We start from the raw sequence: 57,671 nt of genomic DNA, 5'->3' as shown, positions 1-57,671 counted from the left end.
TCACACGTAATGCGGTGCCGGGTCAGGCGCTGATGCCGTATTCCTTCAGCTTCTTGCGCAGGGTGGCCCGGTGGATGCCGAGCATCGCCGCGGCGCGGCTCTGGTTGCCCTCGCAATGGTTCAGCACTTCCACGAACAGCGGAATTTCCATCTCGCGCAGCACGATCTCGTAGACGTCATCGGCATCGCAGCCATCCAGGTCGCGCAGGTAGCGGCGCACGGACTGGGCGACATGTTCGCGGAGCGGAGGACGCGCAGCGCCACGACTGGTGTCAGGACGAGAGAGTACAGCGTTCAATGGGAATCCCGATCTGGTGGCCGCGCCGGAGCAGATGCTGGCGCTGGCGAAGAAGGTGGTGGCGGCCAGTCTAGCGCGAGCCGCCGTCCCCTGCACGGGCCGCTGGCCTGCCTGGGTCACAGAAATTCGAAGTTGAACGCGACCGTGGACGCCGCAGGTTCCCTGACCTGGAAGGCGATCTGCGCGCTCTGGCCGGGTTCGAGCAGCCCCGCCGTTTCTGCCCCGGTGCCAAGATAGTCGGATGCGTCAAACACGCCGCTGCCGATCACCCGGCCATCGGCATCGGACAGCGACAGCCGCAGCACCGGCCAGTCCTGCGCCCACTGCGCGTCATTGCGGATGCTTGCCTGTACCTGCAGTGCACCGGCCTGTTGCGGCACCGGCCGCACGTCGCGGCTGATCATGCTGAACGCCGCCGGTTCGCGCCATGCGGGCAGGTCGCAGCGCAGGACGCTGCACAGGCCGGCGATCCAGGGACGGGTGCTGGCCTCTGCCGCCAGGCGGGCGCGGTCGGCCAGCGCGATCTGCAGCAGCAACAGCAGCGACAGCGCGGCCACGATGGCCCATTGCCAGCGTGGCGTGTGCAATCGATGCCCACCCCCGCGCAGGAACACCGGCTCTGCCTGGACAAGCGGGCTCCCGCTGGCCGCCGCACGGACCGGCTCGGACATGGTCGCCTCTACCTGCGACGGTGCCTCGTCGGTGATCGCGACGGGCTCCGCGACCGGCTCCGGGGCTGCATCGGCCGGGCTGTCTTCGATGTCCGGCGATGCGCTGGCCGGCGGCGCCGACGGCTCCGCCAACGGGGTCGCATCCGTGTCGGCCTGCGATCCGGCGTGCGGTCGCAGGAAGGTGGCCAGCGGTCGACGGGGCGGGTTCGGTTCGGACATGCAGGTACCGTCTCGGGTCCAGCCTCTATTCAATCACGTCTTGCCGTGATCAGGCGCGGCGCACGCCGGTGATGCGCATCCAGTCGCCGTCCTGGGTCGCCTGCAGGTCATCGAACCAGGCCGCGTAACGCTGCAGCAGTTCGTCTTCCTGGCCGTGCAGGATGCCCGACAGCGCGATGCGGCCGCCGGCGGCCACGCGTGCCGCCAGCAGGTCGGCCAGCGCATCCAGCGCGGAGGCCAGGATGTTGGCGACCACTACCGGGTAGGTGGCCACCGGTTCGTCCTGCGGCAGGTAGACATGCATGCGCGGCAGTTCGCCATTGCGCTCGGCGTTGTCGGCGGTGGCGATCAGCGCCTGCGGATCGTTGTCCACGCCGATCGACTCGGCCGCGCCCAGCTTCAACGCGGCCAGTGCCAGGATGCCCGAGCCGCAACCGAAATCGAGCACGCGCTGTCCCTGCAGCAGGCCCGCCCCGGCCAGGCCATCCAGCCAGCGCAGGCACAGCGCGGTGGTCGGGTGGGTGCCGGAGCCGAACGCCAGGCCCGGGTCCAGCCGCACCACGGCGGCATCGGCTGTCTGTGCGGCCTCAGGCAGGTCATGGTTCCACGGCACGATCCAGGTCCGTTCGCCGAAGGAAAGCGGCTCGAACTGGTCCAGCCAGACGCGTTCCCAGTCCTGGTCTTCCACCGCACGGAAGCTCACCGTCGACCAGTCCAGGCCATCGTCGAAGGCTTCCAGCGCGGCCAGCAGCAACAGTCCATCGGCGTCATGCGGGAACAATGCGCTCAGAACCAGCGTGTCCCACATCGGCGTCTCGCCGACGCCGGGCTCCAGGATGGCGTGCTCGTTGGTGGTGTCAGCCTCGGCATCGAGCAGGGTCACCGCCAGCGCGCCGACATCCTCCAGCGCATTTTCGTAGCGGGGCTGGGTGGCTTCGGTGCAGCGCAGGGTCAGTTCCAGGAACGGCATGATGGCAGGCGAGGTCCGGCAAAGAAGGGAATGCTAGTCGATCCGGGGCGGCGGCAGCCATCTCACCGGAAACGGAGACTGAATAGGCCGCTCCAGACACGCGGCATTCCCCTTGGTAGACTCGCGCTCCTGCCTTGCCTGTCAACGGCTTGTCCCCTGATGGCGTTTGCTCCGGCCCTGAAAACCTGGTTGCTCGTGGTGCCGGCCGTGGCATTGCTCGGCGCAGCGGGCATGCGCATGGGCGGGCACCTGCTGCATGCGCAGGAATCCGGCCCTGCCGCGATGGATGCTGGTGTGTCGCAAGCAGACACGCAGACTGCGCAGACGACGCTGCCCGCGGCGCTGGCACGCCGACTGGGCAGCAACGAAATTCCGCTCAACGCCGTGCCTTCGGGTCTGCCGCTGGACATCCGTGCGGACATGGAAGGCGATACGGATCTGTTTGCGTTCGCCCAGCGCCTGCGCGGCCAGGCCGACAGCGGCAACGTCGAGGCGCGCTGGATGCTGAGCCGGGTCTACGATTACTGCAGCCAGTACGCCAACGATCCCGGTGGTTACCAGTTGGACAACAGCGTACTGACCGGGATGGGTGAGCGTGCATCGACCGCGATGGCTGGCGCGCGACAGCGTGTTGCCGCGCGATGCGGCGGCTTCGTGGCCAGTGACGGCCTGGGCTACCCGCTGGTGTTCGCGCAGCGCCGGCAGGCGGCGCAGGGCGGTAACCTCGCCGCCGAAGCCTCGTTGCTGGCGGACGGCCAGCCGCTGCAGACCGACGAAGACTACCGGCGCGGCCTGGTCGAGCGCGTGCGCGATTCGCATGATCCGGAAGCCTACATGGCGCTGGCCCCGGCGATGGGCCTGCGTGCGTCCGGCGACCGTGCGATGACCGGCATGGTGGCCGGCGAGGCACTGAGCGAACTGGCCTGGCGTGTGGCGGCCTGCGAACTGGGCATGCCCTGCGGCAGCGACAGCGTGCTGATGAACAGCTTCTGCGCCAACGGTGGCATCTGCAGCCAGGAAGACGGGCAGGACTTCACTGATTTTGTATACGACGCTGCGGTTTCGCGGCAGGGTGCCGAAAAAATGACCGAATGGGTCGAAGAACTGATTGGAAAGAGGAAAGGGCGATGAAGTACCGTCGAATCCTGCACGGGGCGAAGTTCTGGTTCTGGGTGGCATTGTTCGTCGCCTATTCGGCGGGTGCGGTCGGCCTGCTGATGATCGATACCCAGGAAGACCGTTACCGACGACTGTCCACCGTGGAGCTGACCAAGGTGCAGTCCACGCCGGAGGTGCGCCGTGCCGGCGCCAGCCAGGTCGCCGCGGTATACCGTGCGCAGAGCGGCATGCCGTTCACCTCGTTGCCGGCGGGCAGTACCTTCCAGGTGGTATGGCCGGATGGCTCCACCGAAACCATGGTGATCGTCGACCCGTCCTCGCCCAATGGCGTGCGTCCCTTGGCGGGCAGCCAGGTCCCGGCCGAAGCAGCGGAGCGGCGCTGATCCAGCATCGTGAGGGGCCGGCCCCGGGGTCGGCCAGTTCATCGGTCGCGTCATATTCCACGGGAGGCCCGGCAGGGTTCTAATGGCCCCATCCTGACAGTGTCGGCCCGCGCGGTCCCCACGACACTGTCCCGTCGGAGAACGCCATGCTTGCCGTCGTCATGCGATCGCTATCGGCCGTTGCCCTTGCAGCCGTCCTGCTGTGCCCGTTCGCCGCCAGCGCCGGCGTGGTGATCGCCGGCACCCGCGTGGTCTATCCAGCGCAGGAAAAAGAGGTCACGCTGGCGTTGGAGAACGCCGCACAGCGTCCGTCGCTGGTGCAGCTGTGGATCGATGACGGTGACCAGGACACCCCGCCCGAAGCGGCCAAGGCCCCGTTCGTGATGACGCCGCCCCTGCTGCGCATGGACGCGGGTACGAAGCAGGCGGTGCGCATCCACTTCACCGGCCCGGCGCAGCCTGGCGACCGCGAATCGCTGTACTGGGTAAACGTGCTGGACATCCCGCCCTCCAGCGTCGAGGAGGACAAGCTGGAGCTGGCCTTCCGCAGCCGCATCAAGCTGTTCTATCGTCCCGCCGGACTGTCCGGCGAGGCCGACAGTGCCCACCGCCAGCTGCGCTGGTCGCTGCAGCAGCGCGCGGACGGGCTGGCCGTGCAGGTCGATAACCCGACGCCGTGGCACGTCAGCTTCGCCGCGATCTCGTTGACCGTCGATGGAAAGGTATCCGCCGACACCGGAAGCGGCATGGTCGCCCCGCGTGCTACCCAGGTGTTTCCGCTTGACGGACCTGCCACGCGGCCGCCCGGCGTGATCGGCATCGCGTACAGCACCATCACCGATGTCGGTGCGGTGCAGCCGGCCACCGCAGCACTGGCCAATTGAGGCGGCGTGCCCGCATTTCGGACGCATCTGATGGGATGGCGCCCGGTAACAGCTGACCCTGTACAAGCGCGGGGCTGACCTCGACGTACGCTGCATTCGCTGTCGGTGGTGCCGATGAAATCCGCTGTTGCGTTGGTGATCCTGTGCTACGAGCAGTGCGGAATCAGACCCATCCGATGTCGTGTATGGCGAGGGTTGGGGAAACTCCCGATGAGCGAGCACGCTCGACGCTCGGCCAACTTTCCAAACGGTGATGACATGACGTCCCCTCGAGTCCTCAGATTCATGGCAGCCCTGGCCCTGTGCAACGCCGGATCGGCGCTGGCGCAGACCTGTACGCATCCTCCTGAATGGCCGACGCCGTTTCAGATCATCCTGCCCTTGCAGGGCACGATCACGGTCGGGGCGGACGTCCCCGTGGGCGCCGAAATCTATACGGCAACCCATAACAGCGGCTCAGACGCCAACATCCGCTGCACGGGTGGTCCCGGTCGGATACAGCGGGAGGAAGCCTACATGGGGAGCCCGGGGGAGCCATCGGGGCTGCCCGGCATCTATAAAACCTCCATTCCTGGCGTCGGCGTCGCGATGTGGTACGCGGGCGCCAAGTTTCCGCGCAATCCCGGCGACTACACCGTCGGTGCTGATCCGACCCGGATCATCTTCTCCAAACTTGTGGACTTCAGCCTTTACAAGATCGGCCCGATCAGTGCGGGCGTGCTGCAGGGCAGTTCACTTCCACGCGCGCGCCAGTCCACCCTGGGCGCGGGCAACATCAACATCTGGGAATCCCAGATCGTCGGGCAGTTGAACATCGTGACCGGCACGTGCCGGGTGGGCGACGTCAACGTGCGGATGGGAGCGATCCCGCAAAGCACCTTCAACGGCATCGGCAGCTTCGCCGCATGGCAGCGTTATGAAGTTCCACTGACCGACTGCCCGGCGTTCTTCGGCCGCATGGCGGCATACGCGCGTGATGACAGCGGCACGGTCGAGCGGGCAGGCCGGCGGGTGGCCAACCGGATTGGCGTACGTCTGGACCCGTCCACGGAGATTCTCGATCAGGCGAGGTCGATCATGGCCCTGCAGCCGGGCACCCCCGGCAACCCGGCAGCACGCGGCATCGGCATCCAGGTGGCGTGGGATGACGAATCGCCGGTGGGTTTCCGTGCGTTCCGCGACAGCGGGTTGCCGCTGACCACGACCGCCAACGGCAGTTACCGCATCCCGCTGCGCGCCCGCTACTACCAGGTGGAGGACCGCGTGCGCGGAGGGCCGGCCAACGGCGCGATGGTGATGACGCTGCGTTACGAATGAGGTCCGGCGTGGGCGCCCCGCCGTGACGAGTTCAGCCCGGTCCCATGCCATGCGAATGGCCTGCGGCGGAGAACTCGATGTAGTAGAGCTTGTTGCGACGCCTTGTTTCCTGTCAGGTGATGACCATGAAATGCTGTTCCTCACTTCGCTTCCTGTTGCCATTGGCCCTTTGCTGGGTGGCGCCGGCGTTGGCGCAGACATGTACCTACGACGGTGGAATGACCGGTCCGCAGAGGGTGACGATGCCCTTGCAGGGCACCATCACAGTGGGCGCCGACGTGCCCGTCGGCAGCGTCATCTACTACAGCGGCCATAGCGCCAGTATTCCCGGGCTCGTGACCTGTGGCGGTGGCGTGGGTCGCAGTGAGTGGCGCCTGGAATACTCCGGTGATCCGGGGGTACCGGTACCGGGCCGGCCGGGGTTCTACGCGACGCGCATCCCCGGCGTTGCGATCCGCTGGTGGCGATCGGGCGCCACCGTGCCGACAGTGCTCGTGAGCGATGCGTTGGGCCCGGGCTACCTCCGGCGCGGCATCCCGCCGGCGTTGACCTTCGAGCTGATCAAGACCGGACCCATTTCACCCGGTACGCTTGCGGCCAGCAGTCTACCCACGCCGCGACTGGTAGTGCGCTGGGGCCCGGGAACGGAACTTGATGCGTATCGGGCAGAGGTCCAAGGGCAGCTCAACCTTGTGATCGGCACCTGCAACGTCCGCGACGCCACCGTGCCATTGGGCAGCCATCCGGCACGCCTCCTTACCGGGCCCGGCAGCGCGACGCCATGGGTTGATTTCTCGGTGGCACTGGAGCAATGCCCGGTATTTCCCGGCTGGCGTCGTTCCTTCCATACCAGTGATGCTGGCACGGCAGAGCGGTTGGACGAGCGTCGCGCCAATGCGATTGGTTTCCGTGTTGATCCCCAGGCCGCGATCCTGGACGCCGCGCAGTCGGTCATGGCACTGCAGCGTCCACCTGGCACCGTGCCGGCACAGGGTGTCGGGATACAGGTCGCCCTGCCGAACAACACGCCGGTGGGCTATGGTGTGTTCCGCGCGAGCGGGTTGGCGCTGACCGATACGCCCAATGGCAGATACACCATCCCCTTGCGCGCCCGCTACTACCAGGTGGAGGAACGCGTGCGCGGAGGGCCGGCCAATGGCGCGATGGTAGTGACGCTGCGTTACGAGTAAGCATCAGCGCCGGCCTGCTGGCCGGCGCTGGCGGGTGCGATCAGGTCAGCGCGATCGACTTGGTCTTGCGCTCTGCCAGGCGCTTTTCCAGGTAGTGGATGTTCTGCCCACCGGCCTGGAAGCCCTTGTCGCGCATGATCCGCTGCTGCAGGGCGACGTTGGTCTTGATGCCGTCCACCACCATCTCGCTCAGCGCCACCCGCATGCGTGCAATGGCGGTCTCGCGGTCCGGTCCGTGCACGATCAGCTTGCCGATCATCGAATCGTAGTTCGACGGCACGCGGTAGCCGGCGTAGATATGCGTGTCCACGCGCACGCCGGGACCGCCGGGTGCATGGAAGGCGGTGATCTGGCCCGGGCTCGGCACGAAGGTTTCCGAATCTTCCGCGTTGATGCGGCATTCGATGGCATGGCCGGTCAGCACGATGTCGCTCTGCTTGATCGACAGCTTCTGGCCGGCAGCAATCTTCAGCTGCTCCACCACCAGGTCGATGCCGGTGACCATTTCGGTGACCGGATGCTCCACCTGGATGCGGGTGTTCATTTCGATGAAGTAGAAGCGGCCGTCTTCGTAGAGGAACTCGAAAGTGCCGGCGCCGCGGTAACCGATGCGGATGCAGGCTTCCACGCAGACCTTGCCGATCTGCTCGCGCGCTTCATCGCTGATGCCCGGTGCCGGTGCTTCTTCGACCACTTTCTGGTGGCGACGCTGCATCGAGCAGTCGCGCTCACCGAGGTGGATCGCGTTGCCCTGGCCATCGGCCAGCACCTGGATTTCCACGTGGCGCGGATTTTCCAGGTACTTCTCCATGTAGACCTCACCGTTTCCGAACGCTGCCTTGGCTTCGCTCTTGGTGGTTTCGATGGAGGTCTTCAGCGACGCTTCGGCATGCACCACGCGCATGCCGCGGCCGCCGCCGCCGCCGGAGGCCTTGATGATGACCGGGTAACCGATCTCACGCGCGATCTTGGTGTTGGCGACGATGTCATCGCCCAGCGGACCACCCGAGCCCGGCACGCACGGCACGCCGGCGGCCTTCATGGCACGGATCGCTTCCACCTTGTCGCCCATCAGGCGGATGGTGTCGGCCTTCGGGCCGATGAAGATGAAGCCGGATTCTTCCACGCGTTCGGCGAAGTTCGCGTTTTCCGACAGGAAGCCGTAACCGGGATGGATCGCCTGGGCGTCAGTCACTTCAGCTGCGGCGATCAACGCCGGGATGTTGAGGTAGCTGTCGGTCGACGCGGCCGGGCCGATGCAGACGGATTCGTCGGCCATGGCCACGTGCTTGAGGTTGCGGTCGACGGTGGAATGCACGGCCACCGTGCGGATGCCCAGGGTATGGCACGCGCGCAGAATGCGCAGCGCAATTTCCCCTCGGTTGGCAATGACGATTTTATCGAGCATGGCCGGCCCCTCAGCCGATCACGAACAGCGGCTGGTCGAACTCAACCGGCTGGCCGTTCTCGCCGAGGATGGCGACGATGGTGCCCGACGCATCGGCTTCGATCGGGTTGAACATCTTCATCGCTTCGATGATCGCCAGGGTCTCGCCTTCCTTGACCTGCTGGCCGATGCTGACGAAGGCCGGCTTGTCCGGCGACGCCGATGCGTAGAAGGTGCCGACCATCGGCGAACGCAGCACGTGGCCTTCCGGCAGCGCGTTGCCCGGCTTGGCGGTGCCACCGGTGGAGGCTTCGGTCGGCGACTGCATCGGCATGGCCGGAGCGGCAGCGGCGGCCGGCGCGGCGATCATCTGCGGCTGCACGGCCATCTGCGCGAAGGTGCCGACCGGAGCGCGCGACAGGCGCACCGACTCTTCGCCTTCCTTGATCTCGATCTCGGCCAGGTTGGATTCTTCCAGCAGGTCGATCAGTTTCTTGATTTTGCGCAGATCCATGGGGGCCTCTTTTTTTTGGGTTTTATCTGGAGTGGGAAGGGCGCAGGCGCCCGTTCGACGATCAGGCGTTGGACAGCCGCTGCAGGGCGGCATCCATTGCGTAACGGTAACTGTCGGCACCGAAACCGCAGATGACACCGACCGCCTTGTCGCTGAAATAGCTGTGCTGGCGGAAGGGTTCGCGCGAATGCGGGTTGGACAGGTGGATTTCGATGAACGGCACGTCCACCGCGGCCAGCGCATCGCGCAGGGCCACCGAGGTATGGGTGAATGCCGCCGGGTTGATCAGGATGAAGGCAGTGCCGTCAAGGCGCGCGGCCTGGATGCGGTCCACCAGCACGTGTTCGGCATTGGACTGCAGGCTTTCCACCGCGTGTCCGGCCGCGGCGCCCTGCGCGTGCAGCGCCTGGTCGATCTGGGGCAGGGTGGTGTGGCCATAGACCCCCGGCTCGCGCGTGCCGAGCAGGTTGAGGTTGGGGCCATGCAGTACCAGCAGTTTCGCCATGGGAGCCGAACGACAGGAAAGGGCGGCAGTCTGGCGGAAGCTGGAGTTGATGTCCAGTTCGGCGAAGTTATGCGCGTTTCAAGCGTTTGTTTGAAATAGTGCCACTCATGCCCCACGGTCGATGCGGCGGACGTGGATCATCTGGTCCAGGCAATACCGGCTTCGCGCGCGGCGGACTCGAACTGCGGCCGGGCAAACCAATAGCCCTGCATCAGGCGGATACCGATATCTTCCAGACAGTGCGCCTCATCACTGGTCTCGATGCCTTCGGCAATGACATCGATCGCCAACTGCTCGCACATGGACACCACGCCGGCCACGATCGCACGTCGTGCGGGACTCCGGTCGATGCCGCGGATCAGTGCCATATCCAGCTTGACGATGTCCGGCTGGAAGTCGGCCAGCAGATTCAGGCCGGCAAACCCGGCACCAAAGTCATCGATTGCCGTCTTGAAGCCGATCCGTTTGTACTCGCTCAGGATTTCGGCCAGCCATCTGCCGTCGCTGACCTGCTCCCCCTCTACGGTTTCAAAGATGATCCGCTCAACCGGAAAGCCATGCCGATCGGCTGCCTGCAGCGTGGAGCGGATGCAGACCTCCGGCCGGTAGATCGCATTTGGCAGGAAATTGATTGAGAGATGCGACGGCAGATTCAACGTCGCCGCGATCCGGATGGCCTTCTCGCGACAGGCCTGATCGAACGAATAGCGGTTGTCGGCGGTGATGCGTGACAGTACCGAACTGGCGGGTTCGCCTGCCGGCCCGCGCACCAGGGCTTCATGCGCGAACACCTCGCGTTCCTGCACATCCACGATGGGCTGGAATGCGTAACTGAAGTCGAACGGCAGTGGATCCGCATCGCGGCATAGTGCACATCCAGCGCCCCTGTCGATGGAAGGCATTCGGTGTATTCCGGCGTCGGGTCAAGGCCTTCAGGATAGCCGAGGCCGATCATGGGCATGTGGACGTGGCCGTGCGGGGCGCCAGGCCAAGGCTGCAGCAGGGCAGCGCGGTGCATCCTTCGCCTCCCTCTATCGGGTGAGGCGCGTGTCTGGAGTAGCCCTCAGACTGGCCGCTTTCAACAGGGAGCCGCTTCATGAGCAACGCTTTTCGCAAGACCGCCAGCTTCGGGGTGCCGTGGGAATCGGCCTACGGCTATGTCCAGGCTGTGCGCGTCAACAACACGATCTTCGTCTCCGGCCAGCTCTCGCACACGCCAGACGGTCAGCTGGTCGCTCCCGCCGCGCTGGGCGCCGACGGAAAGCCCGCCAACTACGACACCATGGAGGCGCAGATGAAACGCACGTATGAGAATGCGCAGCTGCTCCTCGGCGAGCTGGGCGGGTCGCTGGCAGACGTGGTGGAGGAGACCCTGTTCGTGATCGACGTGCCCGCCGCGTTCGCCGCCAGCGGCAAGGTACGCCCGGCTGCCTATGGCCAGCCGGTCCCGCAGGTAGCCAGCAACCTGATCGGCGTTTCGGCACTTGCCTTCCCAGAGCAGCTGATCGAGATCGCGTTTCGCGCCGAGCTGCAGGCCTAGGCCCTCGGCGCCGGCCGGATGCGGTCGAGCAGCCAGGCCAGGGCGCCCGGGGATCGCGTAGGCGTCCACGCAAGCGATCCCGGTATCTGCAGCTCGATCTGTGTGCCGCGGTGGGGCGGCCCCGAGCGCACGGCCAAGGCGCCCCCGGCACGCGCGGCGCGCTCACGCATGCCCTCCAGCCCCCAGTGTCCTTCCCGGACGATGGCATCGGGCATGAAGCCGATGCCATCGTCACGGATGCGGAGCCTGAACACCTGCCTCGAGTAGATCAGGGATACCTCTACGGATGTCGCGCCTGCGTGCCGGAATGCGTTGAGCAATGCCTCCCGGCCGATCATGTAAGCCTCTTCCCATGCGCACTGCTGCAGCGGCCGCTGCGCACCTTCCACCAGCAGGCGTACTGCCGGCAGCTCCCGCATGGCGATGTCCTCGCGCACATCCAGCAGCGCAGTGCCCAGGTCCCGTGATTGGCGCGAATGGCCGCGCAGCCCACGTACGCGTTCACGTCCCTCGGCTGCTACGCGCTCGGCAATGCCCATGGCCGACTCCAGTTCCCGCCTGACCGGATGATCGCCTGCAAGCTTCCGGCTGGTGGCATCCAGGCGCAGGATCAGGCCCTGGGTGCTCTGCAGCAGCGTGTCATGCAGTTCCCGCGCGATCCTCTCGCGTTCGCGGTGGCGCTCGTCAAGCCGCGCGCGGATCCGTGCTGCCACCTGCTTCAGACGGAGCAGGTAGGCCACCCACAGCACGCCCACGACGAGAACGACGCACAACATCCTGAACCATGCGGTCTCCCAGTAGTTGGGCGCGATCAAGACGACCAGCTGGTCCCCCGCTTCGTTCCATACCCCGTCGTTGTTGCTTGCCATCACGCGGAAAACGTAGTGACCAGAACCTGGGGCGTTGTAGATCGCCGAGCGCTCCGACGTTTCGATCCAGTCGCCATCGAAGCCCTGAAGCCGATACCGGAACCGGACACGTTCGGGCATCGAAAGACTCAATGCCGTGAAGCCGATGCGCAGGTTGCGTGTGTCGGCGGGAAGCGCGATCCCGCCGCTGCTGAATGGCAAAGAGGCACCGTCGGCCTCGACCGAGAGAATCTCGACCGGCGGCGCGATCGTATTGCGGCGGATCTGCCGCGGGTGCACGGACACCACTCCGCTGGTGGTGGCAAACCACAGCCTGCCGTCCTGCGATCGTGCCGCCGTTGGTAGCGGCCGGAACTGCGCGGCAACACCCGGCAGGCCATCGAGTGCATCGTACTTTTCATACCGCGGCGCACCAGGACCATCGAACAGCGCCGGAACATCGGCCTGGCGGACATGCAGCACGCCGCGGGCGCCGTTGAACCACAGGTCGCCCGTGGCATCGGCGACGATCCCACTGATGCCGCGGAAGTCTTCGCGGACGGCCGGCATGACGTTGCGCAGTTGCCCACCGTGTACCCGGGCCAAGCCGCGCTCGCCGCCAATCCACATTCCACCGCCATCTTCGTGCAGCGCGGTCACGTTGCCTACCCGCAATGGCTCGCCCGTCCACGGGGTGGAAAACTGTCCGTTGGCCAGCACGGCCACGACGCCGCGTGCGAAGCCCAGCCAGAGGCGGTCGCTTGCGTCCACGTGCATCACCAGCGGCGAGTCGCCGGCAGGCAGGCCGTCGCGTCCGCTGACCTGCGTCCAGCGCCCTTGGTGGAAGCGATGCAGTCCAGGCGTGTTCAATGACAGCCACACGGCACCGTCGCTTGTGATCGCCATTGCCTGCACGCCCGACCGCGCCGCTACGGGCAGCGCGGTGACCTTGTGGAACTGCTCGCCGACCTTTCGCCACAGCCCTTCGTGGCCTGCAAGCCACAGCGTGCCCCTGGAGTCGCGCTGCATGGCGGTAATCGTAGACGCCAGCCCAAGCGGCTGGCGTGCGGCGGTCGCCACCCGCTGCAGGGGCTGGTTGCGGGTTCCCACCAGCAGGTGCGCGCCATCGGCTGCGATGGAGAAATCCTGCGCGCCCTCCGGCATCGGAACCACTGCCAGATTGGCGTGGCGGAAACGATCCAGCCCGCGGCTGCTGCCCACCCACAGGTTGCCTTCGCGGTCCTCCAGCAGAGGCTGCAGGTAGTCGGAACTGAGGCCATCGGCGCGCTGGAAGCGCTCCATTCGCTCGGCGGTCCCGCCAGCGGGGTAACGGAGCAGACCCGAGCCCAGCGTGGTCGCCCACAGCACGCCGTCGCGGTCGAACAGCAGGCCGGCCGAAGGGGCAGGCGCTCCTTCACCCTGCAGCGGGCGGATGCCCCCATCGGCTTCAGCGATCCAGATTGCGCCATCCGGCGACTGGGTGATCTGGCTGACCCGGCCGACCCGGCCCGGCACAGTGGCGAATGCCTTGGCACCACGACGCAGCACGACGATGGCGTCCTCGGTAGCAATCCACAGGCTGCCCTGGCGGTCAGTGAACAGCGTGCGCGCCTGGTGCCCTGGGTAGGCCATCGCGGGCGTGGGCCGAGCCCAGTGCTGTCCATCGAAGAAGGCCGGGCCGGTGAACGTCGCTGCCCACAGGCGGCCTTCGGCGTCCTCGGCAATGCGGTAGACCGTGCTGGTTGGCAGGCCGTCCGCTGCGGAGAAGTGACGCAGGCGGGGGCCTTTGATCACGCTGATTCCACCGTAGCGGAAGCCTACCCAGAGCGCACCATCGGCGGAGGCGTGCAGCGTGGACACACTGGTCGCGGGGAAGGCGCTGCCATCCGGTGCCATGAAACGGGTAAAGCGGGCGCCATCGAACCGGTACAGGCCGATCTCGGTGCCCAGCCACAGATAGCCATCGGGCGTCTGCGCCAGGGCGGTGACCTGTCCAGGCGCGCCTTCATTGACGGTCCATGCGGTGTGGTGGAACTGCGCCACCGATCGCGATGGATCCAATGCGGCGGCAGGCCCGCCCACCATGAGCAGGCACCAGCAGGTAAGCAACGCCAGGGCGCGCAGGTTGGACATGAGGAAAAACCCGTTGTGTGCACGCTGGCACGGCCTTCGCGCGGCCCATCATAGGCAACCGGTGGGGTGGCGTGAAGGCCGTGTCCTGTTACAGGATCAGTGGCTGATGAACGCCAGCAGATCCGCGTTGACGCGGTCCTTGTGGGTCTCGGTCAGGCCGTGCGGTGCACCCGGGTAGACGATCAGCCTGGCGCCCTTGACCAGCGCTGCCGACGCCCGGCCGGAGATGTCGATGGGCACGATCTGGTCATCATCACCATGGATGACCAGGGTCGGGACATCGAACTTCTTCAGGTCCTCGCGGAAGTCGGTGGCTGAAAACGCAGCGATGGAGTCATAGGTGTTCTTGGCGCCGGCCTGCATGCCCTGCGCCCACCAGCTGTCGATCATGCCCTGGGAAACCTTCGCACCCGGACGATTGAAACCGTAGAAGGGTCCAGAGGCGATGTCCCGGTACAGCTCGGACCGGTTCGCAAGCTGCGCGGCGCGCATGCCATCGAATACCTCCATCGGGACGCCCTTCGGATTGTCGGCCGTCTTCAACATGAAGGGCGGCACCGAGCTGATCAGCACGGCCTTGGCCACCCGCGCGGTGCCATGGCGGGCGATGTAGCGCGCCACTTCTCCACCACCGGTCGAAAAGCCAACCAGGGTAGCGTCCTTCAGATCCAACGTATTGATCACCGTGGCCAGGTCGTCGGCGTAGTGGTCCATGTCATTGCCGGTCCACGGCTGGCTCGAACGACCGTGGCCGCGGCGATCATGCGCGACAACACGATAGCCCTTGGACGCCAGGAACTGCATCTGGGCGTCCCAGCTGTCCGAGTTGAGCGGCCAGCCATGGCTGAAGACCACCACCGGGCCATTCTTCGGGCCCCAGTCCTTGTAATAGAGCTGTACGCCGTCCGGGGTGGTCAGGTAGCTGGGGCTGCGCGTTACGGCGACCGGTTCGGGAATCGGGCTGGCGGCATGCGCCGAGGCCTGGACGGCTACGGCAAGGAGGGAAGCAGCGAGAACTCGGGTCAGGGTTTTCATGGAGAGGCCTGTAGGGAGGGGCGGTCGGCGCGATGCGTTCCGTGAGAGCAAGTGTGCATCGGCGTATTGGACGATAAATCACATATAGTCTAATAAAGTTGATTCATAGTCCGTATTGCCTCTGCCGGCGTCTCCACGTCGCCTGCCGGCGGCGGCGCCTGGATGTGCGCCGCCGCCGGTCCCTCTGTTCACTCAGATCAGAATTTCCAACCCAGGCGGGCGTAGTAGAAGCCGCCGTTGAAGCCATACGGCGAATGCACCGGGTATTCCGCGCCAGCCACGCCGGCCCACGGGTTCTTCGACGGCACCCGGTCGAACAGGTTCTGCGCGCCCACGCTGAAGTACAGCCCGGACACGAACTTCCAGCCCACTTCGGCATCGACGATCAACGCGCTGCCGGCGTGGATCGGCAGGCCACCGTCAGCGGCGGAGATCACCCCGCTGTCCAGGTGGTCTTCGTACCAGCTGCTGTAGTAGTTGAAGCGCAGGTTGGCGTGGAAGACTTGCCGCTGGTGGTTGACGCTGAAGTAGCCCTTGGTGCGCGGCAGCGACTTTTCCAGCTTGTACACACGCGCGGCATCGATGAAATCGGTGTCGTAGCGATCCACTTCGGTGCGGTTCCAGTTGGCCGCCAGCGCATAGGTGGTGGTGCCACCGAAATGATCGCTGCGGTAGCTGGTGACCACGTCCACGCCGGTGGTGGTGGTGTCGAAGGCGTTGCCGAAATAGGTCACCTGCGAGATCGACGCCGCTTCCGGATTACCGCCGGCCACCAGCGCGGCCCGCTCGGCCGGGGTCACCGCGAAGCTGGTGCTCAGCGCGATGCGGTCTTCCACCTTGATCTGGTAGCCGTCCACGGTGAACAGCCAGTCGCCCTGGGTCCACACCGCACCCAGCGATACGTTCTTGGACTCTTCCGGGGTCAGCGGCTGGGCGCCCTTGAGCTGGGCGATCGGATCGGTCGGGGGCAGGGTGGCGATGTCTTCCAGCGCCGTTCCACCGAACACGGTGCTGATCTGGCTGATGTTGGCCTGGCCGGGCGTGGGGGCACGGAAGCCGGTGTTGTAGGCACCGCGCACGGCGAAGGTTTCAGTGAAGTCGAAGCGGCCGGTGAGCTTGCCGGTGGTGGTGCTGCCGAAGGAATCGTAGTCTTCGTAGCGCAGCGCGCCGGCCAGCAGGAAGCGTTCGGTGAGCTGTGCTTCCAGGTCGGCATAGGCGGCCCAGTTGCGCCGGTCGAAGGTGCCGGCGGTGCGCGCGCTGAAGCCGTTGAAGCCGTTGGAGCCCAGCGCGAAGCCCTGCTGGGTGAGCGGGCCGATCGCCGTGGACGGGCCGTCACCGGGGCTGATGGTGAAGCTTTCCTCGCGCCATTCCGCGCCCATTGCCAGACGCAGCGGCTGGCTGCTGAAGCCGACGGCGATATCGCGGCTGACATCCACGTTGAGGTTCTTTTCGGTCTGGGTGTTGCCGCCCGGCTTGAAGGACAGGCCGGCCGGCTGCACCGGGCCCATCGAGGCATTGACGGTGTTGTAGATGGTGAAGTCGATCTCGTTGCGGCCCCATGAGCCGCTCACGTCCCAGTACCAGTCCTCCCAGGTGCCCTTGGCCCCGGCAAACACCGAGGTGTCTTCCAGCGACCCGCCGAAGCGCGGGGTGAAGCCGCCCGGCAGGCTGGACAGGAAGGTGTAGCAGTTCGTCGGCAGCGCGGCGACCGCTGCACTGACGCCGGCATACGGCAGCAGGTTGCCGCCGCCGTCACGCAGGGCGATGGACGGGCAGGCGCCGGCGCCGGTCAGGTTGCCGACCAGCAGCGTGTCGCCGCCATCGTTGGAGTACACGCCAGAGCGCGCGGTGGGATCGCGGAAGTAGAAGCCGCCGTCCACGTCGCGCTTGGCATGGTTGCCGAACAGGTAGAAGTCCACGCTGTCGGTGGACAGGCCCAGGTTGTAGACCAGCTTGAAATCGTCATCGACCTTCGGCGAGCCCCACACCTGCGCCGGCTGGCCAACGCCAGGGTAGCCGGCGGCGATCGCCGCGGCGGCATCGTCGCGCTGCACGCTGCGCGAGGTGTCATCGGCATTGCGCCATTCAGCGGTCAGCGTGGCAAAACCGCGTTCGGTCAGCGGCAGGCCGATCTGCGCGGAGTACTGCGTGGTCAGGCCGTCGCCTTCGTAGTACTTGCCGGTGAACACTTCGGCAGTGCCGCCTTCGCGCAGTTTCTTCAGCCCGAAGTTGATGACACCGGCGATGGCGTCCGAACCGTACTGGGCGGCGGCGCCGTCGCGCAGCACCTCCACCTGTTCCAGCGCCAGCGATGGGAACACCGACAGGTCCGGCCCCTGCGCACCGTCGGACAGGCCATGGCCGAGGAAGGTGATGACCGCCGCACGGTGGAAGCGTTTGCCGTTGACCAGCAGCAGGGTGTTGTCCGGTGGCAGGCCGCGCAGGTTGGCCGGGCGCACCAGGCTGGCGGCGTCATCGATGGGAATGGTACTGACGTTGAAGGAAGGCACCAGCACCTTCAGCTGGTCCAGCGCATCGGTGGCGCCCTGGTTGCGGAATTCTTCGCCGCTGATGATGTCGATCGGTACCGCTGAAGAGGACACGGTGCGTGGTTTGGTGCGGCTGCCCAGCACCGACACGGTGTCCAGGTTGGTGGCCGCTTCGGGCGTGGCCGGGATTTCCTGTGCCAGCGCCCCCGCGCTGGTCACCAGCAGGGCCGTTGCGAGCGCCACGTGTACTGCAGATGCCAATGGCGAAAAGGCTTTCGGAGCGTGAACACACTTGCCAATGCGGTCGTTCATGCATGCACCTTGCAGTCGGATTGTTGAGTTGTCGTTCGGTTAGTGGTTCATCCCGTTGGTTCTCCCTGCGCGTCAGTAGGTCTGTTGCGCTGCATCAATAATTAACAGAAGATTAACCGTACTGCAACGAATGTATGCCGACTTTGGCGGTTCGTTGACGCAATCGTCGGTTGCCTGACGCCCCGGACCCGCCGCAACAGGGCCTGTCGCGGCGTATCCTTGACGCATGGGGACTCTTTTTCCGACGCACCGACGGTCGCGCCTTCGGGCATGCGCCTGGGTGGGCTACGGCCTGCTGGTCGGGGCCGCGGTGCTGCCAGCGGCCGCCGCCACCCAGGCCAGCGTGCTGCTGGACCCGGCCGAACAGGCCTGGGTCGCCGCCCATCCGGTGATCCGGGTGACCTCCGATGCCACCCTTCCGCCATTGGAATACGTCCGCGATGGCCAGCTGAAAGGCCTGTCGGGGGACTACCTGCGGCTGATCAGCGCCCGCACCGGGCTGCAGTTCCAGTTCGTGCAGGCGGCCGACTGGCCCGCTGCGCAGCGGGCGCTGCAGACGCGCGAGGCGGACATGCTGCTCAATGCCATGGACGAGCGCCTGTCACCGGCCACCCGCGCGGCGGTGCGGCTGGGCCGGCCTTATCTGTCGGCCTACAGCCTGGTGTTCACGCGCCCGGATTCGCCGGCCGTGTGGGACCTGCAGGAGCTGGCCGGGCGTCGGGTCGCCGCGCGCGCCGCAGGCGACTACGCCCGGATCCTGCAGGCACGTTACCCGCAGTTGATCGTCGTGCCGACCGACACGCCGCAGGCTTCCATGCAGCTGGTGCTGGACGGCCGGGCCGACGCCGCGATGGGTACCAGCGCGACCTTCCAGCCGTTCGTCGCCCGCCGGCACGTCGATGAGCTGCATATCTCCCGCCCGCGCATCGACCTGGTGATGCAGGCGCAGTTCGCGGTACGCAGCGATTGGCCGCAGCTGGAGGCGATCATCGGCAAGGCCATGGCATCGGTCAGCACCCAGGAGGAATCGCAGATCCGCCAGCAATGGCTGCGCGAAGAGGACTACGGTGCGCCCAGCGTGGCCACCGTGCTGCGCTACAACTGGGCCTGGCTGCTGGCGATCGCCGTGCTGGTGCTGGCGCTGGGCGTGGTCGCGCGCTGGGCCTGGCGCGCGCGCGCGGCAGCGATCGAAAGCGAACGGGTCAAGGCGCGTTTCCTGGCGACCATGAGCCATGAGATACGCACCCCGATCAACGCCGTGCTGGGCGCGATCGAAGTGCTGGCCGACCACGTTCCCGCTGGCCGTCCGCGCGCGCTGGTGCGGGCCGCCGAGGAGGCGGCCGAGTCGCTGACCGGCCTGCTGGACAACGTGCTGGACCTGTCCAAGCTGGACGAGGGCCGCATGCAGCTGGAAAAGATCCCGGTGGACATACGCGCGCTGGGGCGCAGTGTCGCTGCGGTGTTCCAGGGCGAACTGGAAAAGCGCGGCATCGCACTGGTGGTCGAGGTCCCCGCGCACGACACCTGGCTGATGCTCGATCCGACCCGGCTGCGCCAGGTGCTGCTGAACCTGCTCGGCAACGCGCGCAAGTTCACCGAGCACGGCCGTATCCAGTTGACGCTGCAGGTGCAGGAAACACCGGTCGGAACCTGGCTGCATGCAGCGGTGGCCGACACCGGCTGCGGGATTCCCGCGGCGCTGCAGGGCCGACTGTTCGACCCCTACACGCAGGCCGACGGCAGCATATCGCGCCAGTACGGCGGCACCGGCCTGGGGCTGTCGATCAGCCACGACCTGGTGCAGCTGATGGGTGGGCAGATCGACCTGCGCAGCGTGGAAGGCGAAGGCACCACGGTGTCGCTGCGCATCCCGGCCGCGCGTGCCGATGCGGTGGCCGCGCCCGCCGCGGCCCTGCCGGGCAGCGTGCTGCGGGGCCTGCGCGTGCTGGTGGTCGATGACCATGCGCCCAATCGCATGGTGCTGGAGGAACAGCTCGGCCGCCTGGGCGCGGTGGCGACGCTGGCCGACAGCGCCGCGCAGGCGTTGGCAGCGCTCACGGCGGACCTGCCGGACATCGTGCTGCTGGACTGCTTCATGCCGGACATCGACGGCTACCAGGCAAGCCGGATGATCCGCGCGGCGGCGGTGCCGGGCGTGGCCGAACTGCCGATCATCGCCATTTCCGCCGCCACCGACGCCGCCCACCTGGCGCGCTGCCAGCAGGCCGGCATGAACGGCGTACTGAAAAAGCCGATCCGCCTGGCCGAACTGCAGGGCATGCTGGCGCTGTGGACCGGCCGCGCCGGCGCAGCGGGATCCGCCGACAAGGCGGGGCAGGCCGCCGCGCTGGAGGCCATCGAGCGGGACGCCGTCGACCGGCTGGGCCCGGACCTGCGCCTGCTGCTGGCCGACGACCTGCGCAAGCTGCGCGAGGCGGTGGATGCCAGCGATATAGGGCGGCTCACGTTTTACGCGCACCGCCTGCATGGGGCCGCCGGCCTGGTCGGGCGGCCGGCGCTGGCGGCGTTGGCCGCCAGGCTGGAAGCCGATCCGGAAATGGATCCCGACCAGGCGCTGGACGAGATCGACGAGCAGCTGGCGAGCCTGTCGCGGGCGGCACCGATCCGGGTATGAGCGGGGCATGGCCTGTCGCCAGTGCTAGACGACTGGTCTAATCGGATGTAGAGTCGCCCCATGACCACCGTTTCCGCCACCGCCACCGCTACCGCTACCGCCACCGTCCGCGACAAGATCCTGGCCACCGGCCAGCGGATCATGGGCGGCAAGGGTTTTTCGGCGGTCGGCCTGAACGAAGTGCTGGCCGCGGCCGGGGTGCCCAAGGGCTCCTTCTACCACTACTTCGGCTCCAAGGATGCGTTCGGCGAGGCATTGCTGGAAGCGTATTTCGACGCCTACCTGGATGACATGGAGCGCATCTTCCGCCAGCCCGGCAAGAACAAGGCCGTGCAGATGGAAGACTATTTCGCCGCCTGGCAGGACAACCAGTCCTTCGAAGACTGCCAGGGCAAGTGCCTGGCGGTGAAGCTGGGCGCCGAGGTGGCGGACCTGTCCGACAGCATGCGCGCGGCCCTGGATCGCGGCACGGCGGCGATCATCGACGGCATGGCGGATGCGATCAAGGCAGGCCAGGCGGACGGCGTTTTCCCGAACCAGGAGAATGCCGCGCAACTGGCGCAGAGCCTGTACCAGCTGTGGCTGGGCGCCAGCGTCATGGTCAAGATCGTGCGCACTCCCCAGCCGTTCGACACCGCGCTGCTCACCAGCCGTCAGCTGCTGGGCCTTTCCCGCTAACCCTGCCACCCCTCGAACCCATGGGCGGCACGTTGTCCCGCTTCACACGCAATTACCTAGACGACCGGTCTAATTGAAGTTGTATCGCACCCCACAGGAGCACACCCATGAAAGTACTCATCGTTCTGACCTCGCACGACCAGCTTGGCGACACCGGCAAGAAGACCGGCTTCTGGCTGGAAGAACTGGCCGCGCCTTATTACACCTTCAAGGATGCCGGAGCGGAGATCGTGCTGGCCTCGCCGAAGGGCGGGCAGCCACCGCTGGACCCGAAGAGCAACGAGCCCGATTTCCAGACCGCACTGACCCGGCGCTTCGAAGCCGACGCCGAGGCCAATGCACAGCTGGCCAGCACCGTGCGCCTGGACAGCGTGTCGCAGGCCGATTTCGACACTGTGTTCTATCCCGGTGGCCACGGGCCGCTGTGGGACCTCGCCGAAGACCGTGATTCCATCGGCCTGATCGAATCGTTCATCGAAGCGGGCAAGCCGGTCGCCCTGGTCTGCCATGCCCCCGGCGTGCTGCGCCACGTCAAGGCGGCCACCGGTCGTCCGCTGGTGGAAGGCCTGCAGGTGACCGGCTTCACCAACACCGAAGAGGAAGGCGTGGGCCTGACCCAGGTGGTGCCGTTCCTTGTCGAAGACGAACTCAAGGCCAACGGTGGGCAGTACTCCAAGGGACCGGACTGGGGGTCCTACGTGGTCCGCGATGGCCTGCTGATCACCGGGCAGAATCCGGCCTCCTCCACCGAAGCCGCCGAAGTGTTGATCACGCAGCTCGCCCAGGGCTGAGCAAGCTCGCAGGGGCGTGGCTTCAGTCCTTGGCCGGCGCTGCTGCGGAAGCAATGCTCCGCAGCAGCGCCTTGTCGATCTTCGCGGCCACGCCCACGCTGCGGCCGGCAGGCGCTGCTTCACCCGCTGCACCCGCAGCACCACGTGCAGCGCGGCCCCAGTGTCCAGGTCAACCCCACGGTGCCCGCCGCAGCGTGCACGCCGTGCCTCGCATAATGGGTCATGCCCAGCTCCCTCGACGCCCTTCCCGCCGTCTTCGCCCCCGCCACGCGCGCGTGGTTCAGCGGCGCGTTCCCCGCCGCAACGCCGGCGCAGGCGCAGGCCTGGGCGGCGATCAGCCAGGGCCAGCACACGCTGGTCATCGCGCCCACCGGTTCGGGCAAGACCCTGGCCGCCTTCCTGCATGCCATCGACCAGCTGTTCACCGAGCGCGACCGGCAGGCGCGGGCGGGCGGGCCTGCGCAGCGTGCGGCCACCCGCGTGCTGTACATCTCGCCGATCAAGGCACTCGGCGCGGACGTGCAACGCAACCTGCAGGTGCCGCTGCAGGGCGTGCGTGCCGAACGCGCGCGCCGCGGCGATCCGGACGTGGACCTGTCCGTGGCGATCCGCAGTGGAGACACCACCGCCTCCGAACGCGCGCGGCTGGCGCGGCGTCCACCGGACATCCTGATCACCACGCCGGAATCGCTGTTCCTGATGCTCACCTCCAACGTGCGCGACACGCTGCGCAACGTGCATACGGTGATCATCGATGAAATCCACGCGGTTGCCGGCAGCAAGCGTGGCACCCACCTGGCCCTCAGCCTGGAGCGGCTGGAGAACCTGCTGCAGGTGCCTGCACAACGGATCGGCCTGTCGGCCACGGTGCGCCCGGTGGACGAGGTGGCGCGCTTCCTTGGCGGCGGCCGTGCGGTCAGCGTGGTACAGCCGCCGTCGTCGCGCCACCTGGCGATGCGCATCGTGGTTCCCGTGGAGGACATGGCCGACCTGCCCACGCACGGGGCAGGGCCCGGCGCGGGAGAGTCTTCCACGCGGGTGGGTTCGATCTGGCCGCATGTCGAAGCCAGCATCCTGGATGAAGTGCTGCGTTGGCGTTCCACCATCGTGTTCGCCAATTCGCGCGGCGTGGCCGAGAAACTGACCGCACGGCTCAACGCGCTGTATGCCGAACGCCTGGAAACCGATGCCGGCGGCGCGCCGTCGGGCCTGGCCGATACGACGGCCTACGGCTCGTTCAATGGCGGCACCTCGGGGCGCTCCACGGGTGCCGAGCCGCTGCTGGCGCGCTCGCACCATGGCTCGGTCAGCAAGGAACAGCGGCGCGAAATCGAAGAGGCGCTGAAGTCCGGGGCGTTGCGTTGCGTGGTCGCCACCTCCAGCCTGGAACTGGGCATCGACATGGGGCTGGTGGACCTGGTGATCCAGGTCGCCGCGCCGCCGTCGGTGGCCAGTGCACTGCAGCGGGTCGGGCGCGCCGGCCACCAGGTGGGGGGCATCTCCACCGGCTTCGTCTACCCGCGCACCCGGCGTGACCTGATCGATGCGGCGGTGATCGTCGACAGCATGCTGGCCGGTCGCATCGAAGCGCTGGATCCACCGCGCAACCCGCTGGACGTGCTGGCCCAGCAGACCGTGGCGGCGGTGGCGATGGATGCGCTGGACGTGGAAGACTGGTACGCCTGCGTACGCCGCGCCGCGCCCTATCGCGAGCTGCCACGCAGCGCCTTCGATGCCGTGCTGGACATGCTGGCCGGACGCTATCCGTCGGATGATTTCGCCGGATTCCGGCCACGCCTGGTATGGAACCGCGACAGCGGACAGCTCACCGCGCGCCCCGGTGCGCGGCAGCTGGCGGTGACCAGTGGCGGCACCATCCCCGACCGCGGCATGTTCAGCGTGGTGCTGCCCGAAGGCGCCGAGCGCGCCGGCTCGCGCCGGGTCGGCGAGCTGGACGAGGAAATGGTCCACGAGTCACGGGTGAACGATGTGATCACCCTCGGCGCCACGTCGTGGCGGGTGGAGCAGATCACCCATGACCAGGTGATCGTCACCCCGGCACCGGGTCGCTCGGCACGGTTGCCCTTCTGGCGCGGCGAAAATGCCGGCCGCCCGGCCGAACTCGGCGCGGCGATCGGCGCGTTCCTGGCCGATCTGGACGGCGCGGCCGCAGACCAGGGCGACATTTCCCAGGCGCTGGCCGCGCGGTTGCAGGCCAGCGGCCTGGATACGCGCGCCATCACCAACATGCTCGGCCTGCTCGGTGAGCAGCGGCAGGCGACCGGCGTACTGCCGACGGACCGGCAACTGGTGGTTGAACGCTGCCGCGATGAACTGGGCGACTGGCGGGTGATGCTGCATTCGCCGTATGGCCGCCGCGTGCATGATCCGTGGGCGCTGGCGATCGCCGAACGGATCCGTGAGCGCTGGCATGTCGATCCCTCGGTGGTGTCCAGCGAGGACGGCATCATGGCGCGCATTCCAGACAGCAGCGGGCACCTGCCGGGCGCGGACCTGTTCCTGTTCGAGCCCGAGCCGCTGCGACGCCAGGTGACCGCTGCGGTCGGCAGCTCGGCGCTGTTCGCTGCACGTTTCCGCGAATGTGCTTCGCGCGCGTTGTTGCTGCCCCGGCGCACCCCTGGGCGACGTTCACCGCTGTGGCAGCAGCGCCTGCGCGCGGGCCAGCTGCTGGACGTGGCGAGTGCCTATCCAGAGTTTCCGATCCTGATCGAAACCGCGCGCGAGTGCCTGCAGGATGTCTACGACCTGGATGCACTTGGCGCGCTGATGCAGCGCCTGGTGGACGGTCAGGTGCAGATCGCCGAGGTCACCACGCAGGTGCCATCGCCGTTCGCGGCCAACCTGCTGTTCGGCTACGTCGCCGAGTTCATGTACGGCACCGACGTGCCGCTGGCCGAGCGTCGCGCCTCGATCCTGTCGTTGGACAGTGGCCTGCTGGCGGACCTGCTGGGCCAGGTGGACATGGGCGAGCTGCTGGATGCCGGCGTCGTCGAGCGCGTGGTGGATGAGCTGCAGCGGCTGGCGCCGGATCGGCGCGCCGCGGGCAGGGAGGGCGTTGCCGACCTGCTGCGCGAACTGGGTCCGTTGTCGACCGCCGAGCTTGCCGCGCGCCTGCTCGGTGCCGATGGCGAAATGGACGTCCACCTGGCTGCGCTGCAGGTCGAGCATCGGCTCATCGCAGTGACGCTGGCGGGGGAAACGCGCTGGGCGGCGATCGAAGATGCCGGCCGCCTGCGTGACGCACTGGGCATCGCGCTTCCCGCGGGGATTCCCGCGGTGTTCCTGCAGCCCGCGGTGGATCCGCTCGGCGACCTGGTCGGGCGCTTGGCGCGCACGCGCGGTCCGTTCACCACGGCCGATGTGGCGGCCCGGTTCGGGCTGGGTGTCGCGGTGGCCGACCAGACGCTGGCGCGCCTGGCCGAGCAGGGCAAGCTGCTCAGCGGCCAGTTCGGTGCAACTACGCCGAAGCACGGCAGCCCCGTCGCGCGCCACGAATGGATAGCGGAAGGGGTGTTCCGCCGGCTGCGCGTGCGCTCGCTGCAGGCCGCGCGCGAAGCGACCCGACCGGTACCGGGCACGACGTACGTGCGGTTGTTGCTGGAACGCCACGCGTTGCTCGGAGCGGCGGCCGGGCATGCCGCGCTGGGTCCCCATGCGCAGGTGACCGGCACGCTGGAAGGCACCGAAGGCGTGCTGCGGGTGGTGGAACAACTTGCCGGCGTGCCGCTGCCGATCTCCGCATGGGAAAACCAGGTCCTGCCGGCGCGCGTGCGGGATTATGCGCCTGCATTGCTGGACCAGCTGCTGGCCACCGGCAGCGTGCTGTGGTGTGGGCACGGCACGCTGGGCGATGACGATGGCCTGGTGTCGCTGCACCTGCATGAGGTCTCTGCGCAGACCCTGCCGGTCATCGGCGAAGGCGCCCTGTCGCCGCTGCAGGAGATGATCGTGTCGGTGATGGCGGACGGCGGTGGATTCTTCGCACGGCAGCTGGCGACGAGCGTGCATGCGCGGCTGCAGGCGGCGCAGCGTCCCGCGGCAGGCATCGATCTTTCGCCGGAGTCGTTGCATGCCGCGCTGTGGGCGCTTGCCTGGCAGGGCCGCGTGGCAACGGACATCTGGGCGCCGCTGCGCGCGCTGTCAGCGGCCCGCACGCCAGCGCGTGCGCGTGCATCCCACGTGTCGCGGCGCCGCCGTGGCTTCATCGGCATGTCGATGGGCGACACCGCGCCGGGCGTCGGCGCGGTGCTGCATGGCCCCGCTACCTACGATGCCCCCGCGTTGGCCGGACGCTGGTCGCTGCTGCAGCGCGGCCACGCCAGCGACACAGTGCGCGCGGTCGCACTGGCCGATGCGCTGCTGGATCGCCACGGCGTAGTGACCCGCGGCGCAGTGGTGGCCGAAGGCATCGCAGGCGGCTTTCCCGCCCTGCAGCAGGTGTATCGGGGCATGGAGGATGCCGGGCGAGTGCTGCGTGGCCGTTTCGTGGAAGGGCTGGGGGGTGCGCAGTTCGCCGAGCGATCCAGCGTCGACCGGCTGCGCGATATCGCCGAGGACACCTCACCTGCCGCATCGGCGCCGGCCATCGGCCTGTCGGCGGTGGATCCTGCCAATGCCTACGGCACGGTACTGGCGTGGCCGGCGCATGCGGCCCGGCAGCGCCCGGTGCGCCGGCCGGGCGCGCTGGTGGTGCTGGCCGGCGGTGCGCTGCGGATGTACCTGGCGCAGGGCGGACGTTCCCTGCTGCTGTACTTCGATGGCGAAGACCCCGGCCACGCCGGGCTGCTGGCTGCGTCGGCCGTCGCGCTGGCCGCGGCGCTGCGGCGCGGCCGGCGCCTGTCGTTCACCCTGGACCGGATCAACGACGCGGAGATCGGTCGTGGCCCGGTCACCGATGCGCTGCGCGCGGCGGGCTTCCGCAATGCACCGCGCGGGCTGAGCTGGGAGGGCTGAGCCCGCCCTTCAGCGACGCCGTGGATTGACCGAAACATGCAGGTGGTCGGCCACGTGCCAGCGCCACGGGAAGTCCATCGCCCGGCTGATGCCGATACGCGGGCCCACCACCGGATTGGTTGGCGGCGCGGTGCCATCATCGGCCAGCACGATGCCGCGGTCGGCACCGACCAGATCGGCGCCATCCATCCCCCCGGTGATGCCGAAGGCCTGCGAAAGCTTGCCCGGACCACTGGCGAGGTCGCGCTCGCGCTTCGCCTTGGGCCGGGCCAGGCGCATCGCGTCCAGGCCCAGCAGGGGCTCGGCCGCGCGCAGCAGTACGCCGACGCCCTCGCCGACCTCGCCGCAGACCGCGTTGCTGCCCCAGTGCATGCCATACGTGAAGTACACATACAGATGGCCTGGCTCACCGAACATGGTGGCGTTGCGCGCGGTCATGCCCCGGTAGGAATGCGCCGCCGGGTCTTCGCTTCCCGCATAGGCTTCCACTTCGACGATGCGCGCGGCGCGGCCATCCGCGCGCAGCAGCACTTTGTTCAACAGGTCCGGTGCCACCTGCGTGGGATGGCGGCGATAGAACGCGCGCGGCAGGACCGACCACTGCGGGGGAAGAAAATCGAGCATGCCGACAAGGCTGCGCCGGCCGCAGTGTGCACCGGGTCAAGGCCGCCTCTGCACAGTCTGCGCATGCAGGCTTCGCTTGTTTCTCACGGCCGCGGGAAGACGCTGCGAGCAGATGCGATGGAGGACAGGCAGTGGCAACCGAGGTGAGGGTGGGATGCGCCGGCTGGTCGATACCGGGCCGCTACCGCGAGGCGTTCGATGCGCAGGGAAGTGCGCTGGAGCGGTATGCCTCGCGGTTGTCGGTGGCAGAAATCAATTCCTCGTTCCATCGCCCGCACCAGCCGGCAACCTATGCGCGCTGGGCGGCCGCGGTGCCGGCGCACTTCCGGTTCTCGGTGAAGATGCCCCGCACGATCTCGCATGAACTGCGGCTGCGCGGGACGGGTCCGGTGCTGGACCGCTTCCTTGAGGAAAGCAGCCATCTGGGCAACCGCCTCGGCGGCCTGTTGCTGCAGCTGCCACCCTCGCTCGCCTTCGATGCGCGCCTGGCCGCCACGTTCTTCACGATGCTGCGCCGGCGTACCGCGGTGCCGCTGGCCTGTGAGCCGCGCCATCTTTCCTGGTTCGGGGCCGCCGCGCAGGCGCTGATGGAGCGCCATGGCGTAGCACGTGTCGCAGCGGATCCGCCGCGCGTGGATGCGGGTGCGGCGCCTGCCGGGGCGGAGCGTTGGCGCTACTGGCGCTGGCATGGCAGCCCGCGGACGTATTACAGCGACTATGAAGAGCAGGCCCTGCACCGGCTGGCGGGAGAGCTGCGTGCGGTATCCGCCGAGGGGCAGCGGTGCTGGGTGATATTCGACAACACCGCGCACGGCTTCGCCACGGCCAATGCGCTGCGCCTGCAGGCCCTGCTGGAGCAGGCCCATGCCTGAAGGTCCTTCCATCGTCATCCTGCGCGAGGCGGCGGCGCATTTCCGCAACCACGCGGTGCGCATCACCGCAGGCAACAGCAGCCTGGACCTCGCCCGCATGCAGGGCCGACGCGTGGTATCGGTGCGTAGCTGGGGCAAACATTTCCTGCTGGAGTTCCGTGGCTTCAGCCTGCGCGCACATCTGCTGATGTTCGGCACGTGGCGCATCGACGAGCGGAAGCCGACGACGGCGCGCGCTTCGTTGACCTTCGACAATGGCGAGCTCAACCTCTACACCTGCTCGTTGAAGTACATCGAGGGCCCGCTCGACGACGCCTACGACTGGCGCGCGGACGTGATGAGTCCCGCATGGGATCCCAGGCTGGCGCGACGCAAGCTCAAGGCACGGCCGGACGCGCTGATATGCGATGCGCTGCTGGACCAGGACATCTTCGCCGGGGTGGGCAACATCATAAAAAACGAGGTGCTGTTCCGCACACGCGTGCATCCGGCTGCCGCCATTGCAACCATCTCGCCGCGGAGGCTGGGCCAGGTGATCGCCCAGGCACGTGAATACAGCTTCGACTTCCTGGCGTGGAAGAAGGCCTACGAACTGAAGAAGCACTGGCAGGTGCACACCAAGCGGACCTGCCCCCGGTGTGGTGGCCCGGTGTCCAAGCAGTACCTGGGGACGACCCAGCGCCGCGCGTTCTTCTGCCCGGTCTGCCAGCTCCTGCCATGACGATGACGCCGCGGATCGATGGCCACTGGTTCGCTTATGTCTTCCCGTGCGCATGGGAGGACTACTGCAAGATCGGCTTCTCGCGCGATCCATTGGGCCGCATCAGTGCATTGCACCGGCGCTGGTTCGAATTCTTCGACCTGCATCACGGCTGGTTGGTCGAAGCGGAAAGCCAGCGTGATGCGCGTGATCTGGAGCTGGAGCTGCGTGGGCCGCTGAAGCTGCACCGGTCACCTGCACCGCTCACGGTGCAGGAAAGGGCAGGGGGCAAGACCGAATGGGTCCGCGGCGCCAGTGAGCCGCTGGTCGCTGCGGTGGCTGGACTGGCCGAGCGTGGCTATTACGTGCATCCGCTGCGCCCCTGGCTGCATGCCGCGATGCTGCAGCGCGCCGACCGGTTGTTCTCGTGGTCGGCGGCGCAGCTTCCCGAAGAAGGAAATCATCACGCTGGGCATCGCGCGGTGGAAACCGCGCTGCGTGATGCACTGGATGCATACCAGTCGCTGGACATCGATCCGCGCCCTTGGCTGCCTGAGCATGTGATGTACTGGTACGGATAGAAAGGCGGTCAGTCCGGGCAGGGGCCGGCCACCCGGTTGCGGCCTGCCTGCTTGGCCCGGTACATCTGGCGGTCGGCCTCGGCAACGAGGTCGGCCGAGGTGGGATGCTGTGGGCCGCTGACCGCCACCCCGACGCTCAGCGTGGCCTTGACCGGATGGCGGCCCACCGACGCGCCGCTGCGCTCGAAGCCGGCGCGCAGCCGTTCGGCCGCGGCCAGCCCGGCGCGCAGGGTGGAATCGGGAAGGATGCAGACGAACTCCTCGCCACCGTAGCGGAAGATCAGGTCGTTCTTGCGCACGACCTGCTCGGCGGCGCGCGCCGCCTGCTTGATCACCCGATCTCCGACGTCATGGCCGAAGCGATCGTTGATGTCCTTGAAGTGGTCGATGTCGAAGAACAGCACCGCGCGGGTGGCATTGCTGATCCGGTCTTCCCGGTCCCAGCTGGCCTGCTTTTCATCCAGCAGGCGGCGGTTGTACAGCCCGGTGAGGGGATCACGGGTGGCCGCGTCATACAGTCGGCTCGCCGATTGTTCTTTGAGTACCGCAAGCACCAGCCCGCACACCAGCAGCACCGACAACAGCAGGATGCCGCTGAACACGGCCACCGCCCACGTCCGCGGCGTGCCGGCGCCCAACGGCTCGGGCAACCACGGCGCCAGCGCGATGGCGAGCACCGCCAGCACCGCCGATACCACCAGGATGCGCGCCAGCATACGCACCGACGGCAGCAGCGGGTCGTGTCGCTGGATCAGGGTGGACGCAGCCAGCCCGCAGTAGAGCGCTGCAATCGCCGCACGGCCAGCGGCACTGACGGCGTCCAGCCCACGCGGTTCGAACACCAGCACCACCAGCGCAAGCCAGACCAGCGGCGGTGCCAGCAGCAGCGCCCAGCGAACGCGCAGGCGGAACAGCGAGCGGATGCCTTGCCAGCCCGTGGCGAAGGCCAGCAGGGCGAAGAAGGTACCCAGGTGGGCGGCCGCGCCTGCGCGGTACAGCGCGGGCAACAACAACAGCGTGCAGCCGCAGGCGCCGGCAACAAACGGCATCGCCAGCCACAGGCGTGCGCCATCGCGTGGCCGGGTGAGCAGCAGCAGGATCGCGATGCAGACCAGGACGGCAGCGGCGAAACCCAGGAGCGTGGGGATGTCGATCATCGCGGAGCAGGCTAGGCAAGCGGATGCGAGCCCGTCGTCAACAACGATGCACATGACGAATGTGCGGTTCATCACAGGTTGCCGGATATTCCCGTGCGGTTAACGAAACGGGCCGCATTTCCGGCGTGCCGCGCAGAGCGTGTCGCTGGTGCACCGGTCGGCCCCGTTGCGTGCGACAGCGGCCTGACAGTCTTCGCGCCTTTTGCTGCAAGGGCTGTGACCTCTTCCGCAGTCCTGCACTGTATCCGCATCGGCGCGGTGGCAGCGCATGCCACGTTGAGCCGCCCTGCAGCAAGGAGCCTGAAGTGAATCATTCTCTTGGCGGACGACGCGCGCTGGCCGGACTGTGCCTGGCCGGGGTGGCGGCAAGCGCAGCAGCGCAAGGTGTCACCGGTGACTGGGGCGGACGCCGCCCCGTGTGGCAGGACAACGGCATCGTGCTGGATCTCGGCTACACCGTGGAAGCAGCGCGCAACACCTCCGGCGGCCAGCGCCACGCGAGTGCCCATGCCGGCCAACTGTCCGCAGGCGGACGCTTCGACCTGGAGCAGTTGTGGGGATGGCGGGGCACACGGGGGCAGCTCTCGCTGAGCCTGCGCGACGGAGACAGCGTCACCGCCCGGGCCGGCCTCGGCAGCCTGATGGCAAGCCAGGAAATCCATGGGCGTGGCCACATCCTGCGGCTGGGCAGCCTGTGGCTGGGGCGGCAGTCCGCCGATGGACGCTTCGATGCAAAGGCGGGCCGGCTCGCGGTGGGGGAGGACTTCAACATGCTCGACTGCGTTGCCATGAACCTGGCGCTGTGCGGCGGCCAGGTGGCGCTGTTCGGGGGCGATTACTGGTTCAATTCGCCGCTCAGCCAATGGGGCGCGGTGGTCAGCTGGCGGCCGCTGCCAGCGGTCTACCTGCGTGCCGCCGCGTACCAGATCAACCCCCGTTATGCCGATGAGCGTGGGGGTGGCCTACGCCTGGCACCGGCCGGCACGGTCGGCACGCTCACACCGCTCGAGCTGGGCTGGGAGCCCTCCTTTGAAGGACGCAACGGACACTATGCGATCGGTGGCTGGTACAGCAGTCCGCCGCGGGCCGATGCCGTGCAGCCGCTACCGGTCCACGCCGGCGGCAGCACCGCCCTGCTGCGCACCGGCGCTTACGGCGGATGGGCCAGCGCGCAGCAGCAGCTGACCGGCGGCAGCGGAAGCAGCGACGCATCGGGCCTGCGGGCGCAGCTGGCCTTCGCACAGGGCGATCGCCGCACCGGCGACATCGACCAGATGGTCAGCCTGCAGCTGATCCAGACCGGGACGGTGCGCTCGCGGCCGGATGATCGTATCGGCTTCGGGCTTGCCAGTACCCGGGTCAATCCGCGCGCCGCTGCGTTCCAGCAGCGGCGTGACGGTGGCGCGCTGGCAGCAAGGGAGCATGTGGCGGAACTGTTCTACGGCTGGAAGCCCGCGCGCGGCCTGGACCTGCAGCCCGGTGTGCAGTACGTGCGCCATCCCGGTGGGCTGGCGTCGCGCAAGGATGCGGTGGTGCTGGGCATCAAGGCCGACGTGCGCTTCTGAGTCGTATCAGCGTTCGCCGGTTTCATCATCCAGGCTGATGATGCCGCGGCGCAGGGCCATGGTGACCGCATGCGTGCGGTCACCGACGCCCAGCTTCTCCATGATGCGCTTCATGTGCGCTTTCACGGTCTGTTCGGAAATCAGCATCTGCTCGCCCACGCGTCGATTGGACATGCCCGCCGCCACGTGGACCAGCACTTCGGTTTCGCGCGGGGACAACCGGTCTTCCACCACATGCGCGGCGATGCTCGCTGCCAGTTGCGCCGGAATGGCGGCGCGACGCCCCCCGGCCACGCTGCGGATGGTGTCGATCAGCTCATGGCGCAGCATGTCCTTGAGCAGGTAGGCGCTGGCGCCGGCCTGCAAGGCGCGTACCGCGCGGACATCGCCGCGGTAGGTCGTGAGCACGATGATGCGCGCCTTGGGATCCTGCGCGCGGATGCGCATGATGGCCTCGACACCGTCGATGCCCGGCAACTGCAGGTCCATCAGCACCACGTCCGGGTGCAGCCGCAGGTAGCAGTCCACCGCCTGTTCGCCGTCGGCCGCTTCGCCCACCAGATGCATGTCCGACTGGGTGGACAGCAGCGCGCCCAGGCCATCGCGCAACAGCGGATGGTCGTCCACGATCAACACGCCGATGGAATCGTTGAGGTTCATCCCGAGGGTTTCCTGTTGGGCCACCAGCGCCGCCATGGCGACGGACGCTGCCGGTAGATGCGATGGGCGGGCACCGACAACGCCACTTCGGTGCCCAGCCCGGGACGCGACCAGACGCGGAGTTCTCCACCCAGCCGGCGTGCGCGCTCGCGCATGCCCTGCATGCCCCAGTGGCCGTCGGCGGCGCCGTGGGTGTCGGTCATGCCGCGACCGTCATCGCGCACGTGCAGCAGCAGGCAACTGCGGCCGTAGGCCAGTTCCACTTCGATCGCTCCTGCCTGGGCATGGTGCAGGGCATTGCGGATCGCTTCGCGACCGATCAGGAAGACTTCTTCAGCCGCGTGCGCCTGCAGCGGCGGTGCCGCCCCTTCGATGGTCAGCCGTAGCGGGTTGACGCCCTCGCCGGCGAACTCTTCATGCACATGCGCCAACGCAGTTACCAGATCCTGGCCGGCAGCCGGGCCATCGCGCAGCGCCGCAACGCGTTCGCGTCCTTCGGCGAGGTTCTGTTCGGCCAGTTGCATGGCCGCCTCCAGGCTGCTGCGCACGGCAGGCGAGGCGTGGACGGACTGGCTGATGGCATGCAGGCGCAGGATCAGCCCCTGGCTGCCCTGCAACAGGGTGTCGTGCAGGTCACGGGCGATCCGCTCGCGCTCGCCGTGGCGTTCCTGCAGCCGGGCCCGCACCAGCGCAGCCAGCTGCCCGCTGCGGATGCGGACGGCCATCACCAGCAGGGCCAGTACTGCCAGCACGCACAGCAGCTTGAACCACAGCGTCTGCATGAAAGTCGGGGCGATCTGGAACGTGCGCGCCACCGGGGTGCTGCTCCAGACCCCGTCTTCGTTGGCGGCCATCACCTCGAAGCGGTAGGTTCCGGGCATGAGGTTGGTGTAATGCGCGCGGGTCTGGCTGCCGGCATCCTGCCAGCTGCTGTCCACGCCGGACAGTTGGTAGCGGTAGCGGGTGCGCTCGGGCCGCGCCAGGGACAGCGCCACGTAGTCGATCTGTACCTGGTCGGTGCCGGCGGGAAGTCGCAGTCCGTCGCGCAGCGGCAGGTGCTGCCCGTCGAACGACACCTCGCCGATGCGCACGTCCGGTGCACGTTCGTTGCGATGCGGCAGGGTGGTGTCCAGCCACGCCAGGCCCTGGTTGGTCGCCAGCCACAACAACCCATCCTCGGCCAGCATCGCCGTGGCGGTGGGGCTGCTCTGCAGGGCGATGCCCGGCATGCCATCGGCATCATCGAACAGGCGCGGGGAGAGCGCGCGTGCGCTGCCCGCCGCCACCCGCAGTGCATCGGCATCGGTGCGCAACAGGCCGCGGCTGCCGTTCAACCAGCGCGTACCCGATGCTTCGCCGGCGATGCCGGAGATGCCTTCCAGCACGCCGGGGATATCGGCCTGCAGCACATGGAAGCGGGCGCCTTCCAGCATGGCAAGGCCGGACTCCCCGGCGACCAGCAGTTCCTCCCCATGCGCGTGCACCGCGGTGACCGGACCGACATTCAGTCCCTGCGCCGGACCGTAAGCCCGTACCGATCGGCCATCGACCACGTGCAGCGTGCCATCGTCATGCCCGACCAGCACGCGCCCGCGTCCATCCACGCTGACCAGGCTGCAACTGCGTGCGGGCAGGCGATGATCATTGCGCCATCGACCGTCCTTGAAGTGCAGCGTGTAGGGGCCGGCGCACGCCCATGCTTCGCCGCGTGGAGCGAAGAACACCGAATTGAAGGACTGCCCGGCGGTCCAGCTCGGCGCGGCGAACGCCACCGTCCGGCCCGCGCTGCGCCGGTACAGCCTGTCATCGTGGAACAGCCACACCGGGACCGCCGACTGCAGGCTGGCGCGCTGCATCGCCGCCGCGCCGGCGTGGACCAGGCTGCGCTGCAGGTCGAACATCCGCAGGTCGTCATCGTAGCCCTGCACCTGCCCCCCCGCGGTGCGGTACAGCGTCCGGTAGGGACCCGACGGACCGACATCCTGCAGCGCATGCACGCTGCGCGCACGGAACCGGTTCAGGCCCAGGTTGGTGCCGACCCAGATGTTGCCTTCGCGGTCTTCCAGCAGCGGCGAGGCCGAGGTCGACGTCAGGCCCTGCGCCACGTCGAAGTTTTCCAGCCGCGTGGGCTGGGTGCCGTCGAAACCGAGCCGGAACACGCCGCCACTGCCGATGCGGGTTCCCCACAGGCTGCCATCACGCGCGAACAGCACGCGATCGGCGCGCAGGTCGGGCAGGCGCACCGATTCGCGTTGCGCGGGCGACAGCAGGGTGCCATCGCGCGCCACCGGCAGGATGCCGCGTCGCCGGTCGGCCAGCCACAGGCTTCCATCGGCGCGTTCGGCCAGCACCGACTGCGGCGATACGTCCAGGCCGGTGGCTTCGAACCGGCCGGCGCCACGCGGCAGTCGCCACAGCGTGCTGCCCGCCAACAGCCACAGCGTTCCCTGGTGGTCGCGCTGCAGCCAGTGCGCGGGCTCGGCAGGCACCTGCATCGCCGGCGTGGGCGGCTGCCAGTGTTGGCCGTCGTACCAGCGCAGACCGCCCTTGAGCGCCGCCCACAACCGTCCGCTGCCATCGCGCGTGATGCGCGGCACCGGACCGTTCGGCACATCACGTCCACTGAGGAAACTGCGCAGTCCGCGCGGGTGCAGGTGGCTGATGCCGGCCTGGAAATAGCCGATCCACAGGCTGTCATCCGGGTCGAGCAGCAACGACACCATGTTGGTGGACGGGAAGCGGCTGTCCTGCGGTGCCGCGTCGCGCTCGAAACGATGGCCATCGAACCGGTACAGGCCGGATCCGGTTGCCAGCAGCAGCGTGCCCTGGCGGTCCTGCGCGATGTCCCAGATATCACCGGGCGCGCCCTGCCCGACGCGCCATGCGCTGTGCTGGAAGCCGGGCAGCCCGGACTGGGCATGCATCGGTGTCGATGCCTGGGCCGTCATCTGCGATCCCACGCACAGCAGCACGACCTGCAACAGGCAGGCGCACGCGTGGCGCAGCAGCGGTGGGGGAGCAAGCGGCATGCTGCATTCTCGCAGGCCAGGGGCACGGCCGGCCTACCCGATCGGGGCAGGCGGGCCAGCGCGGGATCAGGTAACCATGGGCGGCCTGTCCACGGGAGGGTGGAATGCAGCGTCTGTTCGTGATGTTTCCAGATCGTGCGCCGGGCATCGGCCTGCTGTGGATACGGCTGTGCCTGGCCGCTGCGATGTGCTGGCCGTGGCCGGTGGCTGCGTGGCAGCAATGGGTCGCCGCCTCGGCGGCGTTGCTGCTGGCGCTCGGCGGACTGACCCCATTGGCGGTGCTGCTGGCCACGCTGGTGTTGTGGCGCGGCGGCGGCAGCATGCCGCTGGTGCTGCTGCCTGGCTGCCTGTTGCTGCTCGGCCCGGGCGCGTATTCGCTGGACGCCTGCCTGTTCGGTCGGCGCGTGCTGGTGGCGGCCCGGGGGGGCGCTCCCCCGAAAGAGTGAGGCTGCTGCCCACCCCGTCGGGGGTAGGGCGCCGTGGCGTCTGCCGCCACGCTATGCACTCCCCCCCACGAGTGCCGCCGATGGCCATCGACACACCGTGCGCCGGCGCGCCTTCGGGGCTGCCTGGCCTCACTGCGGCGCAGGCGGCAGCGGTCCGCCGCGCGCAGGCATTCATGGAACAGAACCTCGGCCAGTCGATCGACGTCGTGCAGATCGCCGCCGCTGCCTGTGTCAGCCGCTTCCACCTGGCGCGGCTGTTCCGCAGCGCCACCGGGCTCAGCCCGACTGCCTGGCTGCGCCGACGTCGCATCGACCAGGCCCGCCATTGGTTGCGTGAAGGGTCACAGCCGGTCGGCCGCATCGCCAGCGAACTGGCGTTCTTTGACCAGAGCCACTTCACCCGTACGTTCCGCGCCGCCACCGGCTGCAGTCCGCGCTGCTACGCCGCGCACGCAGCAACCCCTCACTGAATTTCCCCTCGCACTGGAGCCACCTGCATGAACAAGGCCACCGCCGTCCCCGGCAACGCGCTGCTTTCCCCGACCGACCACGCCCTGGTGCTGATTGACCATCAGTCGCAGATGGCGTTCGCCACCCACACCATCGACATCTCCGCGCTGCGCAACAACGTCGCGCTGATCAGCAAGGGCGCGAAGGGTTTCAAGGTGCCGGTGGTGCTGACCACCGTGGCCGAAAAGTCGTTCTCCGGTCCCCTGTTCCCGGAACTGCCGGCGATCTTCCCGGGCCAGCCGGTGTTCGACCGCACCTCGATGAATGCCTGGGAAGACCAGGGCGTGATCGATGAGATCAACCGCATCGGCAAGCAGCGCCTGGTCATCGCCGGCCTGTGGACCAGTGTCTGCATCGTCGGCCCGACCCTGTCGGCGATCGAGCAGGGCTTCGAGATCCATGTCATCACCGATGCCTGCGGCGACGTGAGCGACGAAGCACACGAGCGCGCCATCACCCGCATGGTGCAGGCCGGTGCCGTGCCGATCACCAGCGTGCAGTACCTGCTGGAGCTGCAGCGCGACTGGGCACGCGGCGAAACCTACGATCTCACCACCGGTATCGCGCGCGAACACGCCGGTGGCTACGGCGTGGGCATCCAGTACGCCAAGACCATGTTCGGCGCACAGGAAGGCGGTCACTGAGCATGGGCAGCAGCCATGCCCTGGACGTGGCGCTGCTGATGCTGCGCGTGGCAGCGGGAGGATTCCTGCTGCCGCACGCGCTGGGCAAGTTGTTCGGCTGGTTCAACGGCCCGGGCCTGGCCGGCTTTGCCGGCGAACTGCGTGGTTTCGGCCTGCCTGCCACCGCGCCGTTGCCGCTGCTGCTGGCCGCGGTGCAGGTAGTGGCCGGTCTGTCGGTGCTGATCGGCTGGCAGACCCGGCTGGCTGCGCTGGCCGGCGCGGCGTTCATCGCGTTCACCGCCGTGCTGGCGCTGCCGCGCGGCTGGTTCTGGATGCGCGGCGGCGTGGAGTACCCGCTGATGTGGACGCTGCTGTTGCTGTCGGTCGCGCTGGCGGGCGCTGGCACGATCTCGCTTGATTCTTTCCTTGCTTCCCCTGGAGTGCCGTCATGAGTACCGATCCTTCCCAGCCGGGCCGTCGCGAGGTGCTGCTGGGGGCGGGCGCGGCACTCGCGCTGGGCCTGGCCGGCCGCGGCCTGGCGGCGGCTTCCTCCCCCTCATCGCAGGAGCGTCGCATGAGCACGCTGGTCATCCGCAATGCCCGCATCACCACCCTCGACCCCGCACAACCGCATGCACAGGCGCTGGCCGTGCAGGACGGGCGCATCGTCGCCGTCGGCAGCGATGACGAGATCATGCGCGGGTGGGCGGCCGAGGCGACCATCATCGATGCGCAGGGCCGCCGGCTGGTGCCAGGGCTCAATGACAGTCATACCCACCTGATCCGCGGTGGACTCAACTACAACCTGGAACTGCGCTGGGATGGCCTGCGCTCGCTGGCCGATGCGCTGGCCATGCTGAAGGTGCAGGTCGATCGCACGCCCGCACCGCAATGGGTGCGCGTGGTCGGTGGCTTCACTGCCGCCCAGTTCAACGAAAAGCGCCTGCCGACGCTTGAGGAAATCAACACCATCGCGCCGGATACGCCGGTGTTCCTGCTGCACCTGTACGACCGCGCGCTGCTCAACCGCGCTGCGCTGCGTGCCTGCGGCTATGACAAGAACACACCGGATCCGCCCGGTGGGCAGATCGTGCGCGACAAGCTGGGCAACCCCACCGGCCTGCTGCTGGCCAAGCCGAACGCGGTGATCCTGTACGCCACGCTGGCCAAAGGACCCAAGCTGCCGATCGAATACCAGGCCAATTCCACGCGTCACTTCATGCGTGAGTTGAACCGGCTGGGGATCACCTCGGTGATCGATGCCGGCGGCGGCTTCCAGAACTATCCCGAGGACTACCAGGTCATCGAGCAGCTGCACCGCGATGACCAGCTCAGCGTGCGCATCGCCTACAACCTGTTCACCCAGAACAAGGGCGGCGAAGTCGGTGACTTCCAGCGCTGGAGCGACATCCTGCATCCGCGCCAGGGCGACGACCTGCTGCGCCACAATGGCGCGGGCGAGATGCTGGTGTTCTCCGCCGCGGACTTCGAACTGTTCAACGAACCGCGCCCGGAATTGCCGCCCGGACTGGAGCCGGAACTGCATGACGTGGTGCGGTTGCTGGTTGAAAAGCGCTGGCCCTTCCGCATCCATGCGACCTACGACGAAAGCATCTCGCGCATCCTGGATGTCTACGAACAGGTCAACCGCGAGGTACCGTTCGATGGCCTGCACTGGTTCATCGACCACGCCGAGACCATCACCCCGCGCAACATCGAGCGCATCCGCGCGATGGGCGGTGGGCTGGCGATCCAGCACCGCATGGCCTACCAGGGCGAAGCCTTCGTGGAACGCTACGGCGTGCAGGCAGCACGGCATACGCCGCCGGTGAAGCGGATGCTGGCCGAAGGCGTTCCGGTAGGCGCCGGTACCGATGCCACGCGCGTGGCCAGTTACAACCCGTGGGTCGCACTGTCGTGGCTGGTCACCGGCCGCACCGTGGGCGGCCTGGCGCTGTATGGCGATGAAAACCTGCTGGAACGCGAACAGGCGCTGCGCCTGTGGACCCAGGGCAGCGCATGGTTCTCTGGCGATGAAGACCACAAGGGCACACTGAAGGCAGGCCAGCTGGCCGATTTCATCGTGCTGTCGGCCGACTTCTTCCGCGTGGACGACGACCAGATCGCCGACATCACCAGCGTGCTGACCGTGCTGGGCGGTCGCATCGTGCACGCCGCCGCCGACTACGATGGGCTGGCACCGGCACTGCCGCCGGCGATGCCGGACTGGTCTCCGGTCAACCGCTTCGGCGGCTACCACGTCGGCGGCACGGCCACCGGCCTGGCGATGGCGCACCACCATCACCATGGCGCGCCCTGTTCCACCCACGGTGCACACGGCCATGCGGCCCAGCATGCGGCACCGACCGGTGACCTGCAGGCGTTCTGGGGCGCCATGGGCTGCTCGTGCTTCGCGTTCTGATCCTCGCCGCGCTGGCGCTGCCTGCGCTGGCACAGGCACGCGCGCAGGCCGGCTGCGAGGCGGGCCATTGCACCGCGCTGGGCCAGGGCGACCTGCAATGGGACGCCTCGCTGCGACTGCGTGGCATGTACTTCGATCCCACCCGCTTCGGCATCGGCGGCAGCGAAGACGGTTATGGCCTGCTGCGCGCGTTGGGATCGGCGACCTATCGCCGCGATGGCTGGCAGGCGCGCGTGCAGCTGGGCGTGCATGCCGAACAAGGACGTGCGGGTGGTCCCGGCGGCACCGATCAAGGCGCGCTGGACGTGCAGCAGGCCTACTGGCGCTGGCAGGGGCAGCAGGCATGGCTGCAGCTGGGGCGGCAGGAAGCGAGCTATGGCAGTTCCCGGCTGCTGTCGGTACGCGACGGACCGAACATCCGGCTGGCGTTCGATGGCCTGCGCCTGGGCTGGCGCGCTGCGGCGGGCAAGCTGGACGTGCTGGCGTTGCGCGCTGTGGACAACCGTCCCGGCGCCTTCGACGATCGCAGCGAGCCGGGTGCCCATCTGTGGGGCGCTTACGCGACCAGCGCAGCACGCCGCAGTGGCCAATGGGATGCCTACCTGCTGGACTACCAGCGCGATGGCGCACGCTTCGCCGATGGCAACGGGCGCGAACGGCGGCAGACGCTCGGCACGCGCTGGTTCGGCCAGCGCGATGCACTGGACTGGAACGTGGAAGCGGTGGTCCAGCGGGGTCATCTGGATACCGCCACGCGGCAGCTGGACATCCGTGCCTGGACACTGGCCAGCGATACCGGCTGGCGCTGGCGGCAGGCGCCATTGCAGCCGCGGCTGGGGGTGAAGCTGGACATCGCCAGCGGCGACCGCGATGCGGGCGATGGGCGCCTGCAGACCTTCAATGCGCTGTACCCGAAGTCGTCCTATTTCAGCGAGGCCAGCCTGCTGGCGCCGGCCAACCTGGTCGACGTGCAGCCCACCTTGGACCTGCAGTTCAACGAGCGCCTCGGCACCCAGCTGGGCGTGCAGCTGGCCTGGAAACAACAGCGCAGCGATGCGGTGTACACCACGCCGGCACCGCTGCTGCCGTTGCCCGGCAGTACCGGCGGCGCGCGCCGCATCGGCACCCAGTACAAGGCGGAAACCCGCTGGCAGGCCAGCGAGGACTGGCTATGGCAATGGCAACTGGCCTGGGTGGATGCCGGTCCGGCACTGCGCCAGGCCGGTGGCCGCGACACTCTTTTTGCCTCCATCGTAGGAGCGTGGCAATGGTAAATACCGCTTCCCCCGCAGCACCCGGCGCCTGGGCGCCGCTGCAGATCAGCATGTTCCGCGCGTTGTGGCTGGCCATCATGGGCAGCAACATCGGCACCTGGGTCAACGACGTGGCCGCGGCGTGGGTGATGGCCGAACGCACCGGCTCGCCGCTGATGGTCGCGCTGGTGCAGTCGGCCACGACCGTGCCGATCGTGCTGCTGGCGCTGGTGGCCGGCACCCTGGCCGACATCGTCGACCGTCGCCGCTACCTGCTGGCCACCCAGGGCTGGATGCTGGCGGTGGCCGGCACCATGGCGGTGCTGACCCACCTGGACCTGCTCAGCCCGACCCTGCTGGTGGTGCTGACCTTCTGCATGGGCTGCGGCGCGGCCATGGCGATGCCGGCGCAGGCGGCGATCGTATCCGAACTGGTACCGCCCCCCATGCTGGCTTCGGCCGTCGCGCTGAACTCGATCGGCATCAACATCGCGCGGTCGCTGGGCCCGGCCATCGGCGGGGTGATCGTCGCCCAGCTGGGGGCCACGTGGGCGTTCGGCTTCAATGCGATCAGCTTTGCCGCCATGCTGGTGGTGCTGCTGCGCTGGCAGCGTGATCCGAAAGCCTCCAGCCTGCCGCCCGAAGGCTTCGGCGCCGGGCTGAAATCCGGCCTGCGCTATGCCAGCCGGGCCGGCCACCTGCAGGCGGTGCTGATCAAGTCCGCCGGCTTCTTCTTCTTCGCCAGCGCGATGACCGCGCTGCTGCCGGTGGTGGTACGCGGGCAGATGCAGGGCGGGGCAGGGCAGTACGGCATGTTGCTGGGCTGCGTGGGCATCGGCGCGGTCAGTGGCGCCCTGCTGCTGCCGAAACTGCGTGCGCGGCTGGACCGTGACCTGCTGGTGCTGCTGGCCACGCTGGCGCTGGCGCTCAGCCTGGTCGGACTGGCCGTGCTGCGCAGCTGGGTGCTGCTGCCGCTGGCGATGCTGGTGAATGGATTTGCCTGGATCACCGTGCTGTCTTCGCTGCAGATCGCCGCGCAGACCGCGGTTCCAGCGTGGGTGCGTGCGCGTGCGCTGGCGCTGTACATCATGGTGTTCTCGCTGGGCATGGCCGCCGGTGGCCTGTGCTGGGGCGCGCTTGCCCAGCGCAGCACGCCTACCCTGGCGCTGCTCGTGGCGGCCGTCGGCGCGGTGGTGGCGGGCCTGCTGGTATGGCGCGTGCGCATCTCCGGTACCGAAGAACTGGACCTGCGGCCGGCCGGCCACTGGCCTGCACCGGAACTGTCGGTAGCGGTGGCGCACGACCGCGGACCGGTGCTGGTGACGGTGGAATACCGCATCGACGCAGCAGACCGGGTTGCCTTCCACGCGTGCATGCGCCTGCTCGGCCGCGTGCGCCGTCGCGATGGCGCGGTGCTGTGGGGCGTGGCCGAAGATGTTGCCAGTCCCGGCGTGCACCTGGAGTACTTCGTCACCGCGTCGTGGTTGGAACACCTGCGCCAGCACGAGCGCATCACCGCCGATGACAAGGCCGTGCAGGAGCAGCTGCGCACGCTGCATCGCGGCGAACGGCACCCCGTGGTGCGCCATTTCGTCGGCGGCAGCGATGCGCTCGACGGCGTGGTGCCCCACACCCACAGCGACATCTGATCCACCGCTGCATCCCCTCGACAGGAGCCACCCGCATGAGCAATTTCGTTACCGTCAAAGACGGCGCCCGCATCTTCTACAAGGACTGGGGCACCGGCCAGCCGATCGTGTTCGCGCATGGCTGGCCGCTCAGCTCCGACGCCTGGGATCCGCAGATGCTGTTCATGGGCCAGAACGGCTTCCGGGTCATCGCGCATGATCGTCGCAGCCACGGCCGTTCCAGCCAGACCTGGGACGGCAATGACATGGATACCTACGCCGACGACCTGGCCGCGGTGCTGCAGCAGGCCGACGTCAAGGACGCGATCCTGGTCGGGCATTCCACCGGTGGTGGCGAAGTGGCGCACTACGTGGGTCGCCATGGCAGCAGCCGCGTCGCCAAGGTGGTGCTGGTCGGTGCGGTACCACCGCTGATGCTGCAGACCGCCGGCAACCCGGAAGGCACGCCGCTGGACGTGTTCGATGGCATCCGCAAGGGCACCGGTGGTGATCGCTCGCAGTTCTTCCAGGACCTGGCCTCGCCGTTCTTCGGTGCCAACCGCGATGGCAACGCGGTCACCCAGGGCATGCGCGATTCGTTCTGGCTGCAGGGCATGCTCGGCGGCGTGAAGGGCCAGTACGACTGCGTGCGTGAGTTCTCCGAAGTGGACTACAGCGCGGACCTGCAGAAGATCGACGTGCCGACGCTGGTGATCCATGGCGACGACGACCAGATCGTGCCGATCAAGGCGGCTGCCGAGAAGTCGATCAAGCTGCTGGCCAACGGCACGCTGAAGGTCTACCCCGGTGCGCCGCATGGCCTGACGGCGACCCACGCCGATCAGTTCAACGCCGACCTGCTGGCCTTTGCCAGGGCCTGATCAGGCACCACCCACCCGCGATACGCCGGAATGGCCGGAGCGTGCGAACGCTCCGGCCATTTTGTTTCCGGCCTCCAGCGCTTCCATTTCCGCATGACCGCACAGGCAGGTCCAGCGCACCATGCGCTGTCATCGATGCGACTTGCGGCGCTGCTACAACGAGCAGTGGCCCGCGTGCGGCGCCGCACCTGCCGGCAACAACGGGCTAAAGTCCGGCCAGGGCAGGCCGATACCGATGCGTCATTCCGCCTCGGACTCTGTCATGCCGGCTGCCCCCCACATCCTGCGTTCTGCCTTCCCCCGCCTGCGCCACCTCGCGGTCCGTGCGCGGCCTTCCCTGCAGCGCCTGGCGCGGCTCAGCGTGGCCGCCAAGATCAAGGCCAGCCTGCTGGTCTGTGGCCTGGGCCTGGTCACCATTGCCGCGATGTACTGGTGGACCAGCCACGGCAGCGAACGCGCCGCACAGAGCTTCGCGGTCTACCAGCAGGGCACCGGGCTGGCTGCCACGCTGGCCGCCGATATCGCCGAAGCGAGGCGGCTGCAGACCCAGTATGCACGCAGTTTCGATGCCACCGACCGCGACGCGCTGCAGCTCGCCCAGCAGCGCCTGCAGGCGACGCTGCAGCAACTGCGGGCGTTGCCGATGGACGCGACGCGCCGGCAGGCATTGGCCGAACTGACCACCCAGGCCGACGCGTTTGCCGAGGGCATCGCCGCGCTCAACGCGCGCGTGGATGAAATGGGGCGGGGCGATGAAGCGATGTCGGCGCAGCTGGAGCAGGCGGCCGACGCCGTGCAGGCGGCGGTGGACGCAACGCAACGCCCGCTGCTGGCCCTGCACCTGCAACGCATGCGCCGCCAGGAAAGCCTGCTGCTGCTGAGCGGCGACTCCCGGCATGCCGACCGCGCCAGCGAGGAAAAACTGCCCTTCGACCTTGCGCTGGCCGGCCTGCCGGCCGATGCCCAGCAGCAGCTGCGCGATCTGATGGATGGCTACCAGGGCGCCCTGCTGTCCTATACCGCCGCGCGCATGGGCCTGGACGTGGAAGCGCAGTCATTGGTGGATACCGCGGCCAGCATCGCCCCCGCGCTGCAGGCGTTCCAGCAGGCGCAGGCAGCCAGCCTGGAACAGGCGCGCGCTCGCCAGCAGGCGCAGGCCACGCGCCTGGGTGTGCTGTTCGCCGCCTCGCTGCTGATGGTCGCCGTAGTGCTGATCGGGACGCTGTTGATGGTGCTGCACGCCGTGCGCCGGCCGATCCAGGACACCCTGCGTTTCGCCGAGGACATCGCCGAGGACCGCCTGGATACGGTGTTGCGCGTGCATAACCCGCACGATGAAATCGGCCAGCTGGCGCAACGGCTGGGCCACATGCAGCAGCAGCTGCGCGCGCGCATCGAACGCGAACGCGCGGTGGCGCAGGAGAACGCGCGTGCACGGCAGGCGCTGGACAGCGCCTCCACCGGTCTGATGGTGGTCAATCCGCAGGGCGAAGTGACCCATGCCAATCCGGCGTTGCTGCAGACCCTTGGTGCCGGCGGGAACGAGGTACTGGGCCGGCCGGCCCGCCAGCTGCATGCCGCGCTGGCACGGATGGACGGAAGCGGCCGACGCGAGTACGACATCCAGCACGGTGGCACGAGCTGGCAGCTGGTGACCACGCCGATCTTCGAGGGTGGCCAGTCACTCGGCGAGGTGGTGGAGTGGCGCAGCCGTGCACTGGAAGTACTGCTGGAAACCGAAGTCGGCGCGTTGGTGGATGCGGCGGCGCAGGGTGAACTGGCCGGCCGCATTCCGCTGGAAGGAAAGCAGGGCTACGTGCATCGCCTGTCGGCCAGCATCAACCACCTGCTGGCGACCTTCGAACACAACCTCGGCGACCTGCAGGCACTGCTGGCGGCGCTGGCGCGCGGCGACCTGCGCGCACGCATGGACGGGGACCTGGACGGTGTGTTCGCACGCATGCGCGACGACGCCAACGCGACCGTGGACCAGCTGGCGGGCATCGTGGCGGGCATCCAGAACGCAGCACGCGCGATCGGTGACGCGGCCGGTGAAATCAGCGCCGGCAATGCCGATCTTTCCATCCGTACCGAACGGCAGGCGGCCAACCTGGAAGAGACCGCCGCGTCCATGCACGAGCTCACCGATACCGTATCGCGCAATGCCGATGCAGCCGGACAGGCCGACACACTGGTCCGCGCCAGCGCGGAAGTGGCCGCGCGCGGGGGTGATGCGGTGGGCCAGGTCCAGCGCTCGATGCAGGACATCAGCGCGTCGTCGCGGCGGATCGGCGAGATCACCGCGCTGATCGATGGCATCGCCTTCCAGACCAACATCCTGGCGTTGAACGCGGCCGTGGAGGCGGCGCGCGCCGGTGAGCAGGGCCGCAGCTTCGCGGTGGTGGCCAGTGAAGTGCGGTTGCTGGCGCAGCGCAGTGCCGATGCGGCCAGGCAGATCAAGGGACTGATCGAAGACTCGGTGCAGCAGGTGGGGCAGGGCACGCGCGCGGTCAGCCAGGCCGGTGCGACGATGGCCGAACTGCAGGCCAGCGTGCAGCAGGTGGCCGCGATCATGGCGCAGATCCGCGATGCCTCGCTGGAGCAGCGCAACGGCATCGGGCAGGTCAACCAGACCATCGTGCAGATGGACGCCAGTACCCAGCAGAACGCGGCGATGGTGGAAGAGGCCACGGCATCGGCGCGCGCCCTGGAAGCTCAGGCCGAGGTGCTGGCCGAGGCGGTGGCGGTGTTCCAACTGCGTGGCGCCGGAGCGAAAGGGCCAGCGTCACACCCCGCGAACGCGGAACGGATGCTGGCCCCGGGTTGAGCCTGCGAACGGTCAGATGAGCATGCCGCCGGAGGCTTCCACGCGCTGGGCATTGATCCAGCGCGTGCCCGCCGACATCAGAGCGACCACGGCCGGGCCGATGTCATCGGGCTTGCCGGCGCGACCGAGCGCGGTGGACGACGCCACCATTGCATTGATGCCCGCATCGTCACGCACGCGGCCGCCGCCGAAATCGGTTTCGATCGCACCCGGCGCCAGCGTGTTGGCACTGATGCCACGCGCGCCCAGCTCCTTGGCCAGATAGCGGGTGAACACTTCGATGCCGCCCTTCATCATCGCGTACGCCGAGCTGCCCGGCAGCGAGAACCGCGCCAGCCCGCTGGACACGTTGAGGATGCGGCTGCCATCGGCAAGCAGCGGCAGCAGGGCCTGGGTCAGGAAGTAGGGGCCTTTCAGGTGCACGTTGACCAGGTGATCGAACGCGGCCGGGGTGGTGTCGGCGATCAGCGCGTAGTGGCCTTCGCCGGCATTGTTGACCAGCCCATCCAGGCGCTCACCGCCCCAGTCGGCAAGCTGGGCCTGCAGCCGTTCGACGAACGCGGGGAACGAGGCGCTGTCGGCCACGTCCAGCGGCAATGCGGCAGCGCGTCGACCCAGCGCCTCGATCTGCGCCACGACCTCGTCGGCGGCAGCGGACTGGCTGCGGTAGGTCAACACGATATCGGCGCCGTCGGCGGCCAGGGCGAGGGCGGCATTGCGGCCGAGGCCACGGCTGCCACCGGTGATCAGCAGGGTGCGGGAAACGGACATGTCGAGCTCCAACGGGCGGGTAGGTGACCAGCCTATTGGGCTTGCGGGGGCGAATAAACTGCGTGATGCTGATATCACTGTTCAACCATGGCCGACAATCAATGGACAGCATGGCGCAGCTGCGCATCTTCCTGCACGTAGCCGAACGCGGCTCGTTCACCCGTGCGGCAGAAGGCCTGGGCCTGCCCAAGGCCAGCGTGTCGCTGGCCGTGCAGCGGCTGGAAGCGGCGATGGGTACCCAGCTGTTGCACCGGACCACGCGCCGCGTGCAGTTGACCGCCGACGGTGAACAGCTTTTCCAGCGCGCCCGCGACCTGCTGGATGACATGGAGGACCTGCAGGGCATGTTCCGCCGCGATACCGCGCAACTGCGCGGGCGGCTGCGGGTGGACATGTCCAGTGGGCTCGCCCGCCACCTGATCCTGCCGCAGCTGCCGGCGTTCCTGCAACAGCATCCGGGGCTGGAGATCGAACTCAGCGGCACCGATCGCCGTGTGGACCTGGTGCGCGAAGGCTTCGACTGCGTGCTGCGGGTAGGTGCGCTGGACGACAACACGCTGGTGGCGCGGCCGCTGGGCAGCATAGAGATGGTCAACTGTGCCAGTCCGGGGTATCTCGCCGCGCGTGGCACGCCGTTGACCCTCGATGCATTGGATGCGCATTGTCTGGTGCACTACGTAAGCACGCTGGGGCAGCGGCCGGCGGGCTTCGAATACCGCGATGGCGAGCAGTACCGCAGCCTGCCGATGGCCGGTGCGGTGACCGTCAACAGCGGCGATGGCTACAGCGCCGCCGCGCTGGCCGGACTGGGCATCATCCAGGTGCCGCGGCTGGGCGTGCGCCAGGCCCTGCGCGATGGAACGCTGGTTGAAATCCTGCCGCAGCTGCCGTCCGAACCGATGCCGGTGACCCTGCTGTACGCCCAGCGCCGGCACCTTCCGGCGCGGGCGCGGGCGTTCATGGACTGGGTGGCCGCGCTGCTGCAGCCGCACCTGCTGCCGCTGTAACGAAGCGCACACCCGACGCTGTTCAATACACGTCGCGCCGGTAGCGTCCATCGGCGAGCAGTGCATCCACCGCCTCCTCGCCCAGGGTTTCGCGCAGCACGTCGTCCACGCCCTGCGCCATGCCCTGCAGCGAACCGCACACGTACACGCAGGCGCCGTCGGCGATCCAGTGGCGCAGCTCCGTGCTGGCCGCGCGCAGCAGATCCTGCACGTACATCCGGGTGCTGCCATCGCGCGACCACGCCTGGTCCACGCGGGCCAGGTGACCCTGCTGCTGCCAGTCGATGATCTCCTGCGCGTACAGCGCATCGCAGGCCTGCTGGCGTTCACCGAACAGCAGCCAATGGCCGTGCTGTCCGGCGCCGTCGGCTTCACGCAGCAGGCTGCGCAGGCCGGCGATGCCGGTACCGTTGCCGATCAGGATCATGGGCGGCGCATCGTCGTGGCGGTGGAAGCCCGCATTGCGCCGCACCCGTGCCGGCACGCTTTCGCCGATGCCGGCGTGCTGGGACAGCCATCCGGAGCCGATTCCCGGCCGGCCGTCGTCGCCATGCACCAGGCGCACCACCAGCTGCACGTGGCCATCGGCCAGGCAGCTGGCGATGGAGTATTCGCGCGTTGGCAACGGCGGCAGCTGGTCCAGCCACTGGGCGGTGTCATTCACTGCCTGCACCTGGTCGACCGGCGGCAACACGCGCCGCGCCGCCGCATCGTGCACGCGCAGTTCCAGCCCATCCACATGCACCTGCGCGTCGGCATCCAGCCCTGCCGCGGCCAGTACCGCAGTAACCTCCTCCGCAGCGTGGCGCGGGGCCACCTGCAGGATGTCACCGGCCTGCCAACCCGCGCCGGCCGGCGGCAGCAGGGTCACCTGCCAGATCGCGCCGCCCTGGCTGCCGGGATTGAGCAGCAGGCGTTCGTGCAAGGTCCAGTCCTGCAGCAGGCGGTGCGGCTCGGCGTCCACCGCCGCCTCCACGCCGGTGAGCGACGCAAGCTGGGCCTGCCAGCGCTGCAGCGCACGGGCGTCATCGCCATCCACATCGATGCACGGGAACAGCGCCGCCGCGCCCTGTTCGCCCAGCCACTGTTCCACCCGCCGCGCGAAGCCGCAGAAGCGGTCGTACTGGCGATCGCCCAGCGCCAGCATCGCGTAGCCCAGTTCCGGCAGCGCCTGCGCCTGCGCCAGCACCTTGCGTTCGAAGGCGCGCGCGCTGTCCGGCGCTTCGCCATCGCCGAAGGTGCTGACCACGAACAGGGCGCGCCGGGCCTCCTGCAGCGTTCCGCCGTCCAGGCGTGCCATCGGGGTTACCTGCACGCGCATGCCCGCTGCCTGCAACTGGCCGGCCGCGCGCCACGCCAGTTGTTCGGCCTGGCCACTCTGGCTGGCGAAGGACACCAGCCACGGCGGCCCGTCGGCATGGCCCGCCGACGGCGGCGCGACGAGGTCCACGCGCGAGGCGCGCACGGCGCGCTTCTTCGCGCGGCGGTCCAGGTACAGCATCCAGCCGGTGACGAAGAACAGCACCATCATCAAACTGGACAGCATCACGATCAGGCGCCCGGGCAGGCCGAAGAAACTGCCCGAATGCAGTGCGAACATGCTGCCCAGCACCTTTTCGCCGCCACCCAGGTCGGCATACGCGCGCTGGTCCAGCACCGCGCCACTGGCGGGATCGATCTGCAGGGTGTCGTAGGCGCGGTCATGATGGGAATGCTGGGCAGACATCACCCGTGCGGTGACCGGGCGGTCGCCGCGCGCCGGCAGCCGCAGGTCGATGTAGCCTTCGCGCACGCCAGGCAGCGCATACAGGCTGGCCTGCACGCGCTGCAGGTCCAGCGCTCCGTCGGCCTGCACCGTCGGCGCAGCAACCGGCGGTCCCCCGAGCAGGCGGGTCAGGCCATCGCGGTACCAGTCGAAGGACCACCACAGGCCGGTCAGGGCGATCAGCAGGTAGACCGGCAGCACCCAGGTGCCGATCACCGAATGCAGGCTCCACAGGAAGCTGCGGCCGCTGTGTTTCCACTCCACCGACAGCCAGCTGCGCCAGCTCCACCACTGGCGTGGCCAGCGCAGGTAGATGCCGGACAGCACGAACACCAGCAGGATGATCGTGCAGCTGCCGGTGACCAGCCGGCCGCGGTCGCCTGCCACCAGGCGTCGGTGCAGGTCTTCGGTGAAGTCGAAGAAGCCCTGGCCACGCAGCGCGCTGAAGCGTTCGCCGGTGAAGGGATCGAAGTACACCCAGTTGTCGCGGCCGCCATCGAAGCGCGCCACCGACGGACGTTGGCCGGTGGCATCCACGCGCAGGCGCTGCAGCGCGGTGTCGCTGCCTTCGCCCAAGGTGGCCACCAGGGTGTCCAGCGGCAGTGCCTGGCGGCCATCGCCCTGCTGGGTGGCGACCGCGGCGAACTGCGGATTCAACACGCGCAGCAGGTCGTCCTCGAAGGACAGGGCGGCGCCGGTGAGGCCCATCAGGGCGAGCACGGTGCCGGCGGTGATGCCGAGGAACCAGTGCACCTGGAAGAGAACGGTCTTGAACATCGGGGGAGGGGGAAACCGGTAACGCCGGGCCCGAAGGTCCGGGTACTGCGCGGGGGAGGCGCCGTGGGGTATCCCTACCTGCGGCGAATGAGAATCACTCGCGTAGTGTTCCGGTCGCAGGCGCCAGGGTCAAGCGCACTCACTCGCCGGTTGCCCAGCCTTCGATCTCGCCATGGACGAACGGCCCCAGCTTCTGCCGCACGATGCGGCCCTGCGCGTCCACCAGCACCGTGTAGGGCAGCAGGCCCTGCGTGTTGCCTAGGCGCACGCTGGCGTCGGCCGGGCCGGGGGTCTCCAGCACGATGGGATAGTCCACCGACACCTGGCGCAGGAACGCGCGCACGCCCTCGGCGGTGTCCAGCGCCAGCCCAAGCACCTGCACGCCCTGGTCGCCCTGGGCGGTCGCAAAGCGCGCCAGCTCCGGCATTTCTTCCACGCAGGGGCCGCACCAGCTGGCCCATACATTGATCAGCAGCGGCCGGCCATGGAACCGTTGCAGGTCCACCGGCGCGCCGGCCAGATCCGGCAGCACGATCGCCGGGAGCGGATCGCCGATGCCCGCCACGACCGGACCAATGCGAGGGCCAGGGTCCTTTTCCGTTTCGGAAACGGACCCTGGCCCCTGCCTCGAGGAGGTGTCCAGCTTCTGCCCCGCCCACAGGCCCACTCCACCGGCCAGCACCGCTGTCCACAGCAGTGCCGGCCGCAGGCGCTTCATCGTGCGGTGCGCAGCAGCGCTTCTTCGGCGAGTGCCTGGGTCAGTACGCTGGGCAGCACGATCGGCGGCGCGCCGGGGCCGTACACCACGTACAGCGGCACGCCCACGGCCTTGTGTTCATCCAGGAACGCGGTGATCTGCGGGTCCACGTTGGTGTAGTCGCCGCGCATGTAGACCGCGTTCGTCCGCCGCAGCAGCTCCTGGAAATCAGGACGCGACAGCACCGCGCGCTCGTTGGCCTTGCAGGTCACGCACCAGTCGGCGGTCATGTTGACGAACACCACGCGGTTGTCCGCGCGCAGGCGGTCGAGCATTTCCGGGGAATAGGCCACCACGTTTTCACCGGCAGCCTGCGCGGCGGTCGCCGGCGGGGCCAGCCGGGCAACGCCCCACACCGGCACCAGTGCAGCCAGGATCACCACGCCGGCCAGCAGCGCACCCACGCGCTGGCTGCGCCAGCGGCTGCGCTCGAACCACCACAGGCCCAGCGCCAGCAGCACCAGTCCGCCCAGCACCAGCGCCATCGCATCCACGCCACGCTGCTTGCCCAGCACCCACAGCAGCCACAGCGCGGTCGCGTACATCGGGAACGCCAGCACGTGCTTGAGCGTTTCCATCCACGCGCCGGGACGCGGCAGGCGACGGGCCAGCGTGGGCACGAAACCGACCAGCAGGAACGGCAGCGCCAGGCCCAGGCCCAGTGCCAGGAACACCAGCATCGACTGCAGCGCGGGCGCGGCGAACGCGTAAGCCAGGGCCGGGCCCATGAACGGCGCCACGCACGGGCTGGCGACCACGCAGGCCAGTACCCCGGTGAAGAAATCGCCGACCGGACCGCTGCGCGATGCCAGCGACTGGCCGATGCCGCCGACGTTGCCGCCCAGCGTGAACACCCCGGACAGGCTCAGGCCGACGGCGAACATCAGGTACACCAGCGCGGCGATGAACCACGGGTGCTGCAGCTGGAAGCCCCACCCTGCGGCTTGGCCGGCCGCGCGCAGGGCCAGCACCAGCGCACCGATCACCGCGAACGCCACCAGCACGCCGGCGGTGTACCAGAGTGCATGGGCGCGCGCCCGCTGGCGGCTCTCACCGCTCTGCGCCAGGCCCAGCACTTTCAGCGAAAGGATCGGCAGCACGCACGGCATCAGGTTCAGCACCAGGCCGCCAGCCAGCGCCAGCAACAGCACCACCAGCAGCCCCTTGGCGCTGGTCGGTTCCGGCGGACGCGTGCGCTGTGCGTTGTCCGCGCTCGCATCCGGGCTGGGCGCGGTGGCGCCCGCGGTGGCCGCGTCCAGACCCGCGGCGTCACCTGCCACGGGGTCCGGAAGGATCGGCACCACGCGACGGTTGTCGGTCTTCTCGCTGCCGGTGCCGTCAGTGCGCTGCGCTTCGCGCGGCAATGCCGCCGGCAGCTCATTGCCGGCCGCGGTGGTCGCCGCCGTCGCATCGACCTTGCCGGCGGGAATGTCCAGCCGCACCCGGCGGGTCATCGGCGGGTAGCAGATGCCATCGGTCTGGCACCCCTGGAAGGTCACGACCAGGGTGGCATCCAGTGCCTCGGCACGGCTGCGGTGCAGCGGCAGGGTCGCGTCGGTCTGGTCGAAGAACACCGCCACGTCGCCGAAATGTTCATCGCGGTGCGACTGAGCCTGCGGCCAGCGCAGCGCCTCCACGCGGATGCCGTTGGCACCTTCCAGCTTCAGCGAGGTGCGGTCGCGATACAGGTAATAGCCCTTGGCCGGGGTGAAACGCAGCAGCAGGGTGTTGCCATCGTCGACGATGGCTTCGAAGCCGAAGGCCTTCTCCGAAGGCAGCGGCAGGCCCTGCACGGCTGCAGCGGTACCGGGCAGGCGCAGGCCGCCGCTGGCGCCACCCAGGGCGTTGTTCAACGCTGACCCGCCGGCCGCACCGGCAATCACCGGTGAAGCGGCGCCTGTACCGCCGCCGGGCAGCGCGACCTGGATCACGCGCTTCTGCGGCGGGTAGCACACCCCCGCGTCGGCGCAGCCCTGGAAGCGCACTTCCACGCTGACGGTGCCGGTAGCTGCGGCCGGCTGGCCCGGCAATGTGGCACTCAGGCGCTCGCGATAGGTCTCTACTTCGCCGAAGAAATCATCGTGGTGGCGCTCGCCGGCCGGCATCTTCAACGCACCCGCATTGAAGGCCGGGTCGGCCTTGGCACTGGTGCGATGGCGATACAGGTAATAGCCCGGGGCGATCTTCCACTGCAGCTGGATCTGGTCGCGCTGGGTCGCCGTGGCGGTCAGCGCGAACGCTTCGTCCACCGGCAGCAGGTCCTTCTCGCTCAGTGCCCAGGCGGGCAGGGCAAGCGCCAGCAGCGCGCAGACCGCAGCGCCACGACGCAACGACGCCCTCCATGCTGATTTCATGAAACCTGCTTTCATCAACTGTGTTCCTCCCGGGTCTGTGCCCGGATCCAATCCAGATAGGCCGGCAAGCCGGCGCGTGCTTCGACCGCGATGCACTCGGGGAGTTCATACGGATGCAGTTCGACCAGCCGCGCCATCGCGGCATCGAGCCGGCTGGCGGTGGTCTTGACCAGCAGCTGCAGTTCGCTGTCTGTGGTCACTTCGCCCTGCCACCGGTACGTGGACCGTGCGCCTTCCTGGCGGGTGACGCAGGCTGCCAGCCGCTCGCCGACCAGCGCATGCGCGATGCGCTCGGCGCTGGCCAGGTCAGGACAGGTGGTGAACAGCAGCAGGACGGGATCGGCGGTCGACATCGCCGCCGAGTATAGGGCCCCGGTCCGGGCAGAAGGCCGGACCGGGGCATGAGCCGAATCAGAAAATGATCAGTTGGCCAGCTGGCAGCTGCTCGGCTTGGCCGAGGTGAACAGGGCCGGGGTGGCCCACTCGGGGTGGTCGATGAACGGATTGCGGTTGCCCTGGAAGCTGTAGATCACCTCGTTGCGGGCCCGCTCCGCATCGGTCGGCGGGTCGGCCAGGTGCCAGTCGATCAGGGTGGACAGCAGGCCCATGTAGGCCGGCGAACTGCTGGTCTTGACGATCCTGCTGCGGTCGTCGGTCAGCTCCAGGTCCGGCTCGGACTGGCCGGTCGCGGCATCCTTGCCGCCTTCATAACGGATCGCCATGTACATCACCGCACGCGCCATGTCGCCCTTGCGCTTGCCCCACACTTCGAACGAGCCCTGGTTGCCATCGGGGGTGCGCACCCAGTTGGAATTGCCCGGGTAGGCGCCGCTGCCGCCGCCCTGGCCATTGTTGGACTCGGTGGCGCGCTCGCCGCAGTTGCTGTCGCACTTGGCGAACGGCTTGTTGCCGCGGTCGGCATTCCACTGCGCATCGGTCAGGTACAGCATGTGGGTGTCGGTGTAGGGCGCATACGGCAGGCCCTTGTCGCCGGTGGTGCTGGCAAAGCCCAGCGAATTGGGCCAGGTGTGCTCGCGGTTGTAGGTCAGCCCGCTGCCGGTGCCCGCGCGTCCGCTGCCCTTGACGTAGCTGCGGTTGCGGTAGGCATCGAGCACGTTGCCGGCGTTGTTGGGATCTTCGTCGGCGATTTCCAGGATGGTCCAGGTGCTGGTGCCCGAGCCGCTGTACGGATACGCGGTGTGGCCCTTGATGGTCTCATGCAGCGAACAACGCAGCTGGCTCGGGCTGGAGGTATTCACCCGCGCGTAGTACGCGCCGGGATTGCCGGGATTGCCGGGATCCGGATTGCCGGTGCTGCTGGCCACGGTGAAGGCAATGCGCGAATCGGCGGCCGGCCGTGCGCCCTGGCTGTCGCTGATGCGGCTGGCCCGGATATCGAAGCGGCAGGCTTCCCCGGCCACCAGCGCGGTGTTGGTGGAAATCTTCAGCGTGCGGCCACTGGACGGGTGGGTCAGCGGCACGCTGCCGGACTGGCCGCAGCTCAGTGCGAAGGCGCCGCTGGCCAGGGTGACGTTCTCGCTGAACACCACTTCCAGGTCACCGGCGGCGGGGAAGCTGCTGCTGCCTTGGGCCGGGGTGGTGGTGGACACCGACGGCGGCGTGTTCGGGCCGGGCGTGCCGGGGCTGCCGCTGAAGGTCTGACCGGTGTTGCAGGCGCCGAAGGTCTGGGCGGCCGACTCGGCCCAGGTGAAATGGGCGTACTGGCTGCCGCTGCCGGTGAGCTGCAGGGAGGTGCCGGGTGCGGTGCTGTTGCTCTCGGCGACCGGGATGTTCTGGCTGGTCAGGCCGGCGGCCGGGCCGCTGGCGGCGGTGATGGTGCCCTCGTAGCTGAGGAACTGGACCACCGCACCGCTGGCATCGACCAGCGCGATGCCGTCGTTGGACCCGTTCTGCAGGCCATTGGTCGGGTAGCTGACCACCGCGATGCTGGCGCTGCCGCAGGCCGCCGCGGTGCCGGCCGGGACCGGGTTGTTGGCATACACGCTGGCCGCCGACGGGGTGCTGCCGTTGTACAGGTACAGGCGGTAACCGGACAGATCCTCGCCAGCAGTGGCGACCACTTCGATCGCCTCGCCGACGTCCCCGGCCGGCGTGCTGTCGTCGTAATGCAGTTCGTTGATGAAGACCTCGGCCCGGGCGGGCGAGATCGCCAGCGCCAGCAGGCAGCCAGCGGCAAGTGGTGACAGCATTCGCATCGACTACTCCTTGTGAGCGGATCCCCTGAAGGGGGAATCTAAGCCGGTTGCATGACATTTCCATCGTATTTGCCCCCATCAGCGTGTAGGGCGTGACGGCGGTCACCAAAAAGATTCTTCGGGACGCCCCTTGAAAGGGCGGGGCCGGGCTCCATCTCTGCTGTGTCCCGCTCTGCCGGGCTTTTTTCTCGCGCGGTTCTGGCAGTCACTTGGGGTGAGTGCTAAAATCGCCGGAATACTTCCGTACAATCAATAACTTGAGAGGTCTCACATGAGCAACTTGAAGCCGCTTCACGACCGCGTCGTAGTCAAGCCGATCGAAGCCGACGAAATCTCGGCCGGCGGCATCCTGATCCCGGATTCGGCCAAGGAAAAGTCGACCAAAGGTGAAGTCGTTGCCGTGGGCCCGGGCAAGGCGCTGGACAACGGCAGCGTGCGCGCTCCGTCGCTGAAGGTCGGCGACAAGGTCATCTACGGCCAGTACGCCGGCAGCAGCTACAAGGAAGCCGGCGTGGAATACAAGGTCCTGCGCGAAGACGACGTGCTCGCCATCATCGGCTGAGCTGCGCCCGCGCACTCCGTTACCCCGTAGACCCCTTTCAAATCAAAGCCGCCGGGCCTGTCCCGGCGCTACATAACAGGTGAATTCAATGGCTGCCAAAGATATTCGTTTCGGTGAAGACGCCCGCGCCCGCATGGTGCGTGGTGTCAACGTGCTCGCCAATGCCGTGAAGGCAACCCTGGGCCCGAAGGGCCGCAACGTCGTGCTCGAAAAGAGCTTCGGCGCCCCGACCATCACCAAGGACGGCGTGTCCGTCGCCAAGGAAATCGAACTGGCTGACAAGTTCGAGAACATGGGCGCGCAGATGGTGAAGGAAGTTGCTTCGCGTACCAACGACGACGCAGGCGACGGCACCACCACCGCCACCGTGCTGGCCCAGGCCCTGATCCGCGAAGGCGCCAAGGCCGTCGCTGCCGGCATGAACCCGATGGACCTCAAGCGCGGTATCGACAAGGCCGTGATTGCCGCCGTCGCCGAGCTGAAGAAGATCTCCCAGCCGACCGCTGACGACAAGGCGATTGCCCAGGTCGGCACGATCTCGGCCAACTCGGACGAGTCGATCGGCAACATCATCGCCGAAGCGATGAAGAAGGTTGGCAAGGAAGGCGTGATCACCGTTGAAGAAGGCTCGGGCCTGGACAACGAGCTGGACGTCGTCGAAGGCATGCAGTTCGACCGCGGCTACCTGTCCCCGTACTTCGTCAACAACCAGCAGGGTCAGACCGCTGACCTGGATGACCCGTTCATCCTGCTGCACGACAAGAAGATCTCCAACGTGCGTGACCTGCTGCC

The 57,671-nt window shown here is 68.1% G+C and carries 46 protein-coding genes (1 of these 46 running past the window's edge); 26 read left to right on the top strand and 20 right to left on the bottom strand.

Features of this window, described 5'->3' with window-relative positions:
• Positions 1-22: 22 nt before the first annotated feature.
• The 3 genes from fis to prmA all read right to left on the bottom strand — a co-directional run bounded on the left by fis (position 23) and on the right by prmA (position 2,158).
• A complete protein-coding gene (gene fis / locus RTX79_RS08275) occupies positions 23-298 on the bottom strand; it encodes a DNA-binding transcriptional regulator Fis (protein WP_057507416.1) in 276 nt (91 codons plus the stop codon).
• A 116-nt stretch (positions 299-414) separates the two neighbouring features.
• Positions 415-1,188 carry a DUF3426 domain-containing protein gene (locus RTX79_RS08270; RefSeq protein WP_312683136.1) on the bottom strand — a complete coding sequence of 258 codons (774 nt, stop codon included), beginning with the start codon at positions 1,186-1,188 and terminating at the stop codon, positions 415-417.
• 49 nt (positions 1,189-1,237) lie between these two features.
• On the bottom strand, positions 1,238-2,158 hold the full coding sequence (prmA, locus tag RTX79_RS08265; RefSeq protein WP_312683135.1) for a 50S ribosomal protein L11 methyltransferase: 921 nt from the start codon (positions 2,156-2,158) through the stop codon (positions 1,238-1,240).
• 159 nt (positions 2,159-2,317) lie between these two features.
• On the opposite strand from prmA, the gene RTX79_RS08260 reads away from it, so the two are divergent.
• From RTX79_RS08260 to RTX79_RS08240, 5 genes are all read left to right on the top strand, one after another.
• A complete protein-coding gene (locus tag RTX79_RS08260; protein ID WP_312683134.1) occupies positions 2,318-3,289 on the top strand; it encodes a hypothetical protein in 972 nt (323 codons plus the stop codon).
• Positions 3,286-3,660 (top strand): hypothetical protein, encoded by a 375-nt coding sequence (locus RTX79_RS08255; RefSeq protein WP_057507420.1) that lies wholly within the window; start codon positions 3,286-3,288, stop codon positions 3,658-3,660. Before RTX79_RS08260 ends, RTX79_RS08255 begins: the two co-directional genes overlap by 4 nt.
• A 146-nt stretch (positions 3,661-3,806) precedes the next feature.
• Positions 3,807-4,544 carry a fimbrial biogenesis chaperone gene (locus tag RTX79_RS08250; protein ID WP_312683133.1) on the top strand — a complete coding sequence of 246 codons (738 nt, stop codon included), beginning with the start codon at positions 3,807-3,809 and terminating at the stop codon, positions 4,542-4,544.
• Positions 4,545-4,754: 210 nt separating this feature from the next.
• Positions 4,755-5,861 (top strand): fimbrial protein, encoded by a 1,107-nt coding sequence (locus RTX79_RS08245; RefSeq protein ID WP_312683132.1) that lies wholly within the window; start codon positions 4,755-4,757, stop codon positions 5,859-5,861.
• Between the two features lie 89 nt (positions 5,862-5,950).
• Entirely contained in the window at positions 5,951-7,051 is a 1,101-nt protein-coding gene (locus RTX79_RS08240) for a fimbrial protein (protein WP_312683131.1), read from the top strand.
• A gap of 40 nt (positions 7,052-7,091) precedes the next feature.
• Here RTX79_RS08240 and accC read toward each other — a convergent pair whose 3' ends face one another.
• The 4 genes from accC to RTX79_RS08220 all read right to left on the bottom strand — a co-directional run bounded on the left by accC (position 7,092) and on the right by RTX79_RS08220 (position 10,359).
• Positions 7,092-8,459, bottom strand: coding sequence for an acetyl-CoA carboxylase biotin carboxylase subunit (gene accC, locus RTX79_RS08235; RefSeq protein WP_312683129.1), 1,368 nt, complete (start codon positions 8,457-8,459; stop codon positions 7,092-7,094).
• Positions 8,460-8,469: 10 nt separating this feature from the next.
• Positions 8,470-8,952 carry an acetyl-CoA carboxylase biotin carboxyl carrier protein gene (accB, locus tag RTX79_RS08230; RefSeq protein ID WP_042614743.1) on the bottom strand — a complete coding sequence of 161 codons (483 nt, stop codon included), beginning with the start codon at positions 8,950-8,952 and terminating at the stop codon, positions 8,470-8,472.
• Between the two features lie 61 nt (positions 8,953-9,013).
• Positions 9,014-9,457, bottom strand: a complete 444-nt coding sequence (aroQ, locus tag RTX79_RS08225; protein WP_057507424.1) for a type II 3-dehydroquinate dehydratase — start codon at positions 9,455-9,457, stop codon at positions 9,014-9,016.
• Between the two features lie 137 nt (positions 9,458-9,594).
• Positions 9,595-10,359, bottom strand: coding sequence for an EAL domain-containing protein (locus tag RTX79_RS08220; protein ID WP_312683126.1), 765 nt, complete (start codon positions 10,357-10,359; stop codon positions 9,595-9,597).
• Positions 10,360-10,553: 194 nt separating this feature from the next.
• On the opposite strand from RTX79_RS08220, the gene RTX79_RS08215 reads away from it, so the two are divergent.
• Positions 10,554-10,997 carry a Rid family hydrolase gene (locus RTX79_RS08215; RefSeq protein WP_312683125.1) on the top strand — a complete coding sequence of 148 codons (444 nt, stop codon included), beginning with the start codon at positions 10,554-10,556 and terminating at the stop codon, positions 10,995-10,997.
• On the opposite strand, the gene RTX79_RS08210 is transcribed toward RTX79_RS08215, so the two are convergent.
• The 3 genes from RTX79_RS08210 to RTX79_RS08200 all read right to left on the bottom strand — a co-directional run bounded on the left by RTX79_RS08210 (position 10,994) and on the right by RTX79_RS08200 (position 17,745).
• Complete coding sequence (locus RTX79_RS08210; protein WP_312683124.1) at positions 10,994-13,978, bottom strand: sensor histidine kinase; 2,985 nt, start codon at positions 13,976-13,978, stop codon at positions 10,994-10,996. The genes RTX79_RS08215 and RTX79_RS08210 overlap by 4 nt on opposite strands.
• A gap of 96 nt (positions 13,979-14,074) precedes the next feature.
• The gene (locus RTX79_RS08205; RefSeq protein WP_312683122.1) at positions 14,075-15,013 is read right to left on the bottom strand and encodes an alpha/beta fold hydrolase; all 939 of its coding nucleotides are present in this window, start codon (positions 15,011-15,013) and stop codon (positions 14,075-14,077) included.
• A gap of 197 nt (positions 15,014-15,210) precedes the next feature.
• Positions 15,211-17,745 carry a TonB-dependent receptor plug domain-containing protein gene (locus tag RTX79_RS08200; protein ID WP_312683121.1) on the bottom strand — a complete coding sequence of 845 codons (2,535 nt, stop codon included), beginning with the start codon at positions 17,743-17,745 and terminating at the stop codon, positions 15,211-15,213.
• A gap of 349 nt (positions 17,746-18,094) precedes the next feature.
• Between RTX79_RS08200 and RTX79_RS08195 the strand changes: the two genes are divergently transcribed.
• The 4 genes from RTX79_RS08195 to RTX79_RS08180 all read left to right on the top strand — a co-directional run bounded on the left by RTX79_RS08195 (position 18,095) and on the right by RTX79_RS08180 (position 26,892).
• Complete coding sequence (locus tag RTX79_RS08195; protein WP_312683120.1) at positions 18,095-20,449, top strand: hybrid sensor histidine kinase/response regulator; 2,355 nt, start codon at positions 18,095-18,097, stop codon at positions 20,447-20,449.
• Positions 20,450-20,509: 60 nt separating this feature from the next.
• Positions 20,510-21,127, top strand: a complete 618-nt coding sequence (locus RTX79_RS08190) for a TetR/AcrR family transcriptional regulator (RefSeq protein ID WP_312683119.1) — start codon at positions 20,510-20,512, stop codon at positions 21,125-21,127.
• A 107-nt stretch (positions 21,128-21,234) separates the two neighbouring features.
• Positions 21,235-21,918, top strand: a complete 684-nt coding sequence (locus RTX79_RS08185; RefSeq protein ID WP_312683118.1) for a type 1 glutamine amidotransferase domain-containing protein — start codon at positions 21,235-21,237, stop codon at positions 21,916-21,918.
• Positions 21,919-22,140: 222 nt separating this feature from the next.
• Positions 22,141-26,892, top strand: a complete 4,752-nt coding sequence (locus RTX79_RS08180; protein ID WP_312683117.1) for an ATP-dependent helicase — start codon at positions 22,141-22,143, stop codon at positions 26,890-26,892.
• A gap of 9 nt (positions 26,893-26,901) precedes the next feature.
• Here the strand turns inward: RTX79_RS08180 and RTX79_RS08175 are convergent, their stop codons facing one another.
• Entirely contained in the window at positions 26,902-27,516 is a 615-nt protein-coding gene (locus tag RTX79_RS08175) for a DNA-3-methyladenine glycosylase (protein ID WP_057507431.1), read from the bottom strand.
• Between the two features lie 131 nt (positions 27,517-27,647).
• On the opposite strand from RTX79_RS08175, the gene RTX79_RS08170 reads away from it, so the two are divergent.
• From RTX79_RS08170 to RTX79_RS08160, 3 genes are read left to right on the top strand one after another with little or no spacing between them, the layout of a single operon-like run.
• Entirely contained in the window at positions 27,648-28,388 is a 741-nt protein-coding gene (locus RTX79_RS08170; RefSeq protein ID WP_312683115.1) for a DUF72 domain-containing protein, read from the top strand.
• Positions 28,381-29,109: a DNA-formamidopyrimidine glycosylase family protein gene (locus RTX79_RS08165; RefSeq protein ID WP_312683114.1), complete on the top strand. Its 729-nt coding sequence runs from the start codon at positions 28,381-28,383 to the stop codon at positions 29,107-29,109. Before RTX79_RS08170 ends, RTX79_RS08165 begins: the two co-directional genes overlap by 8 nt.
• Positions 29,091-29,669: a GIY-YIG nuclease family protein gene (locus RTX79_RS08160; RefSeq protein ID WP_428695980.1), complete on the top strand. Its 579-nt coding sequence runs from the start codon at positions 29,091-29,093 to the stop codon at positions 29,667-29,669. The genes RTX79_RS08165 and RTX79_RS08160 overlap by 19 nt, the downstream gene beginning before the upstream one ends.
• Positions 29,670-29,677: 8 nt before the next feature.
• Here RTX79_RS08160 and RTX79_RS08155 read toward each other — a convergent pair whose 3' ends face one another.
• Positions 29,678-30,826, bottom strand: a complete 1,149-nt coding sequence (locus RTX79_RS08155; protein WP_312683112.1) for a GGDEF domain-containing protein — start codon at positions 30,824-30,826, stop codon at positions 29,678-29,680.
• Between the two features lie 305 nt (positions 30,827-31,131).
• Here RTX79_RS08155 and RTX79_RS08150 point away from each other — a divergent pair, with 305 nt between their 5' ends.
• The gene (locus tag RTX79_RS08150) at positions 31,132-32,391 is read left to right on the top strand and encodes a carbohydrate porin (RefSeq protein WP_312683111.1); all 1,260 of its coding nucleotides are present in this window, start codon (positions 31,132-31,134) and stop codon (positions 32,389-32,391) included.
• A gap of 6 nt (positions 32,392-32,397) precedes the next feature.
• On the opposite strand, the gene RTX79_RS08145 is transcribed toward RTX79_RS08150, so the two are convergent.
• Both RTX79_RS08145 and RTX79_RS08140 read right to left on the bottom strand, forming a co-directional pair.
• Positions 32,398-33,051 carry a response regulator transcription factor gene (locus RTX79_RS08145; RefSeq protein ID WP_312683110.1) on the bottom strand — a complete coding sequence of 218 codons (654 nt, stop codon included), beginning with the start codon at positions 33,049-33,051 and terminating at the stop codon, positions 32,398-32,400.
• Positions 33,048-36,080 (bottom strand): two-component regulator propeller domain-containing protein, encoded by a 3,033-nt coding sequence (locus RTX79_RS08140; RefSeq protein ID WP_312683109.1) that lies wholly within the window; start codon positions 36,078-36,080, stop codon positions 33,048-33,050. The genes RTX79_RS08145 and RTX79_RS08140 overlap by 4 nt, the downstream gene beginning before the upstream one ends.
• A gap of 104 nt (positions 36,081-36,184) precedes the next feature.
• Between RTX79_RS08140 and RTX79_RS08135 the strand changes: the two genes are divergently transcribed.
• The 9 genes from RTX79_RS08135 to RTX79_RS08095 all read left to right on the top strand — a co-directional run bounded on the left by RTX79_RS08135 (position 36,185) and on the right by RTX79_RS08095 (position 46,670).
• Positions 36,185-36,526 carry a hypothetical protein gene (locus RTX79_RS08135; protein ID WP_309683044.1) on the top strand — a complete coding sequence of 114 codons (342 nt, stop codon included), beginning with the start codon at positions 36,185-36,187 and terminating at the stop codon, positions 36,524-36,526.
• 80 nt (positions 36,527-36,606) lie between these two features.
• On the top strand, positions 36,607-36,996 hold the full coding sequence (locus tag RTX79_RS08130; protein WP_312683108.1) for a helix-turn-helix transcriptional regulator: 390 nt from the start codon (positions 36,607-36,609) through the stop codon (positions 36,994-36,996).
• A 27-nt stretch (positions 36,997-37,023) separates the two neighbouring features.
• Entirely contained in the window at positions 37,024-37,680 is a 657-nt protein-coding gene (locus tag RTX79_RS08125) for a hydrolase (protein WP_057507443.1), read from the top strand.
• A gap of 2 nt (positions 37,681-37,682) precedes the next feature.
• A complete protein-coding gene (locus RTX79_RS08120) occupies positions 37,683-38,111 on the top strand; it encodes a DoxX family protein (RefSeq protein ID WP_312683107.1) in 429 nt (142 codons plus the stop codon).
• 122 nt (positions 38,112-38,233) lie between these two features.
• A complete protein-coding gene (locus tag RTX79_RS08115; protein ID WP_312683179.1) occupies positions 38,234-40,081 on the top strand; it encodes an amidohydrolase in 1,848 nt (615 codons plus the stop codon).
• Complete coding sequence (locus tag RTX79_RS08110; RefSeq protein ID WP_312683178.1) at positions 40,060-41,355, top strand: alginate export family protein; 1,296 nt, start codon at positions 40,060-40,062, stop codon at positions 41,353-41,355. Before RTX79_RS08115 ends, RTX79_RS08110 begins: the two co-directional genes overlap by 22 nt.
• The gene (locus tag RTX79_RS08105; protein WP_312683106.1) at positions 41,349-42,983 is read left to right on the top strand and encodes an MFS transporter; all 1,635 of its coding nucleotides are present in this window, start codon (positions 41,349-41,351) and stop codon (positions 42,981-42,983) included. Before RTX79_RS08110 ends, RTX79_RS08105 begins: the two co-directional genes overlap by 7 nt.
• Positions 42,984-43,018: 35 nt before the next feature.
• Positions 43,019-43,843 carry an alpha/beta fold hydrolase gene (locus RTX79_RS08100; RefSeq protein WP_312683105.1) on the top strand — a complete coding sequence of 275 codons (825 nt, stop codon included), beginning with the start codon at positions 43,019-43,021 and terminating at the stop codon, positions 43,841-43,843.
• A 283-nt stretch (positions 43,844-44,126) separates the two neighbouring features.
• Positions 44,127-46,670, top strand: coding sequence for a methyl-accepting chemotaxis protein (locus RTX79_RS08095; protein WP_428695979.1), 2,544 nt, complete (start codon positions 44,127-44,129; stop codon positions 46,668-46,670).
• Positions 46,671-46,682: 12 nt separating this feature from the next.
• On the opposite strand, the gene RTX79_RS08090 is transcribed toward RTX79_RS08095, so the two are convergent.
• Positions 46,683-47,441 carry an SDR family NAD(P)-dependent oxidoreductase gene (locus RTX79_RS08090; RefSeq protein ID WP_057507449.1) on the bottom strand — a complete coding sequence of 253 codons (759 nt, stop codon included), beginning with the start codon at positions 47,439-47,441 and terminating at the stop codon, positions 46,683-46,685.
• Positions 47,442-47,476: 35 nt separating this feature from the next.
• Between RTX79_RS08090 and RTX79_RS08085 the strand changes: the two genes are divergently transcribed.
• Positions 47,477-48,448: a LysR family transcriptional regulator gene (locus RTX79_RS08085; RefSeq protein WP_312683177.1), complete on the top strand. Its 972-nt coding sequence runs from the start codon at positions 47,477-47,479 to the stop codon at positions 48,446-48,448.
• Between the two features lie 22 nt (positions 48,449-48,470).
• On the opposite strand, the gene RTX79_RS08080 is transcribed toward RTX79_RS08085, so the two are convergent.
• The 5 genes from RTX79_RS08080 to RTX79_RS08060 all read right to left on the bottom strand — a co-directional run bounded on the left by RTX79_RS08080 (position 48,471) and on the right by RTX79_RS08060 (position 56,317).
• On the bottom strand, positions 48,471-50,990 hold the full coding sequence (locus RTX79_RS08080) for a PepSY domain-containing protein (protein WP_312683103.1): 2,520 nt from the start codon (positions 50,988-50,990) through the stop codon (positions 48,471-48,473).
• Positions 50,991-51,129: 139 nt separating this feature from the next.
• The gene (locus RTX79_RS08075; protein WP_312683102.1) at positions 51,130-51,708 is read right to left on the bottom strand and encodes a TlpA family protein disulfide reductase; all 579 of its coding nucleotides are present in this window, start codon (positions 51,706-51,708) and stop codon (positions 51,130-51,132) included.
• Complete coding sequence (locus tag RTX79_RS08070) at positions 51,705-54,101, bottom strand: protein-disulfide reductase DsbD domain-containing protein (protein ID WP_312683101.1); 2,397 nt, start codon at positions 54,099-54,101, stop codon at positions 51,705-51,707. Before RTX79_RS08070 ends, RTX79_RS08075 begins: the two co-directional genes overlap by 4 nt.
• Before the next feature lie 14 nt (positions 54,102-54,115).
• Positions 54,116-54,454 (bottom strand): divalent-cation tolerance protein CutA, encoded by a 339-nt coding sequence (gene cutA / locus RTX79_RS08065; protein WP_042614506.1) that lies wholly within the window; start codon positions 54,452-54,454, stop codon positions 54,116-54,118.
• A 69-nt stretch (positions 54,455-54,523) separates the two neighbouring features.
• Positions 54,524-56,317 carry an endonuclease gene (locus RTX79_RS08060; protein ID WP_312683100.1) on the bottom strand — a complete coding sequence of 598 codons (1,794 nt, stop codon included), beginning with the start codon at positions 56,315-56,317 and terminating at the stop codon, positions 54,524-54,526.
• A 271-nt stretch (positions 56,318-56,588) separates the two neighbouring features.
• Here RTX79_RS08060 and RTX79_RS08055 point away from each other — a divergent pair, with 271 nt between their 5' ends.
• Both RTX79_RS08055 and groL read left to right on the top strand, forming a co-directional pair.
• On the top strand, positions 56,589-56,879 hold the full coding sequence (locus RTX79_RS08055) for a co-chaperone GroES (protein WP_042614504.1): 291 nt from the start codon (positions 56,589-56,591) through the stop codon (positions 56,877-56,879).
• Between the two features lie 88 nt (positions 56,880-56,967).
• Positions 56,968-57,671, top strand: partial view of a chaperonin GroEL gene (gene groL / locus RTX79_RS08050; RefSeq protein ID WP_312683099.1) — the 5' portion only. It continues 946 nt past the right edge of the window; the window shows 704 of its 1,650 coding nt (coding positions 1-704); it begins with the start codon at positions 56,968-56,970; its stop codon lies off the right edge, out of view.

Origin of the sequence: Stenotrophomonas chelatiphaga (assembly GCF_032054965.1) — a bacterium.
Lineage (GTDB): Bacteria > Pseudomonadota > Gammaproteobacteria > Xanthomonadales > Xanthomonadaceae > Stenotrophomonas > Stenotrophomonas chelatiphaga.
This window is presented reverse-complemented; position numbering and strand designations above follow the sequence as displayed.

Excerpts from the sequence above, each read along its gene's own strand:
- RTX79_RS08140 (WP_312683109.1), bottom strand. The coding sequence starts at position 36,080 with ATGCCGCTTGCTCCCCCACCGCTGCTGCGCCACGCGTGCGCCTGCCTG.
- RTX79_RS08270 (WP_312683136.1), bottom strand. The coding sequence starts at position 1,188 with ATGTCCGAACCGAACCCGCCCCGTCGACCGCTGGCCACCTTCCTGCGA.
- cutA (WP_042614506.1), bottom strand. The coding sequence starts at position 54,454 with ATGTCGACCGCCGATCCCGTCCTGCTGCTGTTCACCACCTGTCCTGAC.
- RTX79_RS08190 (WP_312683119.1), top strand. The coding sequence starts at position 20,510 with ATGACCACCGTTTCCGCCACCGCCACCGCTACCGCTACCGCCACCGTC.
- RTX79_RS08080 (WP_312683103.1), bottom strand. The coding sequence starts at position 50,990 with ATGTTCAAGACCGTTCTCTTCCAGGTGCACTGGTTCCTCGGCATCACC.
- RTX79_RS08055 (WP_042614504.1), top strand. The coding sequence starts at position 56,589 with ATGAGCAACTTGAAGCCGCTTCACGACCGCGTCGTAGTCAAGCCGATC.
- RTX79_RS08090 (WP_057507449.1), bottom strand. The coding sequence starts at position 47,441 with ATGTCCGTTTCCCGCACCCTGCTGATCACCGGTGGCAGCCGTGGCCTC.
- RTX79_RS08210 (WP_312683124.1), bottom strand. The coding sequence starts at position 13,978 with ATGTCCAACCTGCGCGCCCTGGCGTTGCTTACCTGCTGGTGCCTGCTC.
- RTX79_RS08145 (WP_312683110.1), bottom strand. The coding sequence starts at position 33,051 with ATGAACCTCAACGATTCCATCGGCGTGTTGATCGTGGACGACCATCCG.
- RTX79_RS08115 (WP_312683179.1), top strand. The coding sequence starts at position 38,234 with ATGAGCACGCTGGTCATCCGCAATGCCCGCATCACCACCCTCGACCCC.
- RTX79_RS08165 (WP_312683114.1), top strand. The coding sequence starts at position 28,381 with ATGCCTGAAGGTCCTTCCATCGTCATCCTGCGCGAGGCGGCGGCGCAT.
- RTX79_RS08075 (WP_312683102.1), bottom strand. The coding sequence starts at position 51,708 with ATGAAGCGCCTGCGGCCGGCACTGCTGTGGACAGCGGTGCTGGCCGGT.
- RTX79_RS08100 (WP_312683105.1), top strand. The coding sequence starts at position 43,019 with ATGAGCAATTTCGTTACCGTCAAAGACGGCGCCCGCATCTTCTACAAG.
- RTX79_RS08120 (WP_312683107.1), top strand. The coding sequence starts at position 37,683 with ATGGGCAGCAGCCATGCCCTGGACGTGGCGCTGCTGATGCTGCGCGTG.
- RTX79_RS08260 (WP_312683134.1), top strand. The coding sequence starts at position 2,318 with ATGGCGTTTGCTCCGGCCCTGAAAACCTGGTTGCTCGTGGTGCCGGCC.
- RTX79_RS08125 (WP_057507443.1), top strand. The coding sequence starts at position 37,024 with ATGAACAAGGCCACCGCCGTCCCCGGCAACGCGCTGCTTTCCCCGACC.
- RTX79_RS08135 (WP_309683044.1), top strand. The coding sequence starts at position 36,185 with ATGCAGCGTCTGTTCGTGATGTTTCCAGATCGTGCGCCGGGCATCGGC.
- RTX79_RS08155 (WP_312683112.1), bottom strand. The coding sequence starts at position 30,826 with ATGATCGACATCCCCACGCTCCTGGGTTTCGCCGCTGCCGTCCTGGTC.
- RTX79_RS08060 (WP_312683100.1), bottom strand. The coding sequence starts at position 56,317 with ATGCGAATGCTGTCACCACTTGCCGCTGGCTGCCTGCTGGCGCTGGCG.
- accC (WP_312683129.1), bottom strand. The coding sequence starts at position 8,459 with ATGCTCGATAAAATCGTCATTGCCAACCGAGGGGAAATTGCGCTGCGC.
- RTX79_RS08070 (WP_312683101.1), bottom strand. The coding sequence starts at position 54,101 with ATGAAATCAGCATGGAGGGCGTCGTTGCGTCGTGGCGCTGCGGTCTGC.
- RTX79_RS08180 (WP_312683117.1), top strand. The coding sequence starts at position 22,141 with ATGCCCAGCTCCCTCGACGCCCTTCCCGCCGTCTTCGCCCCCGCCACG.
- RTX79_RS08220 (WP_312683126.1), bottom strand. The coding sequence starts at position 10,359 with ATGCCTTCCATCGACAGGGGCGCTGGATGTGCACTATGCCGCGATGCG.
- RTX79_RS08185 (WP_312683118.1), top strand. The coding sequence starts at position 21,235 with ATGAAAGTACTCATCGTTCTGACCTCGCACGACCAGCTTGGCGACACC.
- prmA (WP_312683135.1), bottom strand. The coding sequence starts at position 2,158 with ATGCCGTTCCTGGAACTGACCCTGCGCTGCACCGAAGCCACCCAGCCC.
- aroQ (WP_057507424.1), bottom strand. The coding sequence starts at position 9,457 with ATGGCGAAACTGCTGGTACTGCATGGCCCCAACCTCAACCTGCTCGGC.
- RTX79_RS08130 (WP_312683108.1), top strand. The coding sequence starts at position 36,607 with ATGGCCATCGACACACCGTGCGCCGGCGCGCCTTCGGGGCTGCCTGGC.
- RTX79_RS08105 (WP_312683106.1), top strand. The coding sequence starts at position 41,349 with ATGGTAAATACCGCTTCCCCCGCAGCACCCGGCGCCTGGGCGCCGCTG.
- RTX79_RS08175 (WP_057507431.1), bottom strand. The coding sequence starts at position 27,516 with ATGCTCGATTTTCTTCCCCCGCAGTGGTCGGTCCTGCCGCGCGCGTTC.
- RTX79_RS08245 (WP_312683132.1), top strand. The coding sequence starts at position 4,755 with ATGAGCGAGCACGCTCGACGCTCGGCCAACTTTCCAAACGGTGATGAC.
- RTX79_RS08215 (WP_312683125.1), top strand. The coding sequence starts at position 10,554 with ATGAGCAACGCTTTTCGCAAGACCGCCAGCTTCGGGGTGCCGTGGGAA.
- RTX79_RS08255 (WP_057507420.1), top strand. The coding sequence starts at position 3,286 with ATGAAGTACCGTCGAATCCTGCACGGGGCGAAGTTCTGGTTCTGGGTG.
- RTX79_RS08205 (WP_312683122.1), bottom strand. The coding sequence starts at position 15,013 with ATGAAAACCCTGACCCGAGTTCTCGCTGCTTCCCTCCTTGCCGTAGCC.
- RTX79_RS08250 (WP_312683133.1), top strand. The coding sequence starts at position 3,807 with ATGCTTGCCGTCGTCATGCGATCGCTATCGGCCGTTGCCCTTGCAGCC.
- accB (WP_042614743.1), bottom strand. The coding sequence starts at position 8,952 with ATGGATCTGCGCAAAATCAAGAAACTGATCGACCTGCTGGAAGAATCC.